The sequence below is a fragment of the Nitrosomonas sp. HPC101 genome, assembly GCF_009833125.1.
Classification (GTDB): Bacteria; Pseudomonadota; Gammaproteobacteria; order Burkholderiales; family Nitrosomonadaceae; genus Nitrosomonas.
Genome location: NZ_QRCC01000012.1, coordinates 1 through 57671 on the forward strand (window position 1 = coordinate 1; position 57671 = coordinate 57671).

Below are 57671 nucleotides of genomic sequence, written 5' to 3' on the forward strand. Positions count from 1 at the left end.
ACAGTTAAAGACAATCAAACAGAACATGTGTCGCGCTTCCCTTTTGCTGTGGGAACAGGAGGTAAATTCAAAATGAATATGTATTTCTGGCCATTGTTGATCATCATCGCAGGCGTTGGATATTTCTTCTTCTCAGCAAAAAAGAAAAAAGAAAAAAATATTTAGAAAAATCGATTGTACAGTAACATCAAAGTAAGCATTTTTTCAATGAGCGATAATCCTGATTTGTGTGTTTTTATTTAATTATCAATGAGGTAGAGATATGATAAAAAATAACTATTTTAAATTCATTACGTTGAAACTAGCTGCTATGGTGAAGATAAGTACAGTGATTCTGGGATTTGGGTTGGTGATCTTGATGTTACATCCAGATACTGTATTTGCACATGCCGAACTGGTTAAAGCTGAGCCTGCGCGTAGAGCTGCACTTACTACTCCGCCTAAGCAGATCAGACTATGGTTCAATGAGGAAATTGAAGCTGATTACGCTTCAATTTCCCTGCTTGATGCAGATAATAAGGTCTTAACGGAAGAAAAACCCATGGCATATCCAGATGATCCAAAATCTGTTTATTTAGATCTGCCGGAATTAGTGGGGGGGCGATATACAGTCAAATTTCGGGTGTTGTCAGTAGATGGACATGTTCTGGATTCGGAATACAAATTTACTGTTAGGGAAAACAAAACTGCTGAATAAAAGTAATGGAAGTTGTTGCGATACTCGTCCGCTGGTCACAGCTTGTTGCTAATCTGATACTGCTTGGCAGTTGTACTTATTTGGCCATAGCAGGTGCAAGAAAGGAATTATTTAGTAATTCCTGGGTTTCCCGTTTGGAAAAACTATTTCCATTGCTGGCCTGTATAGTTTTAGCGGGTCTCGTGGGGATTTTGGCAACGACTACAGGAAAAGCAACGGGTGTTGAATCAAATGTATGGGTGCCTGCTGCATGGATAAAAGTTGTCCAGAATACCAGTATGGGGCATATGTGGGCAGTACGTGCAGTATCAGCTTTGTTTTTGCTGGGCGCGGCTATATTTATTTTCCTGAAACGTGAACGGAGCAGGTGGCATTACGTTATGGTTGCAGGCTTGGCATCTTTACCCTTGATAGCTTCTATCATGGTAAGCCATGCCGGTTCGGATGAAAATTTTTTGTTTTATGCTCCTGTTTACGCCATTCATATTTTGATGGCTGGTGTGTGGTTTGGTGCACTGCCTGCATTTCTATTGATTATTTTTGATCGGCGTCGTTGTGAGGAAAAAGGTGCCCAATTAATTTTGAATGTGGAAAGTCTTAAAAAGTTTTCCTTCATTGCTTTGCCTGTGATGGTTGCAATTGTATTGACGGGCTTGGTTCTGACAGATCGAATGGTTGAGGATCACTACCATACATTGGTTGCAAGCACTTATGGTTGGGCATTGATCATTAAAATTTCTCTATTGGTGATCATTCTATTAATAGCTTTCCAAGCGAGATCACGATGGCTTCCTTCATTCGAACGTGTTTGTGATTCGCTTGATTCCGCTGGTATTGAAAGAGAAAACAAGCAAAAGAATACCTTACTTCCTAAATTAACGCATAAAACTGTTCGGACAGATAATCATGATTATGCTGGAGATGCTCCCGGTGTAGGTGTGCAGAAACTGAGGACATGGGTTCGAATTGAATTCGTACTTGCACTATTACTTGTGTTATTTGCGACAATTCTTTCCAATTCAATGCCCGCTAAGCATGTTGTGGTCGAGAATTGGCCTTATTCATTCCGTTTTACGATAGACGGAACTTTAGGAGCGGGAACATGGGAAGATCCGGGTGTTCAGTTCTTTCTGGTATTGGGGGGGGGGTTATTTACGGCGGCGGTTGGTTTATTCTTGTTGGGGATAAAAGGAGGCAGGCGCTCTAAAAAGTATAATGTAGTGATAATAGCCTTGGTATTAGGTTGCGCAGCTGTCACGCTCCCTCAGTTTGCTGTGGATGCGTACCCTGAAACATACCGGGATGCGTCTGTTCCATTTGATGCAATTTCAATTTCAAACGGAGCAGCTCATTTTTCTGAGCTTTGTTCCAGCTGCCATGGGCCACAGGGAAGGGGCAATGGTATTCTTGCTAAAACTTTGCCGAAGATGCCTGCAGATCTGCTTACTGATTTATATACGACGAAGCATACTGCTGGTGACTTTTTTCACTGGATAAGCTATGGCATTAAAGAAGCAGGCATGCCGGGGTTTTCTGAAAGTCTGGAGGAGGAAGATCGATGGGATACTGTTAACTATATTCAAGCAATGTCAAGTGGTTATCAGCTCAGGTGGTTAGGTCCCACGATTGTTTCACATAAACTTTCAACGATGCCGCCAGATTTCCAGTTTACAACCTATGCTGACGCTATCGGTACACTTAAAGAATATCGACACAATAAAAATGTTTTACTGACATTTTTTAGCTGGCCTGACTCTTTGAAACGATTGGAAGAGTTAAGTAAACGTCATGGAAAATTTAAAAACTTAAATACTGTTATACTCGCTGTTCCTCTGAATAAATACAGTGAGACAGCAATAGCTGACTTTGCCGCAAATAACTCTCTTGAAGTAGTCAGGGATGGATGGCTTGAAATAAAAAACAGTTATATCTTATACAGACGGACCCTTAAGTATCCTGATATTCTAGGAAAAGGTAATATACCTGATCATATGGAGTTTCTTGTTGATCGATTTGGCTACTTACGTGCCCGCTGGATACCTTCGATGGATCAATCAGGCTGGGATAATTTAGCATTACTTACCGATCAACTTCAACAACTTAATCAGGAAAAGGAGATATTGTCACAGCCACATAGTTATGCACACTAATTTTAGCAAGGAAAACCTTAGAAAAAAGAGTTTTGGTGGACCTATTTGAGTAGGTTTAATTAACAAAATTGTAGAGCTTGTAGAGCAATTTTTAATTGTGAGAGGGAGTGGTTATGAAAAATTTTCTAGTTGGTGTTATTTTTTCCGGTTTAATTGTTTTGTTGACCGGTTCGGTGTGGGCACATTCAAATGAAGGTTCCAGCGCTGTAAAAGGGGCGCATGGCGGGCAACTGCTTGCGGCAGGCCCGTATCACTTTGAATTACTGGCAAAGGATGGGGAATTACGCCTGTATATAACGGATCATAATAATAATGAGGTCCTTGCCAAAGGTGGGTCAGCAAAAGCAAATATTTTTGATAAGGACGGAAAAAAAGTTTCAGTACAACTGGTTCCCATTTTTTCAAATTTCATGAAAGGAACAGGTGACTTTAAAATAACCCCGGAAACAGTTGTGTCTGTTTTCGTAGTGGTACAGAACAATAAAACAAATGTCGCCCGGTTTACATCGCTTGTTCAAGGATCATCACCTGCCGATGTTAAAGAAGAAACGCATGAACATCACCACGAAGATGCGGAGAGTAATGAAAGTGCTTCCAATAATGACCATGATGAGCACGAATCTTCTGCGGAACAGGGTGAGAGTGATACTGACGAAGAGGATTAAGAGCGCTGTCCATTCGTAGTAAGCTCTAAAATAACAAAAAGCAGGGTGATTTAAGATACCCTGCTTTTTCTGTTTTTTCTGCCCGAAAACGCTTAATAGCTACTATCTTGTCATATAATCGCTAAACTATTATCAACATTATCGTAACCTGATACGGTTTGCGTGTTACGCTGATTTTACCATTCTTACCTTTTCGCGATGTCAGATAAGCGACCGGTGACTCAAATTGAACTACTGAGGCGCTTCTTAACCTGGAATGGATCTCATCGGACATCTTTTATATTAATCATTATTATTAGCAGTTTAGTTGCTCTGTCCGCTTCATTGATTCCATTGATAGCAGGGCAGCTATTTATTCAAATATTGCCAGGAGGTAACCGGCAATTACTCCAAGTATTTCCGTTGGTATTGGCAGTGCTTTTGATGACAGTCGTCATCGCCAGCTGGTCAGGATATTATGTGATTCATCGCTTGCTTGACAGGTTTATACTGGATATACGTACGGAGATGATCAAGAAGTTACTGATATTACCGCTGGCTCGTTCCAGTTTTTCTGCAGACACAATTTCTTCATATTTCTTCAAATCCATAAAAAATCTGTATTACAGCGCTATCTCGCTTGGAATCTGTTTGTCCAGAGATTTACTGGTTGCGGTCGGGCTGCTTTCAATAATGATCTGGCTCAACCCGGATATAACATTATTCATATTAACTGCATTGGTTGCAGCATTTTTTATCAGGCAAATATTGCACATTAATGCTCATCAGCGAAATATCCTAGATCAGAAGCAGCGTGAAGTTTCCAAAGTAATATCCAAAACATTGCGACATAGCAGAATTATTTTTCTGAATAAAGGCGATGAACAGGAGGTCGGGCATATCCGGAGTATGTTCAAACAATTGCAGCTTGTATCACTGAAGCAAATCCACCAGACGGGATTGCTGGAATTGTTAGCCTCCATTCTTCTGATAGGGACTCTTACAGGCTTTCTTTACTATTTTTTGCAACAACTTACCTTGGATCAATTAGCCGTAGAGGATGCTGTTGCATTTTTTACGGCAGGGCTAATGCTTGTTTACCCGTTGGAACGATTGCTACGTGTCGGTCTGTTGCTGAAGCAATGTAGTGAAGCGTTGTATCTTATTTTCTCATTGCTGGATCAGGATTTTGAAACGACTGCTGAAAACCGCCATGCAGTTCAGATTGGGCGTGCCAAGGGAAAATTGCGATTTGAAGAGGTCAGTTATAAGGATTACCCAAGAAATCTCTGGCTCTCTCGCTTTAACCTTGAAATCCCTTCTGGAAAAAAAATTGCGTTAATAAATCAGAATATTCGCATTAATCAGTTGTTTGCAGATCTTGTTTGTGGTTTCGAGCAACCATCAACCGGCAGAATTTTACTGGATGATCAAAATCTTAATCAGATGAGTCATGCCGAGTTGTGTAGCAATATCGCCTGGATTGCTCCGGATGAAGAGCTTTTAAACGACACGGTCGCGGCGAATATTGCCTATGGTAGTGTGCGCTGTAGTAATGAGATAGAGATTACTACAGCGGCACATGCCAGTCAGGCGATGGAATTTATTTGTAAGCTGCCACATGGCCTGCAAACGAAACTCAAAGAATGTAACTTTGTGCTTTCTGATGACCAGCGCCAGCGTATTCTTATTGCGCGGGTGCTATTGAAGAATCCGAGTATTGTCATTCTGGATGAAAGTAACACCTGTTTCGATACCGATAGTGCTTTCTTGATGCGTGCGCTGCATAGGTTACTCAATAATCACACGGTTCTTATTCTTTCATCGCGTCCGGTCATATTAGATCTTGCTGACCAGCTGTTAGATCCGGATTCTTTGGATGCGTCATCCATGGCCAATTCAACTGCATCATAAAGTAAATATTTTTGATTATAGGTAGTATGCAAATTCTGGAACTTCGTTCAAGATTCCACTGAAGGTGCATTGCGACGTTAAAAACGAGCTCGAATCTCACATTTTGAATGTGCTCCGGCTTTTCATTCTATATCTTCCTTGGTCGAGATCTTGAGCCGGTTCTAAGTATGATTACATTGGTAACATTAGAGGTATTTTGAATGAAATTTCTTTTTGATCTTTTTCCTGTAATCCTGTTTTTTGCAACTTATAAAGTTTACGGTATCTATAGCGCGACAGCGGTTGCCATTATCGCTACTTTTGCTCAAATTGGCTGGGTATGGCTGCGCCATCGTAAGGTTGACAATATGTTATGGGTGAGTCTTGCAATCATCATCGTTTTTGGCGGCGCAACACTGATCTTGCAAGATGAAACTTTTATCAAATGGAAACCTACCGTGCTGTATTGGTTGTTTGCTGTTATTCTCTTGTTAGCGTACAGAGGGTTTGGGAAGAACCTGATCAGAGTCATGATGAAGGATCAGGTCAAATTGCCCGAACCGATATGGATTAGGCTCAATACCAGCTGGTCGGTTTTTTTTGGTGCAATGGGAGCCATTAATCTTTATGTTGCCTACAACTATTCGACGGATACTTGGGTAAATTTCAAACTGTTTGGTTTCATGGGATTGATGTTTGTTTTCATTATCCTGCAAGCGCTCTTGTTGGGAAAATATATGGAAAAAAATGATGATAAGGAAATCTGATTGGTTATCAGATAAATGATTCGGCAAACGGTCGGACGGCCCAAGGTTTCGGTCGTCAGATCAGCTCCTTTTGCCAGCAGGTTGATCCAATGGCAGCTTGTATACGGACGGCATTCTCTGCCATGGCAGGGCACAAGGGATCCTTATGCTATATGGATATCAGAGATTATGTTGCAGCAAACCCAGGTCAGCACAGTTATTCCATATTACGAACGTTTCATGGCCGCTTTTCCAAACGTTGCATCACTTGCCAGTGTATCGGTTGAGGAAGTACTTACATTATGGAGTGGCCTGGGTTATTACTCACGTGGGCGTAATCTGCACCGGGCAGCATGTATGCTCATGGAGCAGTATAACGGTATGTTTCCACGGGACGTTGCTGCACTCCAGCAATTACCGGGAATTGGTCGTTCTACTGCAGCAGCCATTGCTGCTTTTGCATTTGGAGAACGCTGCACGATTCTTGACGGAAATGTTAAGCGTATTCTGGCGCGTTATTTCGGTGTCAACAGATACCCGGGCGAGAAAATAACTGAAGAACGGTTATGGCACCTGGCGGAAGGCTTATTACCCGTTGGAGAAGATCACGAAACCATGACGTCCTATACCCAGGCGCTGATGGATTTGGGGGCGTTGATCTGTGTACGTACTCAACCATGTTGTCAGTATTGCCCGTTACAGGCTGATTGCAATGCTTACCAAAATGATCTGACAGCTATTCTGCCTGTTCCCAGGCCCAGGAAAATACTTCCTGTTAAAGAAATTGTACATTTGATTCTTCTGAATCAAGGACAGGTTCTGCTGAAAAAACGACAAGCTTCCGGTATTTGGGGGGGGTTATGGTGTTTTCCGGAAATTACTGTCGATCAGGATGGCATTGATTACTGTAAAAAGAATCTGTATCTACGCGCAACAAAACTGACTGAGCTTCCTCATTTGAAACATACTTTTACACATTTTAAATTGATCATTCGGCCACAATTGCTGCAATCAGTCATGCATCAACCTGTGTGTGAAGAAAGCAGCAGGAAAGATGATTGTCTTTGGCTGACAATCGAGGAAGCTTTGCAACAGGCAATACCTGCTCCCGTTAAAAAATTGTTGTTAATGACTCAACCTGTACTCCAGTCTTGTATACATGAATGATGTAACTTCCCGACACTGGAAACAACGGCAGCGTACTCGTTTGCGTGAATTGCGCCAGCAGATTCCGACAGCGCAGCGCATGCTCTGGAATGAAGCAATTACCGTTGCACTGACACAAGGATTTCCTGTTCTTGAGAATAAAAAGATTGGTTTTTACTGGCCACACCAAGGTGAATATGATCCGGTACCGGCCATGATATTCTTGAAAACGCGCGGTGCTACTCTTGCCTTGCCAGAGGTGATCGGAAAAGAAGAGCCATTGAGATTCATTGAATGGTGGCCAGGAGTGCCGATGAAAAAAGATATTTACGGAATACCACTTCCTGACAACACCCGGGAAATTATTGTTGACAGTATTATCATTCCATTGCTTGGTTTTGATGAACAGGGTTATCGGCTTGGTTATGGCAGTGGTTATTTCGATCGCACACTTGCAGCGATGAATCCGCGTCCGCTCGTTATTGGTGTGGCATTTGAGATGTTGCGCCTGCCAACGATTTATCCGCAGCAACACGATATTCCAATGGATTATATTGTGACAGAACAACTCATTTTGTTCAGAACGGATACTGGCCTTGTGCCACTGTCAGTGGCCGATTGTGCATCCCGAAACAGTTTTGTCGGGGATTAGCCGACTGATTTTATTTCCAGAGTTGAGTGTATATCTGGAGAAAATAGATTCCGGCACTAGAGCTGTTCACTATCTCCCCAGCGAGGTATCAGAGTATGCGTTACGCCAAGCTGATCAAGTACACGTGCAACGATAAAATCGATGACGTCCTGAATGCTCTCAGGTAGATGATAAAACCCGGGGTTAGCGGGAAGTATCACTGCACCGCTGCGTGCAAGTTTTAGCATATTTTCCAGATGGATGATGGAAAAGGGAGTTTCCCGAGCAACAAGAATAAGTTTGCGTTGCTCTTTTAGCATGACATCTGCTGCACGTTCAATCAATTTTTGTCCCATGCCAGCCGCAACAGCGGATAAAGTACCCATGGTACAGGGGCAGATCACCATAGCATCGGCCGGGTTGGAGCCGGAAGCAACCGGCGCGAACCATTCTTCCCGGCCAAAAACCCTAAGTAAGCCTGGCTCAACATCAAAATAGTCATTCAGAAAAATTTCTGTTTCCTTGGGGCGGGAAGAGAGCGTGAGTGCCATTTCCTGTTGTGCCACGATTTGTGCTGCTTGCGAATAGAGTAAATAGACCTGATGACCTTGCTGCAGAAGTACCTCCAGCAGGCGAATGCCATATGGCATGCCGGATGCGCCAGTCAAGGCAATGGTAATTGTTTTTTTACTCATATTTCTCCGGTAAAACGCTGCAGAACGGCTACCATTATGTTTTTGCCTGAATCGGGTCTGAAATACACAGATTACCGTCTGTAAACTGTTTGGTTTCGCTTTGCCATAACTCATTTTTGCCAGAATATTTCTAATGGAGATGTTATGACTGCGGGGCAGTTTATGGTGAATTTTACTTTATTCAGTATGAGGATCATCGAAATGTTCCGCAGTGTTCCCGTTCATTTCTGATTCGTGGCGGCAAACGAACTCTCGGGTACTGTCGATTCCTCGCAACTGCAAAATGTAATTCCGAACGGCCGCTTCTACCAATACTGCCAGATTACGACCAGCGGCAACCGGAATGGTTACCTTGCGGATACTGACGTTCAGAATAATTTCATTAAAATTGCTCAGTGGCAGTCGTTCGTAAACATTAGTATTGCTGCCAGCCGTTTTTTCAAGCTGTACGATCAGCTTCATATTTTTATGCCGACGAATTGCAGTTTCTCCGAATATGGTACGGATATTCAGCATGCCCAGTCCGCGTACTTCGAGAAAGTCGCGCAGTAGCGGCGGACATTTACCTTCCAGCGTTTCAGGGCCGATGCGGCGTAATTCGACAACATCATCTGCGACCAGACCATGCCCACGACTGATAAGTTCCAGAGCAAGCTCGCTTTTACCGACACCGCTCTCTCCAGTGATCATGACGCCCATCCCGAGTACATCCAGTAGTACACCATGCCGGCTGATGACAGGTGCCAGTACTCGTACAAGATAGGTTTGTAATCCCCAGATAATCTCAAGACTGGCGATTGTTGAACGAATTAATGGGATGGATTGTTCATTTGCAAACTGCCTGATGGAATATGGAATCGGCGCATCATCCGCCACAATTAAACAGGCAAGTTGACTTCTGGCCAGCTGGTTCAGTCTTTTTTGCAGAGAAAAATCGTCAAGCTGTTCAAGATATTTGACGGATGTCTGGTTTAGAACCTGTATCCAGTTGGGATGAACGAAGTTGAGATGGCCTATCAGTTCCTGCGTCGAACTGGTGATCAGGTGATTCTCAAGCTGCCTGTCTGTAGCGGGTGGCGACTCACCCCATTGCAGACATAATTTTTCCTTATTTTTTTCGAACAGTTGTGTGACGCTAACCTGAGACATGTTCAGGTGTCCACTCGGCGATGAGCTGGTGGATTTCTTTGGCATCTTGGGCGTGGAGCAGTTTTTCGCGGAAGTTTTTATTACTGAACATTTGTGCCAGTTCACTCAGTATCATCAAATGCTGATCTGTTGCTTTTTCCGGTACCAGCAGGACGCAGGCAATACTAACAGGCTGGCCGTCCGGGGCATCAAAAGGGATGGCCTCCTTCATTCTGACCAGCACTGCAGCTGCTTCGCGCAGTCCCTTGATCCGACCATGTGGGATGGCGATTCCCTGGCCAAGCCCGGTCGATCCGAGTTTTTCACGTGCGAACAAACTGTCAAAAACCTGACTGCGCGCAATATGCAGTGTATTTTCAAATAACAGACCAACTTGCTCAAATACACGTTTTTTGCTGGTCACATCCAGATCAATAATAATATTGGATTCCGGCAATAATTGAGTAATGAGATTCATGGAGATTGAAACCACTTTAGGAAATTAGGTGATGCTTTTTATTAGAAACAGAACGTTTTTATGTCGCTGGCTGTAATACGCCAGAACCTGCTGTTGTTTTGCAGGCCAGTTTTCTGTCTCGTGGACAACATAGCTATAGTGGGTTGCTGATCAGGACAATCCTGTTTTTAGTAATCCTATCGCCATTGCTGTCGTAACCCTTTACAGATATATGAGGAGATGGCAGACGGACTTATTCGGATTGTTCAAATTCCTGGTCTTTCAGTCCACCCTGATCATTGCGTTGTTTGATATTTTTTTCCTTATGTTTAAGGATCTGGCGAGCCAGTTTGTCCGCCAGGCTATCAATTGAAGCATACATATCGGTGCCATCGGCTTCGACAAAAACCTCTCTGCCCCGCAAATGAACCGTGACCTCGGCTTTTTGTTTGAGTTTTTCCACGGAAAGGGTCACATTAATGGCCATGATGTTGTCAAAGTGGCGTGTGGCTCTCTCAATTTTGGATACAACATAGTCACGCATAGCGGGCGTAATTTCTATGTGATTACCGGTGAGATTCAAATTCATTATTTCTCCTTGTATGAGAGGATTGTGTTCAAGAGTACCATGGAAAGTCCTGAAAGTATCTGTCTGCTATCCTGAAATCGGATCTGGAGCGTGCACTGTCATTTGTAAACTGTGCTTCTTCACCTTTGTTTCATTGCATTGTGATCAGCTGATTTTTTCAGGGAATTTTACGCAAATTAGTCGGAGGAATATGCATGAACTCCCGATATTTTGCAACAGTGCGGCGGGCTACAACAATACCCTGTTGCGCGAGTATTTGCGAAATCTGACTGTCATTCAGCGGTTTTTTACGATCCTCATTTTGGATGAGCTGCCTGATAAGCCCACGAATGGCTATGGCTGAGTGTACCTCACCGGTTTCAGTGGATATATGGCTGCCAAAAAAATATTTGAGTTCAAAGATTCCATGTGGTGTCCACATATATTTCTGGGTTGTGATACGAGAAATAGTTGATTCATGCAATCCAAGAACTTCAGCAATTTCACGCATGACCAAGGGGCGCATAGCCGTTTCACCCTGTTCCAGGAAAGCTTGCTGACACGCAATAATTGCTTGACTGACCCGGAATATGGTAACCATGCGCTGGTCAATATTTCTGATCAGCCAGCGGGCTTCTTTCAGCTGTTCCATCAGAGGCTGGGTTACTTCATTGCGATGGCTTTTCAGGATGCTGGCATATAAATGGTTAACGTGTACACGGGGAACCGAGTCGGGGTTGAGTTGTACTGCCCAGCCTTTATCCGATTTGGTCACAATCACGTCTGGTATGACATAACGTGCTGTCGTCGCGTTGAAGTTATCACCAGGTTTGGGATTGAGTTGAGTAATCAATTGGTAAATTGACTGTAAGCAGGCATCATCGCAACCAAGCACTTTCCTGAGTAACGGAAAATTTTTGGCAGCAACACTTTCCAAATGTTCATTAACCAGTTTGAGTGCCTCCTCTCGCAGCGGTGTTGTATCCGATAATGCCAGGAGCTGTATGGACAGACATTCCCGCAGATTGCGTGCTCCCACACCGGGCGGATCCAGTTGCTGAACATAAGCCAGAGCGGACTCCAGGTCAGCGATACTGATTTCCAGTTCAGCCGGAAGCAATCTGGCAAGCTCTCCCAGATCCTGGGCAAGATAGCCGTCATCATCCAGACTGTCCACCAGCAGTGCGGCGATTTTCTTTTTTCGTTCGCAACGTTGCCTCAAACTGATTTGCATGAGCAGATGTTCTCGCAAGCTGACAGGTTTGCTAACCAGATGGGCATAATCCTGATCATGTTCCTCATCACGCCGTCTGCGCGTGTCGGAAAAATATTCCTGGTCTGTATACAATGCATTATCTGACCAGTCGTTCGGGGTTTCAGTATTTTCTCCAGTATCCGGAAATCCGTCAGTTTCTGCTGTAGCAGTTAAATCTGATGATGCTAATGAAGAATCCTGTCCTTCGGTTTCAAATTCTTCCCGGCTGATCCCTTCATCCAGCTCAAGTAAAGGATTTTCCTGGACGATGCGCGAGATTTCCTGATTGAGTTCAAGCGTGGATAGCTGAAGCAACTGAATTGACTGTTTCAGTTGTGGTGTCAATGTGAGGCCGGTGGAGAGCTTGAGTTGCAGAGTCGGCTTCATGTTTTCAGAGCCTGAAATGCTCACCCAGGTAGACTTCTCGGACACGCCCATCATTGATGATTTCATCAGGCGCCCCACTGGCGAGTACGGTTCCCTCACTGATGATATAGGCGCGATCACAAATTCCCAGAGTTTCCCTGACGTTGTGATCTGTGATGAGTACGCCAATTCCGCGTGATTTGAGGAAACCGATGACTCTTTGAATATCCATGACAGCAATAGGATCTACACCGGCAAAAGGTTCATCAAGCAAGATGAAGCGTGGCTGGGATGCCAATGCTCGTGCAATTTCCACGCGCCTGCGTTCACCGCCCGATAGGCTCATGCCGGAACTTTCACGTAGATGGCCAATATGCAGGTCGTGCAATAACCCGTCCAGATGCTGCTGTATTTCATCTTTCTGAAAGTGCTGTAATTCCAGTACGGCAAGAATATTTTCCTCGACCGAGAGCCGGCGAAAAATTGAAGCTTCCTGGGGAAGGTAACTTAATCCCAGCCGGGCGCGCTGATGAATCGGCAGCTGGCTCAGATTGTGTTTATCCAGAAATATTTCCCCTCCATTCAATGGAATCAATCCAACTACCATGTAAAAACAGGTTGTTTTTCCTGCTCCATTGGGGCCCAGCAAACCAACAACCTCGCCGCTGCGGACAGAAAAAGATACATTCATGACCACTGTGCGTGATTGATATTTTTTTTTCAGATTTTCCGCACGCAATTCACTCATATGCTTCATCCGGATGGGTGATGGTTCGTTTTCTGAAGTTTTATTTTGCTGTTTCTGCATCAGGTTGTTTCGCTTTCGGTTGAATGACAGCACGTACTCTGTGATCGGAATTTTTATCATTTTCAGGCTGGGGCTGGCCAAATACCTGAAAAAAGTCGCTTGCTATGTCATAGGAAATATAATCTCCCTCTACTTCATCAATACCCCGTTTCAGTCGTGCGCTTCCAAATAATTCTATTATGTCGGTTTTGTTGTCATATTCTGCGCGTCTGCTCCACGCCTCGACGTATTCATCAACGCCATCGCGCTTCTGGCGATAACTGACCAGGTTGCCATACGCTGTAGCGTGCCGGTACCCCGTGATATCTTCCTTCATAACGACTTTATCTGCCCGTAGAATCAGTGTTCCCTGGGTCAATATGACATTTCCGGTAAATGTACTGGTACGAAACGCGCCCTTTTGTTTGTAATCCTCAACGGTAGCGCGATCGGCTTCCAGATGGATCGGTTTGTCATGATCTGCGCGCTCAGCCAGGATAGCGGCTGAGAAAAACGTGAGGGACAAACTTAGAAACAGACATTGAAATTGCATAAACCAATAATACAAAAAGTAAAATGGAAAACCGGAGAAATCGAAATCTGTACCGGTGTAACGTTTCTAGCGGGATGAGCGTGGCGTACGTTCATCACGTGCTTTGACTCGAGATTGCATCAGAATTTCACCTGTCTGATTGTTCATAAACAGTCCGACTGCATTGAGAACGCTATTCATTCTTATTACAGTGACTGGTCGATCGGTTTGGGCGATGTCGGTATCCGGAATCAGATGCAGGAAATCAGTCAGCATGGTTACTTTATCCTGATCCAGATCCTCTCCCCGGATAATGGCAACATTTTCGGTCAGAAAAATATCATTCCCGTCCTCAGTCAATTCAGCTCGATCAGAAGTCACCCTGAGCAGTGGTTTGTCCGGTTCTATGCTGGTGAAACGTACATGTTCCAGCCGTGTTATGTCTCCTGTTTGATAGTGAGTCAGTTTGTCGGCCGAGAAAAAACGATTTCGCCCGAATTCATGATTGGCTTGTATTCCGTCAAGATTTTCAATGATGTAGTCTACCTCTTGTTGCAAATCGCTGCTCTGCTGCAGACCCGGACGTTGCAGAGCGTTATCCAGCCAGAGCGTAAGCAGAAGCAGAAGCAAAACAGCCAACCATACAGATGGCCTCAAGAGTAGTGAGCGTTTCATGTTAAAACATTTTACACATGGACCTTATTACGAACATGGCTTGCTTCCCCCGCTTTTTTGATCGGGCGATATTTATTTTCGGCAGGAATGTAGTGGCGCTGCAGAACAGACTTTTTAATTTGCATTTTTTGCTTAAATAAGTATCTTAATGTGATTACGGTCGTATTTCACAATAAATAAAGCTGGGTTGATTATGCAAGCACATGCAATCGATTTCGAAAACTACGAATTATTAGAAGATGAAGTATGTACGCAACGAATCGTCACAGCCAAACAGAAGCTGGGAAAGCGCGCCATTATATTAGCGCATCACTACCAGCGTGCAGATGTTTACCGGCATGCTGATCTGACTGGAGATTCACTGAAACTTTCTTACCTTGCAGCACAGACTGACGCTGATTTTCTGGTGTTTTGCGGGGTGCACTTCATGGCGGAAGTGGCAGATATTCTTTCCAGCCCCGCGCAGACTGTCATTTTGCCTGATCTTTCTGCTGGCTGCTCCATGGCGGATATGGCCAATTTGACTAAGGTGGAGCGGGCCTGGCGCGAGCTGGCGGAGGTGCTCGGCGATCCGGACAAGACGGTGACGCCAGTAACCTATATTAATTCCAGCGCTGATCTGAAGGCTTTTTGCGGACAGCATGACGGGATTGTTTGTACTTCCAGTAACGCTGTCAAGATTTTGCAATGGGCATTTGCCCGGCGTGAGAAAGTGTTGTTTTTTCCTGATCAGCATCTGGGGCGCTGGAGCGGATACAAGATGGGGTTGTCGCCGGATGAAATGCCGGTATGGGATTTTGACGAACCCATGGGCGGGTTGACAGCAGAACAGATTGAAAAAGCCAGGATCCTGTTATGGAAGGGACATTGTTCGGTGCATCAAATGTTTCAGCCACAGCATATTCTCCGTTTCCGCAATCAGTATCCGGATGGACTGGTTATTTCACATCCGGAATGCAGTTTCGAGGTATGCAAAGCATCCGATTTTGTTGGATCAACCGAGTACATTATCAATACCATCCGGGCAGCAAAAGCCGGTACTCGCTGGCTGGTTGGAACGGAATTGAACCTGGTTGGACGCATCGCCGAGGAATTCAAGCCCGAAGGTAAAATTGTCCAGTTCATGTCACCGATGGTATGTATGTGTTCGACCATGGCGCGGATCGATCCACAGCATCTGGCCTGGTCACTTGAAAATCTGGTCGAGGGCCGTGTGGTGAATCAGATTCGTGTTCCGGAACCGCAAGCCAGTTTAGCCAAATTAACGCTTGAAAAGATGCTTGAGGTTTCAAAATAATGTCTACAGCCGGACTATCTGCTTTACCCACCGGCCATGGAACTGATGTTGTTTCCGATAGCAGGGCGGTGTGTGAGTCCGAGCGGACATTAAGTATTGCAACTTATAACATTCACAAAGGACTGTCGTTTTTCAATCAGCGTGTGATATTGCATGAATTACGTGACTATTTACGCAGCCTGAATGTCGATATCGTTTTTTTGCAGGAAGTGGTCGGGGAGCATACGTTGCACGCCAGTCGTTTCCAGGACTGGCCGGGAGATGCCCAGTATGAATTTCTAGCCGACACGGTCTGGTCGGATTTTGCCTATGGAAAAAATGCGGTTTATGACCATGGTCATCATGGTAATGCCATTCTTAGCCGCTTTCCCATATCAAACTGGGAGAATGAAGATATTTCAGCGCACCGGTTTGAAAGTCGCGGATTGTTACATTGCGAGCTGGTTATTCCCGGGTGGAAAGATACCTTGCATTGTATCTGCGTGCATCTTGGATTGTTCAAGCACGGAAGATATCAGCAGCTGGATGCCATAGAAAGGCGTATCCGGCAGCTGGTGTCGCCTGATGCACCACTGGTGATTGCGGGGGATTTCAATGACTGGCGAGGTGTGGCAAATCAACGTCTGGCGAATCGTTTGAATCTGGTTGAAGTTTTTCAGCATGTGCAGGGTAAGGCAGCACGCAGCTTTCCTTCCGTTTTGCCGCTGCTGCGGCTGGACAGAATTTATATCCGTGGTTTTCAGGTGAAAAACGCCCGGATTTTTCATAATCGTCCCTGGTCCCGCATTTCAGATCATGCCGCGCTATTGGCTCAAATCGTACGTAAATGAGTTTGCCCGATTTTGTCGAGGGAAACCGTATAACGCTACTGCATTCTGGCACAGAATATTTTCCGGTACTTGAATTGGCCATTGAATCAGCCAGGCAGGAAATTCATCTTGAAACCTATATCTTCCAATGTGATACAACCGGTATCCGGATTGTTGAAGCGCTTAAGCGGGCAGCACAGCGCGGGGTGGCTGTCCATCTGCTGATTGATGGATTTGGTTCGCTTGGCTTGTCCCGAAAGATAATTCAGGAAATGCTTGCGGCAGGCGTGCGAGTGTTGATATATCGGCCGGAGTTTTTTTCGTTCCGGCTTAAACGTTCCCGCCTGCGTCGTATGCATCGCAAACTGGCGGTTATGGATGCCAGCGTGGCGTTTGTAGGGGGGATCAATATTATTGATGATTGCTACGAACCCGATGCGTTATTTCCACGATTGGACTATGCTGTTCAGATTATTGGTCCGTTACTGGGAAAAATTCACGCTGCGGCAAGACATCTGTGGATGCTGGTTGCGTGGGTTTATTTCAAAAAACGCTGGACAGATCACTCGCCCGTTGCAAGCAGCAATCTGCCAGTGGGTCATCAGCGTGCATCGCTGATTATCCGGGATAACTTGCGTAACCGGCATGGGATTGAACGCAGCTATCTTAAGGCAATATCGGCGGCTCATAAAGAAATCATCATAGCCAGTGCCTATTTTCTACCCGGAAAGAATTTCCGGCAGGCGTTAATCGATGCTGCACAGCGTGGTGTCTCGGTGATCCTTCTGCTGCAGGGGAAGTCTGAATACCGCCTGCAACATTATGCCACGCATGCTCTGTATGGCCATTTGCTGGATGCTGGTATCCGTATCTACGAATACCGACGAGGATATCTGCACGCCAAGGTGGCGGTTATCGACGGTTTTTGGTCTACCGTCGGTTCTTCCAATATTGATCCGTTCAGTTTATTACTTGCACGTGAGGCCAATATCATTATTCTGGATCGGATGTTTGCGACGGAATTGCAAGGAAGTTTGCAACAGGCGCTGCAAGTCTCTTGTCCGGTATTACAGCGTTCCTGGAGAAACCGGCCACGCATTAAACGTTCGCTGAACTGGATATGTTATTACTTTATCCGGATCGTGTGGGGATTGATGGGATACCGTCGGGATTAGGATTTACTGTTGGCTGCCGGGACGCACTTTGTCACGCTTTCCTGGCGCGACATGATCAAAGCACGCTTGTCGTTTTTTTGTGCGGGTTAAGGAGCTTCTGGAAAATATTAGCGAGACGGTTAATTCGAGGCAAAAGTCGACGAAAAAGTGGAGTTTATGCGTAATAAATGAGCATTTTGAGCCGACGATTAACGTAAAAATAGCAATGCAGATAGTTTTGCAGAGGTTCTCTAATGTTTCATCAAAGTCTAATTCGTTACCAAGTGTATAATTTGCCGTTCATAAGTATTGCATCCAGGCATGATCCGTAAATTTCTGCATTATATTTTTTCCTTCAACTCTACAGCCTCTGTTACAACAGCGCCGGCATTTCGGGCCATTACATGCGAGCGCCATGGAATTTCACGCAATAGTATCAGTTCCGGCTCACTGAAAGTTGTTCTGGCCTTACAGCAGGCAGGTTATTCTGCCTATATTGTGGGTGGAGCCGTCCGCGACCTGCTGCTGGGGCTGCAACCCAAGGATTATGATATTGCCACCGATGCCACACCTGAACAGGTGCGCGCAATCTTCCGTCATTCACGCATCATCGGCCGGCGTTTCCGGCTGGTGCACGTCATGAGTAAGGGAGAAACAGTGGAGGTGTCCACCTTTCGTGGCAAGGCGGCGGATGATCTGATTCAGTCTAACCAGGAATATGCTTATATTGATGCAACCGGGCGGTTGCTGCATGATAATTTTTTTGGCAGCCAGGAAGAGGATGTAAGGCGCCGTGATTTTACTATCAACGCCTTGTTCTACGATCCTGCCACAGAAGAGATCATCGATTATCTGAATGGTTTTGAAGATATTATGGCAAGGCGGCTGAGCATTATCGGGGAACCCGGGCAGCGTTATCGGGAAGATCCGGTACGGATGTTGCGAGCGGTACGCCTTGCTGCCAAACTGGGTATTCAGATCGATGACAGAACAGCTGCGCCCATTGGTGATCTTGCGCCATTGTTACTGAATGTTCCGGCGGCACGCCTGTTTGACGAGATGCTTAAATTGCTGTTTTCTGGCCATGCGCTGACAGCATGATTGATTTGCGCGCGCGTGGACTGCATCACGGATTATTGCCGATGCTTGATGTGATTCTGGAACAGCCTCTGGGTGAACGGTTTATTTCTCTAGCGCTGAGAAATACCGATGAGCGGGTGCAGCAGGGTAAACCGGTTTCAGCCGGATTTTTATTTGCTGCATTGTTATGGCATGAAGTGCTGACGGTATGGAATACACATCTGAACGCAGGTGAAAAAAATATTCCTGCATTACATCGGGCGATGAGCGGTGTTCTGGCGGCTCAGCGCCGCCAATTGGCCATTCCGCGCAGACATGACGGTATTATTTATGATATATGGTCCATGCAGCCAAGATTTCTGGCGCGCGCAGGTCGTAAACCATTTCGCCTGCTGGAGCATCCGCATTTTCCTGCCGCCTATGATTTTATGCTGCTGCGGTGTAAAAGCGGAGAAATCGACGAAGAGCTGGGACAGTGGTGGCAAACGTTCAAGAATACGGATAATACTGTCCGGGAAACAATGTTGCTGCAGGAAACTCCAACAAAACGTCGCAGGAGACGTCGCCGTAGCGGCAAATCAGAAAGCGCAAAAGCGGCATCTCTTGATCATTCGGAAATTTCATGACGCTCGATTTTTATTCTGCATCGATCAGCCGGGTTTTTATTGCCTTGGGTAGCAACTTGGAAAATCCTTTGTATCAGGTCAGGCGTGGAATATTGTTGTTGGCCGGGCTGGAACATTCGCATCTGATAAAGCGCTCTTCACTTTATCGCACTGCTCCGGTTGGCAATACCAATCAACCTGATTTCATCAATGCTGTGGTGCAGATGGAAACAAGTCTGACACCGCACCACCTGCTGGATGCGCTGTTGGAAATCGAGCATGCCTGCGGTCGTGTGCGTACTTTCCCCAATGCGCCGCGTATCCTTGATCTGGATATTCTGTTATTCGAAAATCTGCAACACAGTGATGCTGAACTGGTGCTACCGCATCCACGCATGCATGAACGGACTTTTGTATTGCAACCTTTGCTGGAAATTGTAGCGGATTGTGTGATTCCGGGGCGGGGTTCAGCGGCGGCATGTCTGGCTGCGTGCGTAGAGCAGCCCCTAGTGGAGTGTATTGCATCGTCATGAATCTTGAGCGTTGCCGTTATATTGTCATTGAAGGGCCTATCGGCGCGGGTAAGACCAGTCTCGCCCGCAATATGGCAACCCGGTTGAACTGTTCACTCATGCTGGAACAACCAGAGGCCAATCCGTTTCTGGAGAAATTCTACGAAGACACGCCTCGGTATGCTTTGCCAACCCAACTGTTTTTTTTGTTACAGCGCAGGCAACAGCTGCAATCAGTGCAGCAGAAAAATGGTTTTTCACAATCCATTGTGGGTGATTTCCTGTTTGAGAAAGACCAGCTGTTTGCAGATGTGGCGTTGAGTGAGCTTGAGCACGGGCTATACCAGCAGATTCGTGAACAGATGTTTCTTGACGCTCCCGTGCCTGATCTGGTGATTTATCTGCAGGTCTCGCCTGAAATTCTCATCAAGCGTATCAGACAACGTGGCAATGCACTGGAACAGTACATATCGGAAGATTATCTGCGACGGTTGGCAGAGCGATATATGCAATTTTTTCATGCGTACGATCGGGCACCGGTCATGATAGTGAACAGCGAGCATATCGATCTGGCAAACAGCATTGCTGATCTTGACCTGTTGCTGGCACGTATTGACCAGATGCGCAGTGCGCGTGAATATTTTAATGTCGGGGTCAATTAACTAATGGATCAGCCGGTTACAAAACGGATCACCGTTTCGACGTTACAGAGTGCTTATCAGAAAGGAGAAAAAATAGCAGCCCTGACCTGTTATGACGCGACATTTGCTTTGATACTGGAGAATGCGGGAATTCATGTTTTACTGGTGGGGGATTCGCTTGGAAACGTGATACAAGGCCAATCCAGCACCTTGCCGGTTACGCTGAATGAAATGATCTATCACGTCCGATGTGTAGGGCGCGGTACTCGCAGTGTATTTATCCTGGCAGATATGCCATTTGGCACGTTCCAGGTGTCTCCGCAGGAAACATTCAGGAATGCGGCCCGGTTAATGTCTGCTGGTGCGCAGATGGTCAAAATCGAAGGGGGAAGGCATATGGCTGAAACTATAGAATTTTTGACTTGTCGTGGCATTCCGGTCTGTGCTCATATCGGATTGACTCCTCAATCTGTTCATCAGTTTGGGGGGTATAAGATCCAGGGAAAAACGACAAATGCTGCCAGGCAATTGCGGGAGGATGCATTATTGTTGCAGGAGGCGGGGGCGGCCATGCTGGTAATGGAGTTAATTCCGGCCGCGTTGGGTGAGGAAATTACCCGGTCACTTGCTATTCCCACGATTGGTATTGGCGCGGGTGCAGTGTGTTCAGGACAGGTTCTGGTGCTGCACGATATGCTGGGCATCAGTTCTGGCACCCTGCCTCGTTTTGTCAGAAATTTCATGATGGGTACGGACAGCATTCAGTCAGCAGTCAGGAATTATGTGGAAGCAGTCAAGACCGGAGAGTTCCCTGCGCACGAGCATATGTTCTGACAGACGCGATACGAGTTATTTACGTGGAAATCATTACTGATATTGCACCATTGCGTGCGCGGCTGCAATGCGAAACTTCAATAGCTCTGGTGCCAACCATGGGTAATCTGCATACCGGGCATTTGTCTCTGGTACAGATTGCGCGGCAGCGTGCTGGTTGTACTGTCGTCAGTATCTTTGTCAATCGTTTGCAATTTGCTCCGCATGAAGACTATGACTGTTATCCGCGTACCCAGGAGAACGATTGCCGTTTGCTGGAAGAAAGTGGTGTGGATATTGTATTCATTCCGAGTGAAAAAATACTTTATCCTGTCCCGCAGGAATTTCAGTTGTTGCTTCCGCCTGTGGCAGATACGCTGGAAGGTGCTTGTCGTCCCGGATTTTTCCGTGGCGTGACAACGGTTGTGTTGAAGCTGTTCAATATCGTACAGCCTCATGTTGCGGTGTTCGGTGAAAAGGACTACCAGCAATTGCAGATTGTCCGCAGAATGGTTACCCAGCTGAATTTGTCTGTGGACATTGTTGCAGGTCAAACTATACGGGCAGAAGATGGTCTTGCACTCAGCTCACGCAATAACTATCTGGATGTCATCCAGCGGCAGAAAGCAGGTGAACTGGTTCGTAGCCTGAGGAAAATTGGGGAAAGTATTGTTTCGGGTAACCGAAATTTCCCGCAGTTGGAATGGTCTGCCATTGAGCAGTTGAATATGCATGGCTGGAAAGTTGACTATGTCGCAGTGCGTCAACAATGCACACTGCTGCCGGCAACAGTGTGCGATTCCGGTTTGGTCATATTAGGTGCGGCATGGCTGGACAAAGTCCGGCTGATCGACAATCTCCTGCTTGCCCCGTCATAACCAAATAACAATAGGCCGGCCGTCACAGCCATACCATCCTGCCCATCTCCAGAGGGTGAGTCAGCAGCGGATGGTGAGGGTAGACACGCAGATAGTACTGTTGCCTGCCGCACAGTTCGGGTATGTGGCTCAATTCGAACTGATGTTCGTTTGATTCGAGGGTACCGGTACATTCCAGCCGGAAATGCTGAAACTGATCAAGCTTGGTTTGATTGTATTGCCGCGAGAGCAGTAATTCCACAACAACATCTTCTGGTCGCAGACCGTTTAACTTTACGGCGAGTTTAAAATGCAGGACATCACCAAATGCAAGTTGCTTGCCGGGCGTATCTAACCTTCGTATGCTTACGCCGTCCCATGCTGCACTGATTCGTTTTTTCCAGGCGGAAATCTCTTGAGCGACGGCAAAATTATCCTGGCTGTAGCCTGCACCCTGCTGGCTGGCGAGTGTGTAAAATTTTTGGATATATTCTCCAACCATACGCCTGGTTCCATACTGTGGCAGCAGGGAGGACATTGAGTGTTTGGCCATGTTCACCCATTTGGTCGAGTAACCGAACTTGCCGTGATCGTAGTAGAGTGGAATAACTTGGTCCTGCAGAATTTCATAGAAAGCCCGGCCTTCTTCTGCGTCGCGTAATGAAGCTTCCATATTTTCAGAAACGGGTTTGATGCCCCACCCATTTTTGCCATCATAGCCTTCACCCCACCAGCCATCCAGGATGCTCAGATTAAGTGTACCGTTGATTCCTGCTTTCATTCCCGATGTACCGCTGGCTTCCAGTGGGTAGATTGGATTGTTGAGCCAGACATCAACTCCTGATACTAGGCGTCGGGCAAGGCGCAAATCATATCCCTCGATGAGCAGGATGTGTCCCCTGAATTCCGGCATATCTGCGATCTGATAGATACGCCGGATCAGCTCTTGCCCGGGTAGATCAGCCGGATGGGCTTTACCGGCAAAAATGAGTAATACTGGACGTTCGGGGTCGAGCAGCAGTTTACGTAGCCAGTTAAGATCCCGGAACAGCAGCGTGGCGCGTTTATAGGTGGCGAAACGGCGTGCAAAGCCGAGTGTCAGTATGTTCGGGTTGACCGGATCGGTAAATCTGAGCAGGCGATCGAGATGGGCTTCAGAGCCATGGTTGCGTAAATTTTGCTCGGTCAGGCGTGCACGGATACCGTAAAACATTTGCGATTTCAGGCTTTGCCGTACACTCCAGAATATATGATCCGGAATATCATGAATGCCTGACCAGAATTCGGGGTCGTGTTGTTTGTTGGGCCATTGCGAACCCAGACGACGATCAAACAGATCTGCCCATTCCTGTGCCAGGAATGTCGGCACATGAACGCCATTGGTAACATAGTTGATTGGGTTTTCTTCCGGCTCGATCTGTGGCCACAAATCCCGGCAGATATTGGCGGAGACATCTCTGTGGATTCTGCTGACACCGTTATGCATGCGCGACATACGGATGGCCAGCGCAGTCATATTGAAATCATAGTTGTTCGAAGTGTGACCAAGTGCCATGAATTCTTCCCGGGAAATTTTCAGTTCGTGCCAAATATCCTGAAAATAATGATGCATCATGTCTTCCGGGAAATGATCATGGCCCGCCGGAACAGCTGTATGGGTGGTGAAGATCGTATTGACTGCTACTGCTTCTGCTGCGCTGGCAAAATCCAATCCTTGTCGTACCAGCTCAAGCGCACGTGCCAGCATCATGAAGGCGGCGTGACCTTCGTTACTGTGCCAGATTGTGGGTTTGATATTCATCTCTCTGAGTGCATACACTCCCCCCACACCGAGAATGATTTCCTGCTCAATGCGCATGGTTTTGTTTCCGCCATAAAGCTGATGTGTGATCAGGCGATCATATTCGGAATTATCCGGAAGATCCGTGTCGAGCAGATACAAACTGACATGCCCAATTTGAGCTTGCCATACTTTGACCGTAATAATCCGTCCGGGGAATTGCACGGATATCCGAACTTCAGAGCCATCGTCATGCAATACCGGTTTTACGGGCAGATCCTCGAAATCCGAATCGCAGTAAACAGGTTGCTGATTACCTTGGCCATCAATCGTCTGGAAGAAGTAGCCCTGCCGATAAAGCAGCCCAACTGCCACAAAGGGGAGGCACAGATCGCTTGCTGCTTTGCAGTGATCTCCCGCCAGGATACCGAGGCCACCGGAATAAACCGGCAGACTTTCATGAAAACCGAACTCGAAACAGAAATATGCGACCTGGTCGCGGACACTGAGTCCCTTGACGGTCTGGTGGCGGGAAGGCTCTGAATGATAGGAGTCATAAGCAGATAGAACGCTATTGTAGTGACTGAGGAAAGACAGATCTTTTTCTGCCTGGAGTAGCAATGATTCATCTACTCGCCTGAGAAATGCCTTGGGGCTATGCCCTACAATTTCCCATAGTTGTAGATCCAGCCGTGAAAACAGAGCACGTGTAGCCCGGTCCCAGCTATACCACAAATTGTTCGCCAGCTCTTCCAGGCGAGCCAGGCGTTCGGGTATTTTCGGATTGACTGTCAGTGTAAATTCAGTGCGTTGAGTCATTCTTTTAGCTCTTCTTGTAATTGATGGAAACAGAGGTGTTCAGATGTTGAACAGATGTTGGCGATAGTATTTGAGTTCCTCTATCGAGTCGTAAATATCAGCCAGTGCTTCATGTTTACCTTGTTTGTTAAACCCCTGGACAATTTCGGGTTTCCAGCGTTTGGCTAATTCCTTGAGTGTGCTGACATCCAGATTGCGATAATGGAAATAGGCTTCCAGTTGTGGCATGCATCTGGCCAGAAAGCGCCGATCCTGGCAAATGGAGTTTCCACACATAGGGGAGATGCTGGTCGGGATATAGGGTTCCAGAAATGTCAACATGCGTGACTCTGCTTCAGCCTCACTCAGTGTGGAAGCCTTCACCTTATCGATCAGGCCGGATTTACTATGCGTGGACTGGTTCCATTTATCCATCCCGTCCAGGACACTGTCCGGTTGTGAAACGACCAGTACCGGTGCTTCTGCCAGTGTGTTGAGCTGCGCATCTGTGACAACCAGCGCGATTTCGATAATGCAGTCAGTATTCGGATTCAGACCGGTCATTTCCATGTCGATCCAGATAAGGTTGTTATTGTCTTGTGCCATAATTCTGAATGTTTGTTGCGTGAATTTTCAAGATAAGATTGTGTCACATCCAAGTATACTCGTCGTAACCGGTCTGTTTTCCCTGTTTCCCAGGGAGGGTGCATGAGGCGTAAAATCCCGGCATGCCCTGTTCAGATATTTAATTTTCAGGTGGTTTCATGCATATTTTCACAATTGTTTTTATTTTTGCACTGATATTGACTACGTTGGCGCAGTTTTGGCTGGCAGCCCGGCACATACGTCATATAACGGTAAATCGCAACCAGGTTCCGGATGCATTCGCTTCACAGATCGATTTATCTGCTCACCAGAAAGCAGCTGATTATACCTGCGCAAAAGTACGTCTGAGCTATCCGGGTATTCTGCTTAACGTGGGATTGTTGCTGGTGTTGACACTGGGTGGTGGACTGGAATGGCTGTCGGACTTCTGGTCTTCCTGGTTCAACGATCCGCTGTGGCATGGAATGGTGCTCATTTTTAGTGTATTGGCCTTACTGAGTATTGTTGAGGTTCCTTTTAGTTATTACCGTATATTCGTCATTGAACAGCAATACGGATTCAACAAGATGACACCAGCCATGTTTTTTGCTGATCTCGTCAAGCAGTATGCGCTGGGTGCACTGCTAGGTGCACCATTGTTGCTGGTTGTCCTGTGGTTAATGGAAAAAACAGGGGATAACTGGTGGTTATATACCTGGTTGATCTGGATAGGCTTTAATCTGTTTCTACTGGCAGTTTATCCTAACTGGATTGCGCCGCTGTTCAACAAGTTTTTACCGCTGGAAAACGATGCACTCAAGGCCCGTATTGAGAATCTGCTGCAGAAATGCGGTTTTGAATCCAGTGGATTGTTCGTTATGGATGGTTCCCGTCGCAGCAGTCATGGCAATGCCTACTTTACCGGGTTTGGTAAAACCAAACGGATTGTATTCTTTGATACGCTGCTGAGTCGTCTGGAAGCTGCAGAAATCGAAGCGGTACTGGCACATGAACTGGGCCATTTTAAGCGGCGTCATGTGCTGAAGCGGATTGTGCTGTCATTTGCAATCAGTCTGCTGTTTCTATGGGTATTGGGTTATCTGATGCAGCAGCCATGGTTTTATTCCGGATTGGGTGTCCAGGTAGCGGAGGTGCCATCAACGGCTATGGCGCTGTTGCTGTTTTTTTTGGTGATGCCGGTGTTTACCTTTTTGTTGCAACCGCTATCCAGTATCTATTCGCGTAAACATGAATTCGAAGCAGATGAATATGCAGCTCAACAAGCATCAGCAGCAGATATGATTGAGGCACTGGTCAAGATGTATCAGGACAACGCTGCGACGCTGACACCTGATCCACTGCATTCTGCTTTTTATGATTCGCACCCGCCAGCGGCGATCCGGGTTGCGCATCTCAAGAAAATAATTACAGCGGGAGTGGCAGCATGACCAATGTCTGTAATCTGACCGACCGGAAATGCAAGCCGTGTGAGGGAGGCGTGCCGCCACTCAAGCAAGAAGAAGCTGAAAATCTGTTGAAGCAGCTGGAGCAGGACTGGCAACTGGTGAATAATAAAATCAGCCGAGTTTTTTCTTTCAAAAATTATTACCAGACGATGGCTTTTGTAAATGCTGTCGCCTGGATATCACACCGGGAGGATCATCATCCCGATATGTTGGTTGGTTACAACCAGTGTCGCGTGGAATATACGACGCACGCCATCGGCGGATTATCGGAGAATGACTTTATCTGCGCGGCGAAAGTCGACATGCTGCTTATATCTTGAGAGCTGGAGACGCTGGCAAGAATAAAACCGGTTCGCCAGTGTCCGGCAGGGTTATTGCAGCCTATGGCCGCCGTTTTGAGGTTGAAACTACACATGCCACTATTTATTCCTGCGTGGTGCGCGGGAAGAAAAAGGGAGTGGTGTGTGGTGATCGAGTTGAAATTCTTGTGACAGCAGATGGCCAGGGTATTATCGAAACAGTTCTACCTCGTTCAAACCTCTTTTATCGGAGCGAGTCCTTTCGTGAAAAACGGATCGCAGCCAATGTTACGCAGCTGGTCTTTGTGCTGGCGGTTGTTCCGGCCTGTAATTTTGAATTGCTCGATCGTTGTCTCGTTATTGCTGAAAACCAGGGGATCAACCCACTCATTTTGCTGAACAAGATCGATTTGGTTGATCAGGATGCGCACCGACAGGTCATTATGCAGAGCCTGATGTTCTACCGGGAGCTGGGGTATTCCGTGCTGGAGATCAGTGCTGAAACCGACGTTCAGCCACTTGTTCCGTTATTGAGCGGGCAGATCAGTCTATTGGCGGGACAATCCGGCGTGGGTAAGTCTACGCTGCTTAACGCGCTCATTCCGTTGGCGCGACAGGCAACTGCAGAAATTTCCGATGCGCTGGATAGCGGGCGACACACGACCACTCACGTTCGTCTTTTTCATTTCGATGCGGATAGCAGCATCATTGATTCTCCCGGTTTTCAGGAATTTGGCTTACAACAGCTGGATGAGGAATCCCTGGCATGGGGGTTTATCGAATTCCGTCCTTTTTTGCGGCAGTGCAAGTTCCGCAATTGCCGGCATGTTTCAGAACCGGGCTGCAAATTGCTGCAAGCAGCTCAGGAAGGCGTTCTGAATTCACGCCGGTTAGCTTGTTACCATAAGTTGATAAAGAGCATAAGAACCTGTTCAAGATTTCATTGAAGGGCGCAGTTGGAATCGAGCTTGGAATGCCTGATTTCGAATATATTCTGCTTCTTCATTTGATTTTGCTCTACGCTGCCCTTCTTAATCGGGATCTTGAACAGATTCTGCAAATCTAGAACATGTGCGCAATCTGGCGCTGTAAGTTTTCCGTGGCCATCATCAGTATTTGTAGCAAAATCAGGGCAAATAATGGCGAAAGATCAAAATTGGCGACAGGAGGAATAAACCGGCGCAGCGGTTCCAGTACGGGCCCGGTAAAGATTTCCAGCACAGGTGCCAGCGGGCTGTGTGGATTGATCCAGGACAACAGGGCTTGCACAATGATCGCAATGAACAGAATGTTAAGCGTCATGCTGGCGAGCTTAACCAGCGCCAGCAGGGCAAATGCGAACATGCTGATACTTGTACCGGAACCTGCCAGCAGACTGATACCGATCAGAATGATGAATTGAGCTAACCAGGCCAGTACAAAAGTGGATAAATCAAGCCCTCGCCAGCTGGGGATTATTCGGCGCGCGGGCTTCACAATAAAATCTGTAATGGTTACCAAAAATCTTGCAACCGGATGATAGTACGGAATACGTGACCACTGCACGTAAAACCGCAGCAATAAAGCCAGAGAAAACAGACCAAGGACGGTGTCCAGCAAAAATATTATTATTTGATTGGGCATGGTTTATTCCGTTGAAAGTTATGAACACTTCTAAAAATGAATTCTTCAGGTAAATCACAGTGTGCGATCATGTGGGACATGATCAGAGGTTCTTTAGTGTGATTTATCCGGTGCTGCGTTTCGTGCATAACTGGATTGTGAGTACCTGTTCAAGAGTATTCTTGCAATTGTTTGGTATCGTAGTCTGTAAGTCCAATTAAGTACGGCTGAACTGTTCACCCATTTGTCGGGAACGATCGTGGGCGATATGCATGGCGCGGATAAATGCCCCCTTGATATCGGACTGTTCCATGCTCAGTAACGCCTGTTCGGTCACTCCGCCCTTCGAGGTTACACGTGTTCTCAGTGTCGCGAGTGTGTCATCACTTTGTATAGCAAGACATGCCGCACCCAGAAATGTCTGCATTGCAAGCTGTTTTGAGGTATCAGTTGTCAGACCCAATTCTGTTCCAGCTTGCTGCATCGCCTCCAGAAAATAGAAGACATATGCCGGGCCACATCCTGACAAAGCAGTGACGGCGTCCAGCTGTTCTTCTTTAGCTACCCAGACTACAGATCCGGTTCCTTCCAGAATTTTGGTGGCCTGTTCTTTCTGGCGGGCGTTAACACGAGGTAGTGCGTATAAGCCGGTTATGCCCTTTCCGATCAAGGCAGGTGTATTCGGCATGGCGCGAATGATCAGCTCATGTTGATTCAGCCACTGGCTCAGATCGTCTGCGCGAACCCCTGCCGCAATTGAAATGACAAGCTTGCCCTGGAAAAAGTGTGCTGCTGTACTTACTGCGGCGTGTAATTGTTGCGGTTTTACTGCCAGAATAACGATCTCGCTGTTTTGAATGCCATCGGCGACTGATGCGGTGACTATAATGCCGTATTCCCTGGCAAGTTGCTGTTGTTGCTGCGTATCAATTTCTACAACGTTGATCTGTGAAGGGGGATGTCCATGGCGGATCAGGCCACCAATCATGGTGCTAGCCATATTGCCCCCACCGATAAAGGTAATATTCATGAATAATCCTGATTTATGTGGATATATATGGTAGTGATAAGATCAGCTTGGCTCCGGAGAATAGTGAATTTACAGAAACATTTACTTCTTGAACAGATTGATAATCACACTCAGAATGATACTGACGATCAGCATGGAGGTGATGGGTATGAATACTTTGCTGTGTCGGGTTTCAATATGGATATCTCCTGGCAGTTTTCCAAACCAGCTGAATAATCCAGGAGCCAGGTGTAATACTGCCCCGATAACGAGCAAGATGATGCCAGCCAACATAAGCCAGCGTACAATCGGTTCCATATCGAACTCAGTCTTCCATGCCGGTAAAAATGGTTACACATGCATAAGCTGCAGCAGCATCAGTTCATAACTGATCAGACAGGCGTAACCCGATAAAAACAGATAGAGCAGGTGCCGGCACCGGAATCCTGCGTAAAGCCGCATTTCATGATGTATGGTCAATATGATTGCTGCCAAAGCAGTCAGTGCCAGTTTGGCGCAAACAAATTTCTGCATACTTTCCTCGATCAGCGCTGCCATGAAATAATTAAGCTCTGTTCCGCCGTCAGACAATATATTGATTGTTAAAAAAGCATCTGCTGCGCTGAGCAGTACGATGCCAAGTACACAGGCGACAAGATGCCATCCGTATTGATCGACATAAGCTGCACCATGGTCGGAACGTCGCTGCGCAATCCGTCTGCCTTGCCTGAGTCCCAGCTGATAAGGACAAGAAAATGAAATTTCGGCTCGCCTTTCCCACAATCGCTGATCTATTACCAATTGATTTGCCATTGTTATCTTTCCTTATTCGTATGCTGTAGCCTGATTGATTTGCGTGAATTTACCCGATACCTTACCTCATTTATGAGGGAATAAAGTGTAAAGATGCCAATCCGGCTGCGCAATATTACTGATATTCGCTACTTGAAATCTGCCAGTGCGTAATAAACGGGTTGCGTCATTTGTATTTCATCCGGCAACAGCGGTGTTGCTGAAAACACGTGTGGCGAAAACCTGCCGGATTAAGATATACTACTCGGCCCTGAAAGGATTGAGTCGGCAGTGTTTCTATGTTTGTCTGTGTGAGGAATCTGTCGGCTGCTCTTCGTATTTATAGTCAATAAAAAATAGGCATTTTATAAAATGAAACGTACCTATCAACCATCTGTTATCAGCAGAAAACGTACTCATGGATTTCGTGCTCGCATGAAGACGCGCGGCGGCAGAGCCGTTATTCGTGCGCGCCGGGCAAAGGGGCGAGTCAAGCTCAGCGTGTAAGGTAATGTTTTTTGATAACAGAGCATATCTATTCATTACCCAAACAGTGCAGGTTGCGAAAAGCGGATGAGTTTCGCGCTGTACTGAGAAACCGAACTGTGTTCGAAAGCCTTTCTCTGCGATTGCATATAAAAAAGACAAAGCCGGTCAGCAATGGCTGTGCACGTATCGGTTTGATCGTAGCCAAGAAGATCGAACGAAAGGCGGTCAGAAGAAATCGTATCAAACGATTGATCAGAGAGGCGTTTCGCAAGCATCGGCAAGCGGTTCAGGGTATGGATTGTGTTATGCAGCTACGGCGATCCGTGGAACCATCAGATTCTGCACATATCTATCAGGAAGCCATCATGCTTTTACAGAAAGCAGCCAGGCAATTATGAAGCAGCTGATCATCGGCCTTATTAAACTTTACCAATACAGCATTGGTCTCCTGATTCCACCTTCCTGCAGGTTTTACCCAACCTGTTCAAATTATATGCAGGAAGCATTGATAAAGCATGGCCTGATAAAAGGACTGTGGCTGGGCACAAGCCGAATATTGCGCTGCCACCCCTGGAATCAGGGTGGTCATGATCCTGTTCCGTAAATGGCTGATATGCCCATAACAGCCGTCTTTGCCTATCATATTCTTAAAGCGTTTTACTAAAACTTTTTCGCATCCCCGAGCTTCAGAAAAATGGACAACAAAAAAATCGTACTGCTTATCATTTTTTCGACATCACTGCTGTTTTTATGGGATGCATGGATAAAAGAACAGGAAAAATTCAACACCCCTCCCTCTGTTGCGGCTCAGGTGGATTCCGTAACCGGGGATGCACAATCTGGAAATAGCGATGGTCTTCCTGCTCCGGGGAGTGAACTCAGATCATCACAAACAGGATCGGACCTGGATGGGATTCCTTCAAGTGGAAATGTAACTGATTCAGTCACCCCACGTTTACTACCTTCGACTGAACAGATACGCGTTGTTACCGACACAGTCATTGCAGAAATTGATACCACTGGAGGTGATTTGCGGAAGCTTGAACTGCTTCAGCAACCTTCCTCTGAAGATGAAAACGTACCTTACGCTCTGTTGCATAATGAAGCCTCACGTACCTATGTTGCGCAGTCCGGTCTGGTGGGTGAAGGTTTACCCAACCATAAAACGATTTACCAGGCAGAATCGGATGTACGCAATTTCGAATTGGCTGCTGGTGAGGATAAGGTTGTCGTTCGCCTGCTGGCACCCAAAGTTCAGGGTGTTCAAGTTATAAAGACCTATACCTTTCACCGTGACAGCTATGTGATCGATGTGGGTTTCGAGGTAAAAAACGAAACGGATGCCACCATCCGTCCGTTCGCTTATTTCCAGATGTTGCGTGACAATGTTCCGCCACCAACACATACCATGATGATTCGCAGCTTTCTGGGCGCTGCTGTTTATACTGACGAAGAAAAATATCAAAAAATTCCATTTGAGGATCTGGATAAAGGCACGGCAGATTACCCGGCCAATGCAAATAATGGCTGGATCGCCATGTTGGAACATTACTTCCTGACCGCGTGGTTGCCACAGCCAGAAACCCCCCGGGAATTTTTTGCCAAACGGCAAAGCGAAAATCTTTATACAGCCGGTGTGATTGTGCCTGCCGGCGTCATTGCGCCTGGTGAGTCTGTCTCAACGACCATGCCGCTTTATGCTGGTCCGGAGGAGCAGGATACCCTTGCCGAACTGGCACCCGGCCTGGAATTAACTGTTGATTATGGCTGGCTGACCGTGATTGCCAAGCCGCTGTTTCGTCTACTTTCTTTTTATCATTCATGGACGGATAACTGGGGAATGGCAATTATTCTTCTGACCATAACCGTCAAACTGTTGTTCTTCCCGCTGTCTGCAGCCGGTTACCGATCCATGGCCAGATTGCGCCTGGTAACGCCAAAATTGAAGCGTATTCAGGATCAATACAAAGGTGATCGGCAACGCATGCACCAGGCGATGATGGAGTTTTATAAAGCGGAAAAAATTAATCCGATGGGAGGCTGTTTTCCCATACTGGTACAAATTCCGGTTTTTATCGCACTCTACTGGACGATACTTGCAGCAGTAGAATTGCGTTACGCGCCTTTTATACTTTGGATCGATGATTTATCTTCTCCAGATCCTAAATATTTGTTGCCGGTTCTGATGGGTATTTCCATGTTCATACAGACCAAACTGAACCCGACTCCGACGGATCCAATGCAGGCAAAAATAATGCAGATCATGCCTGTTGCTTTCAGTGCTATTTTCTTCTTCTTCCCGGCCGGTCTGGTTTTGTATTCACTGGTTAACAATATTTTGTCGATTGCACAGCAATGGAAGATTACAAAAATGTACGGGACTGCTCCCGCCAAGGACACTCCTGAAAAGGGTACTTCTGAATCTCCCGTCAGTGATCAGGTAAGCGATTCAGAGCAACATACCGAAACTGAAACAACTGATACCGACAGTTCGGCTGATAATCCCACGCCTCCCAAAACACCTAGAAAACCTGTTTCTCATTCAAGGAAGATGTACAGAAGGACGAGAAAGAAATAAGTGTATTTATAATTTTTTCTTTTGATCAGGCGTTCCTGTCGCCCCGGTGAAGAATGATGACACCATTGCAGCGATTGCTACGCCACCCGGTCGTGGCGGCATTGGGATAATCCGGATCTCGGGAAAAAATCTGAAACCGCTTGCCCGGGAAATCCTGGGTAAGCTTCCCGATCCGCGTCATGCAGGCTTATTCAGCTTTCTTGATCAGAACGGTCAGATCGTCGATCAGGGAATCGCGCTTTACTTTCCCTCTCCCCACTCCTATACCGGTGAAGAAGTGCTGGAACTGCAGGGGCATGGCGGCCCTGCCGTCATGAATCTTCTGCTGGATCGCTGCCTTCAGCTGGGTGCTCGCCTGGCGGAACCCGGTGAGTTTACGCTACGCGCTTTTCTCAACGATAAACTCGATCTTGCACAAGCTGAAGGCGTCGCGGATCTGATCGCAGCCAGTACCGCCAATGCTGCACGCTGTGCAGTACGCTCATTGCATGGAGAATTCTCAGCAACGATTCACCAGCTTGTCGATGCTCTGATCGATCTGCGTGTGCTGGTCGAAGCAACGCTTGATTTTCCGGAAGAAGAAATCGACTTTCTCCAGTCAGCGCATGCTGCAGAACAACTGACGACGATTCAAGCCAAGCTGGAACAGGTACTGGTCGCATCCCGTCAGGGCAATCTGCTGCAGGAAGGTATCAAGGTTGTACTGGTGGGGCAGCCCAATGTAGGCAAATCCAGCCTGCTCAACCGTCTTGCCGGTGACGAGATTGCCATTGTCACTGATATCCCTGGTACGACAAGGGATACTGTCCGGCAATCAATCGAAATCGAAGGAATTCCGCTGCACCTGATTGATACCGCAGGGTTGAGAGAAACCAGCGACATTGTTGAGCAGCACGGAATTGCCCGTACCTACGCCGCAATCGAACAGGCTGATCTGGTATTGCTGCTGGTGGACAGCCGCCACGGTGTAACAGAGGAAGATCGCTCCGTACTGGCGCGCCTGCCGGAACGGCTGCCAGTACTGACCGTCCACAACAAGATCGATCTGTCAGCACAGCCTCCCCGCATAGAAGAGAACACATCCGGAACCACCATTTATCTTTCAGCCAAAAACGGTGAAGGCATGGAATTGTTACGGACTGCACTGCTCAAAACTGTCGGCTGGCAAGCCAACATTGCCGGAGAAGGCGCCTATATGGCTCGCCAGCGCCACCTGCAGGCATTACTACAAACAAAAGAACTGCTGGAAAGAGCAGCTGCCTGGCTGCATCATGCAGATCAGCTGGAAATACTGGCCGAAGAATTACGCCTCGCACAACAGGCCCTATCCTCCATCACCGGCGAATTTACCAGTGATGATCTGCTGGGCGAGATTTTTTCCAGTTTTTGTATCGGAAAATAACAAGCCTTCCTGGCTTATCGAAATACCCCGAATCCGGATCAGCCGGATAAAAAGCAGGAAAATCACGGGTATAAAGAAAAATATGAAATCAGACCTTTGTGATAAGGTTAATGATCATTACTGTTCTATTCCAACTGCATAAATCCATCATTCTTTGGGTATGAAACCTATCGAACAGCAATTTTTCAATAATCTGGAAAAGAAACTCTGGACCGCTGCCGACAAGCTTCGCTCCGCCCTCGACGCTGCTGTTTACAAGCATATCGTGCTGGGGCTGATTTTCCTCAAGTATGTTTCCGATGCCTTCGAGGAACGGCAAAAAGAGCTACGTGAACAGTTCACCCATCCAGGCCATGACTACACCATGGATCCGGACGAGTACGGCGGTGCGGGTACGCAGGAGTACGAAGACAACATCGCCGCTGAGCTGGAAGTGCGCGACTACTACACCGAGAAGAACGTGTTCTGGGTGCCCGTGGAAGCCCGTTGGCAGACGCTGCGCGATTGCGCGCAACTGCCGCCCAAGGCAGCGCTGCCGTGGAACAAGCCCGGCAAGGACGAGCCGGAGGAAATGCGCTCGGTCGGCTGGCTGATCGACAACGCCATGGAAGCCGTCGAGCGTGAGAATGCCCGCCTGAAGAACGTGCTCAACAAGGACTTCGCCCGCGTGCAGCTCGACTCCAGCAAGCTGGCCGGGCTGATCAGCCACTTCTCGGATACCGACTTCGCTGCCCGTGAATACAAAGGCCAGCCGCTGGATCTGAAATCCAAGGACATCCTTGGCCACGTCTACGAATACTTCCTGGGCCAGTTCGCCCTGGCCGAAGGCAAGAAGGGCGGCCAGTACTACACGCCCAAGAGCATCGTCACCCTGATCGTGGAAATGCTTCAGCCGTTCAAGGGGCGCGTGTATGACCCGGCCATGGGCTCCGGTGGGTTTTTCGTGCAGAGCGAGGAGTTCATCGAACAGCACGGCGGCAAGGCCGCCAATGGCAAGAGTGGACAGATCAGCGTCTACGGGCAGGAAAGCAACCCCACCACCTGGCGCCTGGCCGCGATGAACATGGCCATCCGTGGCATCGACTTCAACTTTGGCACAGGCCCGGCCGACACCCTACTCAACGATCTGCACCCGGACCTGCGCGCCGATTTCGTCATGGCCAACCCGCCCTTCAACATGAAGGAATGGTGGAACGAAAAGCTAGCCAACGACCCGCGCTGGATCGCCGGCACGCCGCCGCAAGGCAACGCCAACTTCGCCTGGTTGCAGCACATGCTCTGGCACCTGGCGCCCACCGGCAGCATGGCGCTGCTGCTGGCCAACGGTTCCATGAGTTCCAACACCAACAACGAGGGCGAAATCCGCAAGCGGCTGGTCGAGGACGACTACGTGGAATGCATGGTCGCGCTGCCCGGCCAGTTGTTCACCAACACCCAGATTCCTGCCTGCATCTGGTTCCTGACCCGCGACAAGCAGAATGGCTTCGCACTGGACAAGAAGAAGCGCGACCGGCGCGGCGAATTCCTGTTCATCGACGCCCGCCAGATGGGCTACATGAAAGACCGCGTACTGCGCGACTTCACGCCGGATGACATCCAGAAAATCGCCGACACCTTCCATGCCTGGCAGCAGGGCAAAGGGTACGAGGATGTCCCCGGCTTCTGCAAATCCGCCTCACTGGAGGAAGTGCGCAAGCACGAGCATGTGCTGACGCCGGGGCGCTATGTGGGTGCGGCAGAGCAGGAAGATGATGGCGAACCCTTTGCTGACAAGATGCAGCGGCTCACGACGCAATTGGCGGAGCAGTTTGCAGAGAGCGCGAAGTTAGAAGCGGAGATCAAGGCGAATCTGAAGGGGCTTGGGTATGGCATTTGACATCTCCTCTTTTGGGATTGCTGAAAGCAGCCTTCCAAGCGGCTGGAAAATTGATCACATTAGCTCATTGGCAGATATAAACCCGGAACAAGTTGGAAGGACGTATCCACACAGTACGATTGCCTACCTTGACATTGGAAACGTCGCATCGGGATCAATAGGACCGCCCGAGACGATGCCCATTCACAATGCACCAAGCCGTGCAAAACGTCTTGTTCGTTCAGCGGACATAATAATATCTACCGTGCGACCTGGTAATCGTGCATATGCGTTAATGCGTGAAATCCCAGACAACCTTGTGGTTTCGACGGGGTTTGCAGTCCTGAGAGCGAAAAATTCGGTTAATCCGAGGTTTTTATACCATCTAGTTACAAGCAAACCACTTATTGAATATTGGGCTTCGATAGCTGATGAGAAATCGGCATATCCATCGATAAATCCAAGTGATATAGCCGAGTGTTTTGTCCCAATTCCATCGCTTCTTGAGCAAAATGCTATAGCCCATATCCTTGGGACCTTAGACGAAAAAATCGACCTCAACCGCCGCATCAACCAAACCCTCGAAGCCATGGCGCAAGCCATCTTCAAATCTTGGTTTGTCGATTTCGACCCGGTAAAAGCCAAAATCACCGCCATCGAACAAGGCCAAGACCCGCTACGCGCCGCCATGCGCGCCATCAGCGGCAAAACCGACGCCGAACTCGACCAGATGCCCCGTGAACACCACGACCAACTCGCCGCCACCGCCGCGCTGTTTCCCGATGCAATGGAAGAGTCGGAGTTGGGGGAGATTCCGAAGGGGTGGGGCTTTCGTCAAATAGCTCAATTTGGTGAGGTAGTGTGTGGCAAGACACCCGCCAAAAGCAATCCAGATTACTTCGGTCCAGGCACGCCATTTATAAAGATTCCGGACATGCACAATAATGTGTATGTCACTCAGCCATCTGAGCAACTCACTGTACAGGGAGTTGCATCGCAACCTAAGAAAACGATCCCGCCAGGTTCAATTTGCGTTAGCTGTATAGCGACGGTTGGTAAGGTAGTCTTGGTTCACGAACCATCTCAGACGAACCAACAAATTAACAGCATCATTCCGAAGCGACCCGAATACAGCTTTTATCTATATTTCCAGATGCTAGAAAAGCAGCAAGAGTTTGTTGATTTGGCAAGCGGAGGGAGTGCGACTTTGAATATGAATACTTCTACTTTCTCAAAAATAGAAACTCTATTGCCTGGCGATGGAATTATAAAAAAATTCAGCGAGAGCGTCGCGTCCGTTTTTTCTGAAATTCTTGCTAATCAAAAACAGGCTGATAATTTGGCGGCGCTTCGCGATGCCCTCCTCCCCAAGCTCCTCTCCGGCGAGTTGTCTATTCCAGATGCTGCAGTTGAAGGTGATAAGTAATGGCTTCTAATCAACTAAGCTCTACACCTGAAGCAGTGAGCCCAACCCGAAAATCAGTCCTTGATTTGAATTTCGACGAAGTGAGAAATTTCTTCCTAAAGGCCGAGAGCTACTGCAACTTAGACTTTCCGCCCTACATTCGTTTTGACGAATTGATTAATAAAGTTGTCGAAATTCTAAATAAAAATAGCTTGTCTGGATACTCTTCCAAGCCACGTGATCATGATGGCCTGAATTATACAATTCTTAATAATAAGGATGGTCGGTATGCGTGGCGCCCTTTTCAGCTTATTCACCCAGCTTTGTATGTTTCTCTGGTGCACCAATTAACAACGGAGCCAGCTTGGCAATTATTGCGTAATCGTTTTTCAGAATTCTCATCAAATCCAAATATAACCTGCTTAAGCTTGCCTGTTGTTTCTCTGTCAACTGAGAAAGACAAGGCCGAGCAGATATCCCATTGGTGGCAAGAAGTAGAGCAACGCTCAATTGAGATGTCTCTTGAGTACGAGTACTTGCTCGAAACCGATATAACGGATTGCTATGGGGCAATCTATACTCACTCTATCGCTTGGGCAATTCACGGCAAAACGGAAGCAAAAGCAAAGCGCACAGACAAGTCTCTGTTAGGCAACCAGATTGACTCTCATATTCAGGACATGCGTCACGGCCAAACCAATGGCATTCCGCAAGGATCTGTCCTGATGGACTTCATTGCAGAAATAGTATTGGGATTTGCAGATCTTGAGTTGGCAAAAAAAATCAATTCGGCAGAAATTGTTGACTACCGAATTCTACGCTACAGAGATGATTATCGGATTTTTGTCAACAACCCACAGGATGGTGAGCAGATTCTCAAGTTTTTGACCGAGATCACTATCGACTTGGGCTTAAAACTCAATCCTGGAAAGACAAAGGCAAGCAGTGATGTTGTTCGATCTTCCATAAAAAATGACAAGATGGCATGGATTGCTCGAAAGCATACGGAAAAAAGCATTCAAAAGCATTTGTTCATCATTCATGATCATGCAAGCCAATATCAAAATTCTGGAAGCTTGGCGGTCGCATTAAATGACTACTTTAAGCGTATCTCACGCTTAAGAAATATTGATCAAGTAATGCCATTAATTGCGATAGTCACCGATATCGCTTTTCGTAACCCTCGAACTTATGCTATCTGCGCTGCGATTCTCAGTAAGTTGATAAACTTCTTGGTGGAGGATAGTGCAAAACAAGCTATCTCAGAAAAAATCAGAAAAAAATTCGATTGCATCCCGAATACGGGATATATGCAGATATGGATTCAGCGGGCTACTCACTTGGTGTCAGATCAAATTCAGTTTGATGAACCTATTTGCAAACTCGTCCTGGGAGAAGATATCCAAATTTGGAATTGTGATTGGATTTCAAATAATAGCCTTAAGAAGGCGATTCTTAACACAAAAATAATTGATAAAGCCAAGCTTGCTGATATGGATCCAGTCATGTCGATTTCAGAGATTGAGCTATTTTCTTCACAGAATTATTGAGTGAGCTAGTCTATGAGTGTGAATGAACAACAGCTCGAAGATGCTGCTATCGGCTGGTTCCGGGAATTGGGCTGGCATTACGCGAGTGGCTTGGACATCGCACCAGATGGAGAAAGCCCAGCTCGTACCGACTACCGCCAAGTGGTGTTGCGCGAACGCCTGCTGGTGGCGCTGGCCCGCATCAACCCGCACATTCCCGCCACCGCGCTGGAGCAGGCGGTGCATGAGTTGCTGACGGTGAGCGAGCCGCTGCTGATCGCCCGTAATCGCCGTGTGCATCGGCTGTTGCTGCCCGGCATTCCGGTCGAATTTTCCCCTCATGGTGAAAAGCGCGATGAAAAGCGCAACGATCTGGTCAATCTGATCGACTTTGCCGAGCCACGCAACAATGACTTCCTGCTGGTCAGCCAGTTCACCGTGGGCGGCACCAAGCAGCCGCGTCGCCCGGATCTGGTGGCCTTCGTCAACGGCTTGCCGCTGGCGGTGATCGAGTTGAAGAACCCGGCCAACGAGCAGACCGACATCTGGGATGCCTTCAATCAGATTCAGACTTACAAAGAGGAAATCAGCGAGCTGTTCAACAGCAACGTGGCGGTGGTGGTCAGCGACGGCTTCACGGCGCGGTTGGGTTCGCTGACGGCGAATCAGGAGCGCATGCAGCCCTGGCGGGCGATTGCCAATGAGGACGACCGCCCGCTGCTGGAGTTCGAGCTGGAAACGCTGGTGCGCGGTTTCTTCAAGCCTGCGCTGTTTCTCGACTATGTGCGCCACTTCGTGCTGTTCGAGCAGGATGCCGACCGGATTATCAAGAAGATCGCGGGCTATCACCAGTTCCATGCGGTGCGCGAGGCGGTGAAAGCCACGGTGATCGCCGCCAGCAATCCGCACAAGGGTTTGCTGGAAGTGCAGGAGCCGCGCGCCACCTATGGCAAGGAGGTGCAGCCCGGCAGCCGCAAGGCCGGCGTGGTGTGGCATACGCAAGGCTCGGGCAAGAGCATCACCATGGCCTGCTACGCGGGCAAGCTGTTGCAGCAGCCGGAGATGAAGAACCCCACGTTGGTGGTGGTGACCGACCGCAACGATCTGGATGGGCAGCTGTACGGCACCTTCTGCGCGGCCGAAGACCTGCTCCGGCAGACGGCGGTTCAGGCGGGCAGCCGCGAGGAACTGCGCGAGATGCTGGCCTCGCGCGAGGCGGGCGGCATCATCTTCACCACGGTGCAGAAATTCGCCCTGCTGGACGACGAAGAACAGCACCCGCTGCTGTCGGATCGCAGCAATATCGTGGTGATTTCCGACGAGGCGCACCGCAGCCAGTACGGCATGAAAGGGCGGCTGGACACCAAGACCGGCAAGTACGTGTTCGGCTACGCCAAGCACATGCGTGACGCGCTGGCCAACGCCACCTTCATCGGCTTCACCGGCACGCCCATCGCCCTGGAAGACAAGGACACGCGGGCAGTGTTCGGCGATTACGTCAGCATCTACGACATCCAGGATGCGGTGGACGATGGCGCCACGGTGCCGATCTACTACGAAAGCCGCTTGGCCAAGCTGGATGTGAACCAGGCCGAGATCGACGCACTGAACGCCCAGGTGGATGAGGTCATCGAGGACGAGGAAGACTTCACCGCCCGCGAGAAGACTAAGAGCGATTGGGCCGCACTGACCAAGCTGGTGGGCGCGCAGCCGCGTCTGGAACAGGTGGCTGCCGACCTGGTACAGCATTTCGAGACACGCACCGCCACGCTGGAAGGCAAGGCGATGATCGTTTGCATGAGCCGCGACATCTGCGCCGAGCTGTATAACGCCATCGTTGCCTTGCGTCCGAATTGGCACGACGCTGACCCGGAAAAAGGTGCAATCAAGGTAGTGATGACCGGCTCGGCAGCGGACAAGCCCTTGCTGCAGCTGCACCTGTACAGCCAGCAGGTGAAGAAACGCCTGGAAAAGCGCTTCAAGGACCCCGCAGACCCGTTGAAGCTGGTGATCGTGCGCGACATGTGGCTGACTGGCTTCGACGCGCCCTGCTGCCACACCATGTACGTGGACAAGCCCATGAAGGGCCACAACCTGATGCAGGCCATTGCCCGCGTCAACCGAGTGTTTCGCAACAAGCCCGGTGGATTGGTGGTGGATTACATCGGCATCGCCAACGAGCTGAAAGCGGCACTCAAGACCTACACCGAGTCCAAGGGCAAGGGCGACCCGGCGCACAACGCAGCCGAGGCCCTGGCGGTGCTGCTGGAGAAGCTGGACATCGTGCGCGGGCTAATGCACGGCTTCGACTACAGCGGGTTTGAGACCCATGCAATGAAACTGCTGGTCCCGGTAGCCAACCATATCCTGGGCTTGAAGGACGGCAAGCAGCGCTTTCTCGATGCCATGCTGGCCGTGAGCAAGGCGTTTTCCCTGTGCAGCACGCTGGACGAAGCTGCCGCGCTGCGCACCGAAATTGCCTTCTTCGCCGCTGTCAAGGCTGCCATCGTCAAGTTCACCACGGTGGATCGCAAGCGTTCCGACGCGGACAAGAACAGTGCGCTCAAGCAGATCCTGGACAACGCTATCGTGGCGGACGGGGTAGCGGACATCTTCGCCCTGGCGGGCCTGGACAAGCCCAACATCGGCCTGCTGTCGGAAGAATTTCTGGAAGACGTGCGACAGATGAAGAGCCGCAACCTGGCGGTGGAACTGCTGGAAAAGCTGTTGCGCGACGAGATCAAGGCGCGGGCGCGTAACAACGTAGTGCAGGAGAAGAAGTACGGCGACCGCCTGCTGGAAACCTTGCGCAAGTACCACAACCGAGCGGTGGAAACGGCGCAGGTCATCGAGGATTTGATCCAGATGGCCAAGGACTTCCAGGCGGCGCTGGCACGTGAAGCCGCGCTGGGGCTGAATCCGGACGAGATCGCCTTCTACGATGCGCTGGCCAACAACGAAAGCGCCGTGCGGGAGTTGGGCGACGACACCTTGAAAAAGATCGCCGTCGAGATCACCGAGAAACTGCGCAACAGCACCACCGTGGATTGGCAGGTACGCGAGAGCGTGCGCGCCAAACTGCGGATTCTGGTGCGGCGCACGCTGAAGAAATGGAAATATCCGCCCGACAAACAGCCGGATGCAGTGGAACTGGTGCTGAAGCAGGCGGAATTATTGTCGAACATGTGGTCGGGGTGAGATGATCCGGATTTCCAAGGGCATCCACACAGACATGAATCCTGGTAGTCAGTTTGCCATGCGAGCGACCGATCGCTGGATTACCACTGTTTTTTGGTGCGTCGGCAATTTGCGTTAATCCGTATTGTTTCGATGTTAAAGAACCGGCTGTTTTTGCAGAACGCGATATCTCCAGGCAGGCAGTTCAAAATACAGGCGGGTAACAGATTCCTGCTGAACGGATAACGATTCATCCGGGTGTATCAGACTCTGCCAGTTGCTGGTTTTCGTTTCCCGTGGCGATTCTGTGAATTCCAGCCGACATCGGCCTGGTTGCGGGGCGTAGTTGACGATAACAAGCAGTGCATCGTCCTTTTCTTGCTGCCGCCACTGCCAGGCAATACAGTTTTCCCAGCTGTTGTCAGCTTCCCGGATGGGCAGGCAGGGCAGCAGCGTCCAATCCCCGTTGCGGAGCAATGGTTTACGCAGAATCTGCAGTAATTGCTGATAAAAAATGTTCAGTTCAGGATCAATTGATTCTTCCAGAGCCCGGCACAAATGGATCGAGGTGTGTATGCGCTTGCCTGTCAGCTGTCCGGCCTGGAAAAAACGCAAACCGGGCGAGAGATAGGTGGTGATGGCGGCTGCTTGATGTATCGCTGCGGGAAAGGCCGTGGCGGCACGCTGTTCATCGTGGTTTTCCAGAAACCGGGCCAGTTTGCGCTGATAATCCAGATCGGCTGTCAAATGAGCATGCACGGGATGGGCTGTTTGCGCCAGCAGACGATCATACAAGCGTTTGTCATAAGCGTAGTCAAATCCATCCTGCTGCAAGGCCCATCCCAGATCCCAGTACACTTCCGCCAGAAAGAGAAAATCCGGAAACTGTGCGCGAATTGTTTGGATCGCTGAGGGCCAGAAAGGCGACGCGGAGCGCTGCCAGGTACGTTCAAAAATTTTCGGTAATAACAGCATGGCCACGTCGCAGCGTACACCGTCACACAGTTGTGCAATGTTCAGCAGTTCTGCCTGCATGGCCTGGTGCACCGCCGGGTTGCTGTAATCGAGCTGCAGCGTATCCGGCCAGCCGGCAAAATAGGGATCACGGCCATAGGCAAAAATCTGTGGTGCTGAATCTGCAGCATCAGATCCGAGTGCAATGTAGTTTTGCGGTTCGCGTGCCAGATCTTCCCGTGTCCCGTGAATATAAAACTCCGGATGGGTCTGCGCCCAGGCGTGATCCAGTGCGGTGTGATTGGGAACGAAATCGAGCATCAGGCGCAGCCCGCGTGCATTGAGTTTGCTGCGTAACTGCTGTAGTGCCGCGTTCCCGCCCAGTTTTTCTGCAACCTGATAACGGGTGACGGCAAAAGGGGAGCCGCAAATATCTGTTTCGGTCAGATCTGGCAGACAGGCTTTGAAATCATCCTGCCAGGCAGGTTGTGTGCGGGAGACCTGACGCCCCGCTTGTCCGGTCTCCCAGACACCGAGCAGCCAGAGCCAGTCAAACCCCAGTTCAGCCAGCCGGTCCCATTCGCTGTCCGGCCAGTCGTTCAGTGGCAGCGGTGACGCCGCGTTGTGCGAGAGCTTATGCTGTCGAACGCGAGCATTGAGCTGATAAAGGAGTGGATAAGCAGGGGTGGACATTTATTTTTATCCAGTAGTAATTATTCCATTTCTAAATCAAGACTGACTTTGTCGGCTTGCCTTGCCGTATTATTTATACTGTCTGTGGTTCACCTTCGTGTCATTTTTGATTTGGAAATGGAATCAGGCAGATGGATTGCAGTTTTATGAACCGCAGTTTCCTGCCAGCACGGCTGCGATTTCCTGCATACCTGCCTCTGCCAGATCTTCCTGTTCCAGGGATCCAAAAATCATGAGCAGTGTTACCAATGTTCCCGTCCAGCCGGTCTGGTGGCTGGCACCGAGCCCGGAACCATCTTCGCCATGAAAGTATTCATAAAACAGCAGATGGTCGCGCCAGTGCGGGTCTGACTGGAATTTCTCCGCACCGCCAAACACCGGCCGTCTGCCGTATTCATCCGGCAGAAAGATGCGCAGCAGCCGTCCGGCGATCATTCTGGCAACCTGAAACAGGTTATGCTGCACACCCGAGCGGGCCGGACATTCAATCAGAAAATTCTCTCCGTAATAGGTATACAGCGTCAGCAGCGCGCGAATAATCAGGATATTCATCGGCATCCAGATCGGACCGCGCCAGTTGGAATTGCCGCCAAACATCTCCGAATCTGATTCTCCTGGCTGATATGCAACGGTAAACGTCTGTCCTTCCCAGTGGAACTGATATGGGTGTTCCTGATGATATTTGGAAAGAGAGCGAATACCATAGGGGCTGAGAAATTCTTCTTCATCCAGCAGCCGGGTCAGTACCCGGCGCAGTTTGTCTTCATCCATGATGGCCAGTAGCCGACGCCCGGCGATGCCACGCTTGTTCGGGCAGAAGATATGTGCCGTCAAATGACTGCGCCGGTCGACCAGCGCATCAAACTGCTTGGCGAACTGTGGCAGCTGATCCAGCACAGTTTTCTCGATCACGGTTACTGCGCATAAAGGCAGCAATCCAAGCAGTGAACGCGCTTTCATCCGGGTGGAACTCCCGTCGGGGAAACGCAGGACATCGTAAAAAAAGCCGTCCTCTTCATCCCACATATCGCGGTGCTCATTGCTGATATCCTGCATGGCAGCAGCAGTTGCCATGAAGCGGTTCAAATAGGACAGCACCCGCTGTTCATAATCGGCTTCATGCAGACTCAGTTCCAGCGCAATCTGCAGCATATTCTGCGAAAACAGGGTCAGCCAGGCGGTCGCATCGGATTGTTCCAGGTGTCCGCCGGTAGGCAGTGCCGCACTGCGGTCGAATACGCCGATGTTATCCAGCCCCAGAAAACCGCCTTCATAAACATTTTTGTCCGGCTCCCGGTGCGTTTCCCACCAGTTGAAATTATTCTCCAGGCTGGCAAATGCGGTCTTCAGAAATGCCAGATCATGGCGCTTGTGGTAATCCTGACAGATCCGGTAGACCATATAAACAGCCCAGGCATGAACAGGTGGATTTACGTCACTGAAATTCCATTCATAAGCCGGAATCTGTCCACTTGGATGTTGGTAACGATGATCCAGGAACAGGCTGAGTTGCTGTTTGGCAAAGGTCGGATCAATCATGGCCAGCGGCAACGAGTGGAATGCCGAGTCCCACACAGCAAACCATGGATATTCCCATTTATCCGGCATAGAAAGAATATCGTGGCACTGCATGTGGTTCCACTCCCTGTTGCGCGTACTTTTTGGATCGTGTTCATCCAGCCAGTGTTTTACGTCATATTCATAATACTGTTTTGTCCACACCATGCCTGCCAGTGCCTGCCGCAAAATGCGCTGCTGCTCTTTGCCCAGTTTTTTTTCTGTCAGTGCAAGATAGAACTGATCTGCCTCTTTTTTTCGCTGGTCGACTTGCTTGTCAAAATCGGCAAAAATCTTGTCTGAGGCAACCGCGTGTTCCCGGCACAGACGCAAGCGGATGACCCGGGTTTCACCGGGCAGTATGTTCAGCGTGTAATCAGTCGCCGCCTTGGTGCCGTGGCCTGCCGGGTTAACACTTTCCGTATCTCCCAGGACGACACAATTATTGATGCCGTCCTTGGTATAGCGGCTGGCGTTATTGCCGTGAAACAGTCGCCAGGCATTGGTCTCGTTCTCACAAAACAGCAACGCAGACGCTTCGGCACAGTGCAGCTGATAATCCCCCAGTTCAGGATGACTGGCGTGGATTGTCCGGCAATTGCGTTCATCTGCTGCCTGCCGTAACTGCGGCTTGACTGATCCGGGCATCCACGACCAGGTATTGCGGAACCATAGGGTTGGCAACACCCGTAAGGCTGCAGCTTCCGGTCCGCGATTGATGACTTTGATCCGGATCAGAATATCTTCCGGATCTGCTTTGGCATATTCCACAAAAATATCGAAATAGCGATTTTCATCAAAAACACCGGTATCCAGCAGCTCATATTCGGCTTCCTGCCGGGAGCGTTGCTCGTTGGTGGTAACCAGCGTTGCGTAAGGATAAGCAGCCTGCGGATATTTGTAGAGGTATTGCAGATAGCTGTGGGTGGGCGTGGCATCCAGATAAAAATAATATTCCTTGACGTCCTCGCCGTGATTGCCTTGCGGGTTGGTGACGCCAAACAGACGCTCTTTCAATACCGGGTCGCATCCGTTCCACAGTGCCAGTGCAAAACAAAGTTGCTGCCGGTCATCACTGAACCCGGCCAGGCCATCTTCTCCCCAGCGATAGGCGCGGGCGCCGGACTGTGAGTGCGGAAAATGATTCCAGGCGTCACCATTATCACTGTAGTCCTCTCGCACCGTTCCCCACTGTCGTTCGCTCAGATAAGGGCCCCACTTTTTCCAGGGCAGCTTGCTGCTATCACATTGGTGAATGCGCTCAAATTCTTTTTTCATGGCTTTATTTTGGTTATCGATGACAATATCGGCATGCAATCCCAAGATTGATTGAAGTAAGTGGTGGTGGAGCAGGCTGTAAAAAATGGAGTCCAGTATTTTATAAAATATCACAAATGGAGGATGCAATTGGGTGTGTAGCGTGCATCAGGTACCATCTGATAGATTGTTTGGGTTTAAGATGGATTGCATGTTATCCAGTCAACAGCCGGGATTCCGGTTTACTTTGAAAGAGGAAAATATAATGAAGCGAGAAACACTTGCCATTCATGGTGGTTTTGCCGGTGATCCACAGACGCATTCGGTTGCGGTGCCTATTTACCAGACTACCAGCTACTATTTTGACGATACCCAGCATGGGGCAGATCTGTTTGATCTCAAGGTGCAGGGAAATATTTACACGCGCATCATGAATCCGACTACCGCTGTGCTGGAAGAAAGAGTGGCGCTGCTGGAAGGCGGTGTGGGAGCGCTGGCACTGGCTTCCGGCATGGCGGCCATTACAGCCTGTGTGCAGACCCTGGCCAAGGCGGGTGACAATATTATTTCCACCAGCCAGGTGTATGGCGGGACCTACAATTTCTTTTGTCATACATTGCCAAATCAGGGCATTGAAGTGCGTATGGTGGATGGGCGTAATCCGGATGCGTTTGCGGATGCGATTGATGACAATACCCGGATGGTTTTTTGTGAATCGATCGGCAACCCGGCCGGTAATGTGGTGGATATTGCGGCATTGGCTGAAGCAGCGCATGCAGCGGGCGTTCCGCTGGTCGTGGATAACACCGTGGCTTCCCCAGCATTGTGTCGCCCTTTTGAGCATGGTGCCGATATTATTGTGCATGCGCTGACCAAATATATGGGCGGTCACGGTACCAGCATTGGTGGAATCATTGTGGATTCCGGCAAATTTCCCTGGAAAGACAGCCCGCGCTTTCCGCAATTCAACAAACCTGATCCCAGTTATCACGGTGTAGTGTATGTGGATGCGTTTGGCCCGGCTGCGTTTATCGGCCGTGCGCGTGTGGTGCCGCTGCGTAACATGGGCGCGGCGATTTCACCCTTTAACTCCTTCCTGATTCTGCAGGGCATTGAAACGCTGCCGTTGAGAATGGAACGCCATTGTTTCAATGCGCTGGCGATTGCACGCTATCTGCAGGCGCACCCCAGTGTAAGTTGGGTCAACTTTGCCGGTCTTGAAGACAGTCGTGATTACGTACTGGCGCAAAAATACATGGATGGCGGCATTCCATCGTCAATTCTGAGCTTCGGTATCAAGGGAGGGCGTGAGGCTTGCGCCCGCTTTATGGACAGATTGATGCTGATTAAACGGCTGGTCAACATTGGAGATGCCAAAACACTGGCTTGCCACCCGGCGACCACGACTCACCGTCAGCTCAACGATGAAGAGCTGGCCAGGGCGGGTGTCAGTGCTGATCTGGTGCGTTTGTGTGTCGGCATTGAACATATCGATGACCTGATCGCTGATATTGAACAGGCTTTTCAGGGCGTGTGAGAATCCGTTTTGGGCGGATTTACCGAGGTTTCGTCAGACATGTCTTGATCGGATAACGGTGTTTTGGCTGGCTTCGCGCGCGGTACTCCCCGGCTTTTCAGTAAAACGTACAACGCAAACAAAAAGGCGATACTCCAGCCGGATGCAGCTACTATCAGCAATATTTCCCGGTGATCACTGAAATCTGCTGCCATGCGTGTCATGGCAGCGATCGACATGCATCCTGTCATGGTAACGATTTGTGGTATGCGTGAAGGGTATTGCCTGATGTGCAGGAGCGTCACACGCACGATAACGTTCGTTGCCAGTGTGCCCAGTGCACCTACGGTAATGGCGTGCACTGCAGTGTTGAAATGGCTGCCACCATCCAGTTTTGCCAGCCCCAGTAATATCAGGCCCAGTGCCAGCCAGCCATAGCCCAGCCCGAGGCAGAGCAGATCCGGGCGTGCCAGGCAGTGCCATAATTGCCAGCGGAACAGGCGGATGCCTGCCAGTGTTCCGCAAAGAATCAGCAACATGCCGGAAAGCGGGGCGGCTACAGGCGCCAGCAGATAGGCGGCTGCAATGGTAATGATTAAACCTGCTTCGATATCGGGCTGTACTCTGGCGGTCAATTCCATGCCCTGGCGATAGAATTCCCCGGCAGCGGCAGGGGCCAACATTCTTCCCCCGATGAACAGCATCAGCAACGCAAACAGCTGCACACTTTCATCGATCAGGTAACGATACAGCAGAAAATTATCCAGCTGAGCAGCCAGAATGATCGCGACAGTGCTGGCGCAGATCAGCCCGATCAACGGGACGAGCGAGCGGTTGCGCCATTTTTTTGCAGCCCACAGGCGGGGGAGCAGTTGCCGGGCAAGCAGCAGGGCAAACAGTGCATTGAATAGCAGCGCAGACCAGGCAAAGGGTGCAATCAGGCCTGCTATTCTTGCCAGCAACCAGAAACCCAGATACCACGCCAGCCGTCGGGCAGGCATGGGCCCCAGCAGATAACCTGCAATCAGCGCCGGGGCAAAACCGAACAGCATTTCAAAAGCGTGTCCGGTAGGTACGGACAGTACGGCAGGGCCAAAACCGTACCTGGCCAGCAAGGTCAGCGGGATGATGAGTATCGCGTAGATACATGCTGCCGTGAAAAACCACTGATGAGCGTATGCCTTGGTTGTTCCCGGGAAGATGCGTGCAAACAGATTACCTGGCTGGATCGTATTCATTCCATTACAAATCAGCTTTTGGAGGAATGAATGGAGGTATGGAAGGAATACATGGTTGTTGTGCGTTGATAGTGATTGCTGCGTTTCAATCGCTATGCGTCTGCGCCTGAGTGATCCGGCTGCCGGGGGGAACGCTGCGCGTCAACCAGACATTGCCACCAATAGTAGAACCTTTTCCGATAGTAATACGCCCCAGAATGGTTGCTCCCGCATAAATGACAACATCATCTTCAACAATGGGATGGCGGTCGATCCCTTTCACCAGTGAACCGTGTTCATCCACCTGAAAGCTTTTGGCGCCCAGGGTTACTGCCTGGTACAAGCGTACGTTGTTGCCGATAACCGTGGTTTCACCGATAACGACGCCGGTACCATGATCGATAAAGAAGCTTTCGCCGATCTGTGCGCCCGGATGGATTTCGATGCCGGTCTGCGAATGGGCAATTTCAGAAATCATGCGTGCAATCAGCGGTGTTCCCGAACGGTATAGCTCGTGTGCCATCCGGTACCAGGTAATGGCGGCAACGCCGGGGTAACACACCAGCACTTCATCAATTCCCGGTGCAGCCGGGTCACCTTCATAGGCAGCCAGCACATCGCCATCGAGCAGACGACGAATGGCAGGCAGTCGTTTGGCAAATGTCCGGGTGATCTCGACAGCTTGCGCGTAATTTTTCTGATCGAGTTCCTCGGTGCCTGCATTGAAATGCAGCTCGTGCTGAATCTGAACCAGCAGGGCGCGTAATGTCGAATTCAGGATATGGCCAACGTAATGATCAACACCTTCCACTGCAAGATCGGACGGGCCCAGCCGGTTAGGAAATAATGCAGTACGCAGACCTTCGATAATCCCGGCCAGCACCTTGCGGGAAGGCAATCGGGGCGGCCGGAGATGTCCTTGCCGGTTGATAAGCGCGGTAGTGCGCACATTGCGCAGTTCGGCCACCACATCGTTGATTTGCAAATGTGTGCTTTTCAACAGCAAGTCACCTGCACCGTTGATATCTGTCACAATACCTCCCTGTTTTTTATTATGATTAAAGGGTGCCCTGAATGAACGGGTATCCGGAGTAAACCTGCCGGTAGTGTTCGGAGTCGGCCGGATTAATGGCAGCAAATCCGGGAAAACAGGGGGTCTATTGTACCCGCCCGCATTACTTTTTCTACTACGAGATTTCCAGCTTCTTCATGGCTCATGTTCTAATGAAGTTGCATGTTCTGATGAGCTTGTCATCAATTATGTCGGGAGGAAGATAACTGATGGATCAATATCTGTTGTACGGCGATATTGGCGGGACCAAAACCCTGTTGCGATCTGCTGTAATAAAGAATGAGAAAGCCCAGCTTCATTTTGAACATCGTTATGACAGCCGTGAGTACGGTGATTTTGACAGCATCCTAGAGGATTTTCTACAACGCTCCGGCTGTCAGCCAGTTGCGGTTTGTTTGGCAGTGGCTGGACCGATTGTAGATCAGCAGGTGCATCTGACAAACCTGCCCTGGATGATCAGTGCACCTGCCCTTGCAGAAAAGTTTCAGATCCCTGCTGTGAAAATTGTCAATGATTTCGAGGGGACGGCGGCTTCTATCGAAATTCTGCCGCAGGATGATCTGGTGGTGCTGCAGGCTGGCAAGCCTTCTGCTTCCGCGATGCGTGTTGTGTTGGGAGCAGGTACCGGGATGGGTGTTGCCTGGCTGATCAAGCGCGGGCAATACTATGAGCCACTTGCTACCGAGGCGGGTCATGTTGATTTTGCGCCGACCAGTGCCATTCAGATTGAATTACTCAAATATCTGATGACGAAATACCAGCGGGTTTCAATCGAACGACTGCTTTCCGGTCAGGGATTGACCCATATTTTTAATTTTTTGCAGGCCGATGCGGAAGCGGGTTCTCATCTGAAAAGTATCGCGCTGGATGGAGATGATGGTGCAACGGTTACTCGCCTGGCTTTTGAGCACCAATACCCGCTTGCTCTGCAGGCGCTGGAGCTATTTTCGGGGATTTATGGCGCTTACGCAGGTGATCTGGCGCTAGCCGGGTTATGCCGGGGGGGCGTCTACATTGCGGGAGGGATTGCACCACGCATTATCCAGATTCTGCAACAATCCGGTTTTATTGAGGCATTTTGCAACAAAGGGCGGTACAGTGGGCTGGTGTGCAAGATTCCGGTATATGTGGTGATGAATCCGAAGGCTGGTCTGCTGGGGGCTGGATTACTTGCGCAGCGCATGCTGCACCCACCCGCGCTATCTCTTACGGAATAACGGGAAGCTGACTGAATGAACGGTTATGAAACCCTGATTGCGACGCTGGCCTTGACCATGGGGAGTGCCTGGGCGAGTGGGATCAATCTGTATGCCGCGTTGCTGGTGCTGGGTCTGGGAGGTGTCACCGGCAATATTACTTTGCCAAATGAGCTGTCAGTACTGGAAAATCCGTTTGTGATCGGGGCAGCAGGCGTCATGTATCTCGTTCAGTTTCTCGCTGACAAGATACCGGGTGTGGACAGTATCTCGGATGCTTTACAGACCTTCGTGCGTATTCCGGCCGGAGCCATGCTGGCAGCAGGCGCAGTGGGAGATGTTTCTCCCGCGCTGGAAATTGCCGCGGGTATTCTCGGCGGCGGTACGGCGGCAACCAGTCACGCCGCCAAAACCGGAACACACCTGATGATCAACACCTCACCTGAACCGGTAACCAACTGGACGGCTTCGATCAGCGAGGATTTGATGGTGATTGGCGGATTATGGACAGCGCTGCACTACCCGATCCTGTTTATTGCACTGTTCATTGTATTCATCGGCCTGATGATCTGGCTGTTGCCAAAGCTGTGGGGGCTGATCAGAGGATTGCTGACGAGAATGGCACGATTCCTGAGAATCACATCTTCACCTGTATCAGCCGAAGATAATGCCCAGGAGGATAAAAAACCTTTTTAGGTTTTGGGGGATGTGCGGTCAGCATAAACTGGGTATTGAACATACAAGTCATGTCGTCACGACATGACTTGCTGACGACAGTTACGAGTCTGGCAGACTGGGAGTAATTCCATTCTTGTCGGAGCAGATCCATTGCGGTGCAAATTTACAGCGCAAATCTTCTAGCTTGGAATCATCCTTACCAATTACAGCTAGCGGTGCATAGTGGTGTTCGATGCCAAAGGGTGGCACGCCCTGGACATCTGATTCAGGCCATTCGATTTCACCGGTAGCAACCCGGGCAGGAATCAGCCAGTAATCACCAGTTCGGTAGCGATGAGAAGGAGGATTGTCACCACCAACCGGCATAAACTGAATCTCGATGCCATTCTCCAGCCCGATCCAGCCAGTATTATCTGAACTTTCAGTCACCAAGATTGGACCAGATTCCCAGCGCCTGACCCAGAGAGGAGATTCTTCATCAATCCCCTGTGGTAAAACTGGATTCGTCTTCAGTGTCAGCATATTACCTTCAATCTGGGCGATCTCGACTAATACCCCTGGCTCTCCTCTCAATTCCAGCGCTTTACCAGTTAATTCCACCCATCCGGGGGCTGTAAATCCGCGCGAACTATCCACAGTTAATTCCTTGCCATTCTTTGTGCATCCAGTGACGATCGCGCCATTGTCTCTGGACCATTTGAAAGTTGCCTGATCACCGTCATTCGTCTCTGTTGCGCTCGCTGTACCACTATGATGAATTTCAATCCGGTACAGCTGATTTTCCTGGCCCCGGTATCTCGCGTCAGGGGCAGTCAGGCAAGGCTCGGTTGAATTTTCTGAAGGCTTGACACGTGCCCTTAATAATCCGCGATTTTTGGACTGCCAAAGCTCGATCCAATTCTTCCAATTATCAGCCAATGCATCTTGATCCAAACTTTCAGGATTTAGCGCTAAATCACCAATATTTGACCTAATCTGCGTTTTAATCTGCCAAATCACTTTGGTACGGGTCGCGGTATCTGGTCCGCCAAGGGCTTTTTCGCGGATTTCGTCGTCCTCCAGTGCGGTGATATGCCGTTCCCAAACATCCAGATAGACCAGGTAAGGTGTATCAGGAAGTTTGGTATCCTTTTCAAAACTCTCCTGTTCTGTGTATTTGGTATCTATTTCGTTTTCGCAGAGAATGCCATCAACATAATAGCGACCTTCACCAATGCTTAAATCCTTCTCATCTTCCGTCAGAGAAATCTTGAAACCATCCGAACCTTCTGGCCCGGCATACGATCCGATCAGATCTGCTGCCAGGGTACGCAGGTAATGCAACAGGATCGCTGTTTGTTCATTCGTATCCGCATCCAGCTGCACGCGGCCCTGTTGTTGCAGCACGCGACTGAAATGTTTTTTGGCATTGAAAGTATCCCTTGAAAAATCGCCTTTCATCGTTATGCTCCTGATTCTGGATTTAACTGGCAAAAATAATGCCGACATCGGCTCCGGCCGGGACATACTCATCCAGGCGAGTGCGGAGATTGGCTTCACGCTGCGGGTGAAACAGATCGTGGAACACGCCCATTTCCGATTCATCCTCCGCGCCGCGCTTGATTTCCTGCGCGCAATTCAAAGCCAGCTGACAATAAGCCGGCATACCGTAATGCATACTGCTGAACTGAGGTTTTACACGCAGCCGTTCACAGACCTTGGCGGCTTCAATCTCATCGGCTTTGATTTCACCGCCTGCTTTCTTCTGCTTCCGCAGATTCTGTTCAACTGCGCCCTCAACCAGATCGGGTTGGCACTGAAAGCGGGAGGGCGTGCGTGAACCCGGTGTGATGTAGCTGAACCGCAGACAGCCGTATTGCCGCCGTGCGACGATTACACGTCCTGCAAAGATACTGTTTTCCCCCAATTCAATGGCATGCGCCTGTACCTGACCCAGAATGGTACTGCGCGCAATGATTAGGACCGCATGTCCCATAGAGCAGCCTGGGCCACCAATGGCTTCCCGATCAGTGCGGGTGGCATCGATCACACTGTCGTTGATACATAACCGAATCGGATCAGACTGGCTATTCCTTTCGTCCGCTACGCAGTGCGTCTGTTGCCCTTCTTCCGGATGATCCGGCTGTGTCTCTGGCGGTTCATCCGGGATCGACCAAACCGGATCGAGCTGAATTGGACCCACGATACTGTGCTCGATCACGACACAAACCTGTGGGCTGAAAACTTCAAGGGAAGGCTCCGTGATGCACTGTGGCTGGCAATCACTGTCCAGACTCCACCCCGGCACCAGTGTGGAGTGGCGAATTGTCACCTGTTTCAGATCTCCATCGAGCTGAACACCCCGGCCGGTAACCATCACGCCGTCCAGCGTAAAACGCTCCCCTTTGCTGCCGGTTACGGTCAGCGCATCCGATTGGCTCGTCCGCCAGTCCAGCAGCCGAATCACCGGGCGCTTTCCGCTGGCCGCACGCAGCTGCAGACTTTGACGACCCTCGGCAAATTCGATATGAATAGGCTCGACATACACCCGGCTGTCATCGATCTCTATCACCGCATGAGCGGGTTTCGTTTCTTTCCATTGCTTAAGTGCTTCATTGATCGTTGTATATGCATCCTCCTGCCTGACACGAAATACTTCATGATCAGCAGGCAGGGACAACTGGCGAGCATATTCACCGCCGCCGATATCTGCGCTGAATCCATAGTGATAACTGACCCACACCCCGTATTTCGGCACACTTTTCGGTGGAAACGCGATGCGCCCCAGTACCGGATCCACCGCGATCGTACCGCGACGCGGAAGGTATCGCCAGCCACTCAGATCCGCCGGAACGATTTTGTCCGGTGAAACAATGACTCTGCCGTTTTTAACCCCTGTCCAGATATAAAAACTACCCTGCTCCCTGTACAGATGATCCCTGTCCTTCACCAGCGCGTTGCGACGGATGGAGACCGGCAGATTGAATTCATCGGCAATATGAGTCGGATCCGTTTCAGGTTCCGGTTTCACAAACAACGGCGCATCATTGCCCAATACACTGAATGTGAAGCAATGCGGACTTTCCGCTTCCACGCAGAAAGCCGGTGTCTGGGTAACAGAGTAAGCCTTGAGCCGCCAGACAAATACCCTGATACTCGGAATATTATGACGGCCTGCCGTCAACCCGGAATTGATGCGCCGCACATCCACAGTATGAGCAATCTGATCAAAAGGACTGTCCAGCTGCTCCAACTGATCATTGTTGCGTAAATCGACCGTACGCCCGCGTTCCAGGTGCAAGTGATTGAGCGCCTGGTTCCAGCCGAGCAATTTGTAATATTCCACTGCACGGGCCGGCCATCCCGCGATATCGTTCACCAGTTGTTCCAGTAATGCCAATGAGCCCTTGCGCCGACGGTAGTGAATCGTATTCGCCACTTCACGCCGGGGTATCAAGATCTTGTTCCTGAGCTGATCTTGCCGGGTCGCTCCGGTCGAAGGTTCGCCGGCTTCGTGTACCGGCTCATAGCCGATCAACTCGCCTAGATAGGGAACCACCCAGTCCTCGCAGGTTTCAATAAACCAGTTTTGATAAAGCTGATAAATATCATCTTCAACCAGATTGACCTGCTCGGAAATGATTTGCAGCAATGCTCTCAGCGGCTCGCCCTGCTCTGCGTCCCGCATCCGGTAAATGACCGGAAGCAATTCATAGAGACGGTCTATTCTTGCATCGTTCATGGCTTCCTCATTTAATCTGGTTCAATATTAATGTTGCTGGAACATCGGGACTTAAAAACGCCAATTGCGCAGGGCGTATTGCGCCGTTTTCAAAACCGGCCAGATTGACTTGCAAGCGCTGCCTTACCCCAACCGTTTTGCCAAAACTGCCATAGTTTTTGCAATTTTCATATTTGTCACATTCCGCATCTGCCGTTTTATCCTCACAGTAGGTTTCCATATCTTCAGCGCTCCATCTTGTGGACAGGCAATCGACAGCTTCCGATATTTCATTGGGCGTTAACAATCTCCGGTTGCCATCTTCTTCGGAAATTTTTTCTGGAATGCCGCCGAATGCATCGACATCCACATAGGCGACACCGCGAACCGACTGCATGGCGCTAAGGATTTCACTCAAAAATACATCCTGACCCAGTTCACGTCGCTCGAAACTGAACTGATCGAGCAATGCACTACGAACTTCGGTAACAACGGATTCCCATTGATAATCGGGTAAGATCGCAATACCTGCCTCGATCACGATCATTAATAACTCGCGCACGGCCAGTTGTATTTTCTGGAAGGGATCGCCAAAATCGTACAATGCCCGAAGCAGGTTTCTGAGCAAATCGGAATTCGCGTCTATGGGAACATCGTCGACGCCGGCGATGGTGACGTGGATTAACGGTAACCTACCGTCGTTCAGTTCAATCGCATAGGCTTTGCCGACGCCCGCAAAGACACGGGAGAAATCCTCGCAATCCTGAGTCGACACCAAGCGATCCAGTGCTTTAACGGCCAACGGCACATGTCGGCGCGCCTGATCGCGGGTTTCCCTGTCGGCACCGCCCGATGCGCGCAAGGGATTGATCACTTCCTTGACGCCCAACGGTTTGGTCAGTAACAGCGAAATCTGCTCCGCCCTGA

Annotated in this window: 50 protein-coding genes and 1 pseudogene (1 of these 51 running past the window's edge); 30 read left to right on the top strand and 21 right to left on the bottom strand. The window is 49.2% G+C overall.

The annotated features are described in order from the left end of the window. Window positions 1-262: 262 nt before the first annotated feature. From ABO04_RS09230 to ABO04_RS09260, 7 genes are all read left to right on the top strand, one after another. Complete coding sequence (locus tag ABO04_RS09230) at window positions 263-697, top strand: copper resistance CopC family protein (RefSeq protein ID WP_160810388.1); 435 nt, start codon at window positions 263-265, stop codon at window positions 695-697. A gap of 5 nt (window positions 698-702) precedes the next feature. Further along, the gene (locus ABO04_RS09235) at window positions 703-2847 is read left to right on the top strand and encodes a CopD family protein (protein ID WP_160810389.1); all 2145 of its coding nucleotides are present in this window, start codon (window positions 703-705) and stop codon (window positions 2845-2847) included. 113 nt (window positions 2848-2960) lie between these two features. Then, on the top strand, window positions 2961-3512 hold the full coding sequence (locus tag ABO04_RS09240; protein WP_160810390.1) for a hypothetical protein: 552 nt from the start codon (window positions 2961-2963) through the stop codon (window positions 3510-3512). Between the two features lie 198 nt (window positions 3513-3710). After that, window positions 3711-5405 carry an ATP-binding cassette domain-containing protein gene (locus ABO04_RS09245; RefSeq protein WP_160810391.1) on the top strand — a complete coding sequence of 565 codons (1695 nt, stop codon included), beginning with the start codon at window positions 3711-3713 and terminating at the stop codon, window positions 5403-5405. A 200-nt stretch (window positions 5406-5605) separates the two neighbouring features. Further along, window positions 5606-6151: a septation protein A gene (locus ABO04_RS09250; protein ID WP_160810392.1), complete on the top strand. Its 546-nt coding sequence runs from the start codon at window positions 5606-5608 to the stop codon at window positions 6149-6151. 15 nt (window positions 6152-6166) lie between these two features. Next, a complete protein-coding gene (mutY, locus tag ABO04_RS09255; RefSeq protein WP_160810393.1) occupies window positions 6167-7297 on the top strand; it encodes an A/G-specific adenine glycosylase in 1131 nt (376 codons plus the stop codon). Next, complete coding sequence (locus ABO04_RS09260) at window positions 7290-7928, top strand: 5-formyltetrahydrofolate cyclo-ligase (RefSeq protein WP_160810394.1); 639 nt, start codon at window positions 7290-7292, stop codon at window positions 7926-7928. The genes mutY and ABO04_RS09260 overlap by 8 nt, the downstream gene beginning before the upstream one ends. Before the next feature lie 56 nt (window positions 7929-7984). Here the strand turns inward: ABO04_RS09260 and ABO04_RS09265 are convergent, their stop codons facing one another. The 8 genes from ABO04_RS09265 to lptC all read right to left on the bottom strand — a co-directional run bounded on the left by ABO04_RS09265 (window position 7985) and on the right by lptC (window position 14370). After that, the gene (locus ABO04_RS09265; RefSeq protein ID WP_160810395.1) at window positions 7985-8602 is read right to left on the bottom strand and encodes a flavin prenyltransferase UbiX; all 618 of its coding nucleotides are present in this window, start codon (window positions 8600-8602) and stop codon (window positions 7985-7987) included. A 177-nt stretch (window positions 8603-8779) separates the two neighbouring features. Beyond that, window positions 8780-9751: an HPr(Ser) kinase/phosphatase gene (hprK, locus tag ABO04_RS09270; protein WP_160810396.1), complete on the bottom strand. Its 972-nt coding sequence runs from the start codon at window positions 9749-9751 to the stop codon at window positions 8780-8782. Further along, on the bottom strand, window positions 9738-10208 hold the full coding sequence (locus ABO04_RS09275; protein WP_160810397.1) for a PTS sugar transporter subunit IIA: 471 nt from the start codon (window positions 10206-10208) through the stop codon (window positions 9738-9740). Before ABO04_RS09275 ends, hprK begins: the two co-directional genes overlap by 14 nt. 232 nt (window positions 10209-10440) lie before the next feature. After that, the gene (gene raiA, locus ABO04_RS09280) at window positions 10441-10776 is read right to left on the bottom strand and encodes a ribosome-associated translation inhibitor RaiA (RefSeq protein WP_160810398.1); all 336 of its coding nucleotides are present in this window, start codon (window positions 10774-10776) and stop codon (window positions 10441-10443) included. 157 nt (window positions 10777-10933) lie between these two features. After that, window positions 10934-12397 (bottom strand): RNA polymerase factor sigma-54, encoded by a 1464-nt coding sequence (locus ABO04_RS09285; protein ID WP_160810399.1) that lies wholly within the window; start codon window positions 12395-12397, stop codon window positions 10934-10936. A gap of 4 nt (window positions 12398-12401) precedes the next feature. Continuing rightward, window positions 12402-13124, bottom strand: coding sequence for an LPS export ABC transporter ATP-binding protein (gene lptB, locus ABO04_RS09290; RefSeq protein ID WP_160810400.1), 723 nt, complete (start codon window positions 13122-13124; stop codon window positions 12402-12404). A 40-nt stretch (window positions 13125-13164) separates the two neighbouring features. Beyond that, a complete protein-coding gene (gene lptA / locus ABO04_RS09295) occupies window positions 13165-13716 on the bottom strand; it encodes a lipopolysaccharide transport periplasmic protein LptA (protein WP_160810401.1) in 552 nt (183 codons plus the stop codon). A 66-nt stretch (window positions 13717-13782) separates the two neighbouring features. After that, a complete protein-coding gene (gene lptC / locus ABO04_RS09300; protein WP_160810402.1) occupies window positions 13783-14370 on the bottom strand; it encodes an LPS export ABC transporter periplasmic protein LptC in 588 nt (195 codons plus the stop codon). A gap of 193 nt (window positions 14371-14563) precedes the next feature. Here lptC and nadA point away from each other — a divergent pair, with 193 nt between their 5' ends. The 8 genes and pseudogenes from nadA to panC all read left to right on the top strand — a co-directional run bounded on the left by nadA (window position 14564) and on the right by panC (window position 22159). Further along, window positions 14564-15667 carry a quinolinate synthase NadA gene (nadA, locus tag ABO04_RS09305; protein WP_160810403.1) on the top strand — a complete coding sequence of 368 codons (1104 nt, stop codon included), beginning with the start codon at window positions 14564-14566 and terminating at the stop codon, window positions 15665-15667. Between the two features lie 68 nt (window positions 15668-15735). Continuing rightward, window positions 15736-16497, top strand: coding sequence for an endonuclease/exonuclease/phosphatase family protein (locus ABO04_RS09310; protein ID WP_160810489.1), 762 nt, complete (start codon window positions 15736-15738; stop codon window positions 16495-16497). Beyond that, complete coding sequence (clsB, locus tag ABO04_RS09315) at window positions 16494-17651, top strand: cardiolipin synthase ClsB (RefSeq protein ID WP_160810404.1); 1158 nt, start codon at window positions 16494-16496, stop codon at window positions 17649-17651. The genes ABO04_RS09310 and clsB overlap by 4 nt, the downstream gene beginning before the upstream one ends. A 300-nt stretch (window positions 17652-17951) precedes the next feature. Then, window positions 17952-19336 (top strand): annotated as a pseudogene (gene pcnB / locus ABO04_RS09320) (polynucleotide adenylyltransferase PcnB). Then, window positions 19333-19848, top strand: coding sequence for a 2-amino-4-hydroxy-6-hydroxymethyldihydropteridine diphosphokinase (gene folK / locus ABO04_RS09325; RefSeq protein ID WP_160810405.1), 516 nt, complete (start codon window positions 19333-19335; stop codon window positions 19846-19848). The pseudogene pcnB and the gene folK overlap by 4 nt, the downstream one beginning before the upstream one ends. Then, window positions 19845-20489 (top strand): deoxynucleoside kinase, encoded by a 645-nt coding sequence (locus tag ABO04_RS09330; RefSeq protein WP_160810406.1) that lies wholly within the window; start codon window positions 19845-19847, stop codon window positions 20487-20489. Before folK ends, ABO04_RS09330 begins: the two co-directional genes overlap by 4 nt. Before the next feature lie 3 nt (window positions 20490-20492). Then, window positions 20493-21302 (top strand): 3-methyl-2-oxobutanoate hydroxymethyltransferase, encoded by an 810-nt coding sequence (gene panB, locus ABO04_RS09335; RefSeq protein ID WP_160810407.1) that lies wholly within the window; start codon window positions 20493-20495, stop codon window positions 21300-21302. 23 nt (window positions 21303-21325) lie between these two features. Next, complete coding sequence (gene panC / locus ABO04_RS09340; RefSeq protein WP_160810408.1) at window positions 21326-22159, top strand: pantoate--beta-alanine ligase; 834 nt, start codon at window positions 21326-21328, stop codon at window positions 22157-22159. A gap of 22 nt (window positions 22160-22181) precedes the next feature. On the opposite strand, the gene glgP is transcribed toward panC, so the two are convergent. Beyond that, the gene (gene glgP / locus ABO04_RS09345; RefSeq protein ID WP_160810409.1) at window positions 22182-24737 is read right to left on the bottom strand and encodes an alpha-glucan family phosphorylase; all 2556 of its coding nucleotides are present in this window, start codon (window positions 24735-24737) and stop codon (window positions 22182-22184) included. A gap of 39 nt (window positions 24738-24776) precedes the next feature. Beyond that, window positions 24777-25322 (bottom strand): oligoribonuclease, encoded by a 546-nt coding sequence (gene orn, locus ABO04_RS09350; RefSeq protein WP_160810410.1) that lies wholly within the window; start codon window positions 25320-25322, stop codon window positions 24777-24779. 158 nt (window positions 25323-25480) lie between these two features. Between orn and ABO04_RS09355 the strand changes: the two genes are divergently transcribed. From ABO04_RS09355 to rsgA, 3 genes are read left to right on the top strand one after another with little or no spacing between them, the layout of a single operon-like run. After that, window positions 25481-26749 carry a M48 family metallopeptidase gene (locus tag ABO04_RS09355; RefSeq protein ID WP_160810411.1) on the top strand — a complete coding sequence of 423 codons (1269 nt, stop codon included), beginning with the start codon at window positions 25481-25483 and terminating at the stop codon, window positions 26747-26749. Beyond that, window positions 26746-27087, top strand: a complete 342-nt coding sequence (locus tag ABO04_RS09360) for a 4a-hydroxytetrahydrobiopterin dehydratase (protein WP_160810412.1) — start codon at window positions 26746-26748, stop codon at window positions 27085-27087. Before ABO04_RS09355 ends, ABO04_RS09360 begins: the two co-directional genes overlap by 4 nt. Beyond that, on the top strand, window positions 27084-28013 hold the full coding sequence (rsgA, locus tag ABO04_RS09365) for a ribosome small subunit-dependent GTPase A (RefSeq protein WP_160810413.1): 930 nt from the start codon (window positions 27084-27086) through the stop codon (window positions 28011-28013). The genes ABO04_RS09360 and rsgA overlap by 4 nt, the downstream gene beginning before the upstream one ends. Before the next feature lie 115 nt (window positions 28014-28128). Here the strand turns inward: rsgA and ABO04_RS09370 are convergent, their stop codons facing one another. The 4 genes from ABO04_RS09370 to ABO04_RS09385 all read right to left on the bottom strand — a co-directional run bounded on the left by ABO04_RS09370 (window position 28129) and on the right by ABO04_RS09385 (window position 30490). After that, complete coding sequence (locus ABO04_RS09370) at window positions 28129-28689, bottom strand: YggT family protein (protein WP_160810414.1); 561 nt, start codon at window positions 28687-28689, stop codon at window positions 28129-28131. A gap of 196 nt (window positions 28690-28885) precedes the next feature. Next, on the bottom strand, window positions 28886-29698 hold the full coding sequence (gene proC / locus ABO04_RS09375) for a pyrroline-5-carboxylate reductase (RefSeq protein WP_160810415.1): 813 nt from the start codon (window positions 29696-29698) through the stop codon (window positions 28886-28888). Between the two features lie 81 nt (window positions 29699-29779). Next, window positions 29780-29995 carry a DUF2905 domain-containing protein gene (locus ABO04_RS09380; RefSeq protein WP_164504329.1) on the bottom strand — a complete coding sequence of 72 codons (216 nt, stop codon included), beginning with the start codon at window positions 29993-29995 and terminating at the stop codon, window positions 29780-29782. A 33-nt stretch (window positions 29996-30028) separates the two neighbouring features. Then, window positions 30029-30490, bottom strand: coding sequence for a DUF5658 family protein (locus ABO04_RS09385; RefSeq protein ID WP_160810416.1), 462 nt, complete (start codon window positions 30488-30490; stop codon window positions 30029-30031). 351 nt (window positions 30491-30841) lie between these two features. Here ABO04_RS09385 and rpmH point away from each other — a divergent pair, with 351 nt between their 5' ends. The 9 genes from rpmH to ABO04_RS09430 all read left to right on the top strand — a co-directional run bounded on the left by rpmH (window position 30842) and on the right by ABO04_RS09430 (window position 42925). Further along, window positions 30842-30976, top strand: coding sequence for a 50S ribosomal protein L34 (gene rpmH, locus ABO04_RS09390; RefSeq protein WP_160810417.1), 135 nt, complete (start codon window positions 30842-30844; stop codon window positions 30974-30976). Window positions 30977-30987: 11 nt separating this feature from the next. After that, complete coding sequence (gene rnpA, locus ABO04_RS09395) at window positions 30988-31356, top strand: ribonuclease P protein component (RefSeq protein ID WP_160810418.1); 369 nt, start codon at window positions 30988-30990, stop codon at window positions 31354-31356. Then, window positions 31353-31562 carry a membrane protein insertion efficiency factor YidD gene (yidD, locus tag ABO04_RS09400; protein ID WP_160810419.1) on the top strand — a complete coding sequence of 70 codons (210 nt, stop codon included), beginning with the start codon at window positions 31353-31355 and terminating at the stop codon, window positions 31560-31562. Before rnpA ends, yidD begins: the two co-directional genes overlap by 4 nt. A 90-nt stretch (window positions 31563-31652) precedes the next feature. After that, entirely contained in the window at window positions 31653-33536 is a 1884-nt protein-coding gene (yidC, locus tag ABO04_RS09405) for a membrane protein insertase YidC (protein WP_160810420.1), read from the top strand. Between the two features lie 46 nt (window positions 33537-33582). After that, the gene (gene mnmE / locus ABO04_RS09410; protein WP_160810421.1) at window positions 33583-34938 is read left to right on the top strand and encodes a tRNA uridine-5-carboxymethylaminomethyl(34) synthesis GTPase MnmE; all 1356 of its coding nucleotides are present in this window, start codon (window positions 33583-33585) and stop codon (window positions 34936-34938) included. A gap of 160 nt (window positions 34939-35098) precedes the next feature. Continuing rightward, on the top strand, window positions 35099-36814 hold the full coding sequence (locus tag ABO04_RS09415; protein WP_160810422.1) for a class I SAM-dependent DNA methyltransferase: 1716 nt from the start codon (window positions 35099-35101) through the stop codon (window positions 36812-36814). Next, complete coding sequence (locus tag ABO04_RS09420; protein WP_160810423.1) at window positions 36804-38219, top strand: restriction endonuclease subunit S; 1416 nt, start codon at window positions 36804-36806, stop codon at window positions 38217-38219. The genes ABO04_RS09415 and ABO04_RS09420 overlap by 11 nt, the downstream gene beginning before the upstream one ends. Then, the gene (locus tag ABO04_RS09425; RefSeq protein ID WP_164504330.1) at window positions 38219-39748 is read left to right on the top strand and encodes an RNA-directed DNA polymerase; all 1530 of its coding nucleotides are present in this window, start codon (window positions 38219-38221) and stop codon (window positions 39746-39748) included. Before ABO04_RS09420 ends, ABO04_RS09425 begins: the two co-directional genes overlap by 1 nt. Before the next feature lie 12 nt (window positions 39749-39760). Next, window positions 39761-42925 (top strand): type I restriction endonuclease subunit R, encoded by a 3165-nt coding sequence (locus ABO04_RS09430; protein WP_160810424.1) that lies wholly within the window; start codon window positions 39761-39763, stop codon window positions 42923-42925. Between the two features lie 135 nt (window positions 42926-43060). Here the strand turns inward: ABO04_RS09430 and ABO04_RS09435 are convergent, their stop codons facing one another. Both ABO04_RS09435 and ABO04_RS09440 read right to left on the bottom strand, forming a co-directional pair. Next, window positions 43061-44551 carry an alpha-amylase family glycosyl hydrolase gene (locus ABO04_RS09435; RefSeq protein ID WP_160810425.1) on the bottom strand — a complete coding sequence of 497 codons (1491 nt, stop codon included), beginning with the start codon at window positions 44549-44551 and terminating at the stop codon, window positions 43061-43063. Between the two features lie 144 nt (window positions 44552-44695). Beyond that, complete coding sequence (locus ABO04_RS09440; protein WP_160810426.1) at window positions 44696-47386, bottom strand: glucosidase; 2691 nt, start codon at window positions 47384-47386, stop codon at window positions 44696-44698. A 244-nt stretch (window positions 47387-47630) separates the two neighbouring features. On the opposite strand from ABO04_RS09440, the gene ABO04_RS09445 reads away from it, so the two are divergent. After that, window positions 47631-48902, top strand: coding sequence for an O-acetylhomoserine aminocarboxypropyltransferase/cysteine synthase family protein (locus ABO04_RS09445; protein WP_160810427.1), 1272 nt, complete (start codon window positions 47631-47633; stop codon window positions 48900-48902). On the opposite strand, the gene ABO04_RS09450 is transcribed toward ABO04_RS09445, so the two are convergent. Together ABO04_RS09450 and epsC are read right to left on the bottom strand one after the other, a co-directional pair. Then, window positions 48890-50119, bottom strand: coding sequence for an NnrS family protein (locus tag ABO04_RS09450; RefSeq protein WP_160810428.1), 1230 nt, complete (start codon window positions 50117-50119; stop codon window positions 48890-48892). The two genes, ABO04_RS09445 and ABO04_RS09450, sit on opposite strands and share 13 nt — an antisense overlap. An 85-nt stretch (window positions 50120-50204) precedes the next feature. Beyond that, the gene (gene epsC, locus ABO04_RS09455; protein WP_160810429.1) at window positions 50205-51131 is read right to left on the bottom strand and encodes a serine O-acetyltransferase EpsC; all 927 of its coding nucleotides are present in this window, start codon (window positions 51129-51131) and stop codon (window positions 50205-50207) included. 248 nt (window positions 51132-51379) lie between these two features. On the opposite strand from epsC, the gene glk reads away from it, so the two are divergent. Continuing rightward, the gene (gene glk, locus ABO04_RS09460; protein WP_160810430.1) at window positions 51380-52387 is read left to right on the top strand and encodes a glucokinase; all 1008 of its coding nucleotides are present in this window, start codon (window positions 51380-51382) and stop codon (window positions 52385-52387) included. A gap of 15 nt (window positions 52388-52402) precedes the next feature. After that, on the top strand, window positions 52403-53062 hold the full coding sequence (locus ABO04_RS09465) for a DUF4126 domain-containing protein (protein ID WP_160810431.1): 660 nt from the start codon (window positions 52403-52405) through the stop codon (window positions 53060-53062). A gap of 81 nt (window positions 53063-53143) precedes the next feature. Here ABO04_RS09465 and ABO04_RS09470 read toward each other — a convergent pair whose 3' ends face one another. The 3 genes in view from ABO04_RS09470 to ABO04_RS09480 are tightly spaced (at most 22 nt apart) and all read right to left on the bottom strand, a layout consistent with a single transcriptional unit that may run on beyond the window. After that, window positions 53144-54484 (bottom strand): DUF6519 domain-containing protein, encoded by a 1341-nt coding sequence (locus ABO04_RS09470; RefSeq protein ID WP_160810432.1) that lies wholly within the window; start codon window positions 54482-54484, stop codon window positions 53144-53146. Window positions 54485-54506: 22 nt separating this feature from the next. Continuing rightward, window positions 54507-56765, bottom strand: a complete 2259-nt coding sequence (locus tag ABO04_RS09475; RefSeq protein ID WP_160810433.1) for a hypothetical protein — start codon at window positions 56763-56765, stop codon at window positions 54507-54509. Window positions 56766-56772: 7 nt separating this feature from the next. Beyond that, window positions 56773-57671, bottom strand: the end of a protein-coding gene (locus ABO04_RS09480; protein ID WP_160810434.1) for a putative baseplate assembly protein. It continues 2239 nt past the right edge of the window; 899 of the gene's 3138 nt are visible here — the last part of the coding sequence; the start codon falls outside the window, past its right edge; its stop codon occupies window positions 56773-56775.

Excerpts from the sequence above, each read along its gene's own strand:
- ABO04_RS09465 (WP_160810431.1), top strand. The coding sequence starts at position 52,403 with ATGAACGGTTATGAAACCCTGATTGCGACGCTGGCCTTGACCATGGGG.
- ABO04_RS09245 (WP_160810391.1), top strand. The coding sequence starts at position 3,711 with ATGTCAGATAAGCGACCGGTGACTCAAATTGAACTACTGAGGCGCTTC.
- ABO04_RS09470 (WP_160810432.1), bottom strand. The coding sequence starts at position 54,484 with ATGAAAGGCGATTTTTCAAGGGATACTTTCAATGCCAAAAAACATTTC.
- ABO04_RS09380 (WP_164504329.1), bottom strand. The coding sequence starts at position 29,995 with ATGGAACCGATTGTACGCTGGCTTATGTTGGCTGGCATCATCTTGCTC.
- ABO04_RS09475 (WP_160810433.1), bottom strand. The coding sequence starts at position 56,765 with ATGAACGATGCAAGAATAGACCGTCTCTATGAATTGCTTCCGGTCATT.
- hprK (WP_160810396.1), bottom strand. The coding sequence starts at position 9,751 with ATGTCTCAGGTTAGCGTCACACAACTGTTCGAAAAAAATAAGGAAAAA.
- yidC (WP_160810420.1), top strand. The coding sequence starts at position 31,653 with ATGGACAACAAAAAAATCGTACTGCTTATCATTTTTTCGACATCACTG.
- ABO04_RS09440 (WP_160810426.1), bottom strand. The coding sequence starts at position 47,386 with ATGAAAAAAGAATTTGAGCGCATTCACCAATGTGATAGCAGCAAGCTG.
- ABO04_RS09420 (WP_160810423.1), top strand. The coding sequence starts at position 36,804 with ATGGCATTTGACATCTCCTCTTTTGGGATTGCTGAAAGCAGCCTTCCA.
- ABO04_RS09425 (WP_164504330.1), top strand. The coding sequence starts at position 38,219 with ATGGCTTCTAATCAACTAAGCTCTACACCTGAAGCAGTGAGCCCAACC.
- rpmH (WP_160810417.1), top strand. The coding sequence starts at position 30,842 with ATGAAACGTACCTATCAACCATCTGTTATCAGCAGAAAACGTACTCAT.
- ABO04_RS09445 (WP_160810427.1), top strand. The coding sequence starts at position 47,631 with ATGAAGCGAGAAACACTTGCCATTCATGGTGGTTTTGCCGGTGATCCA.
- ABO04_RS09265 (WP_160810395.1), bottom strand. The coding sequence starts at position 8,602 with ATGAGTAAAAAAACAATTACCATTGCCTTGACTGGCGCATCCGGCATG.
- yidD (WP_160810419.1), top strand. The coding sequence starts at position 31,353 with ATGAAGCAGCTGATCATCGGCCTTATTAAACTTTACCAATACAGCATT.
- glgP (WP_160810409.1), bottom strand. The coding sequence starts at position 24,737 with ATGACTCAACGCACTGAATTTACACTGACAGTCAATCCGAAAATACCC.
- ABO04_RS09385 (WP_160810416.1), bottom strand. The coding sequence starts at position 30,490 with ATGGCAAATCAATTGGTAATAGATCAGCGATTGTGGGAAAGGCGAGCC.
- glk (WP_160810430.1), top strand. The coding sequence starts at position 51,380 with ATGGATCAATATCTGTTGTACGGCGATATTGGCGGGACCAAAACCCTG.
- lptC (WP_160810402.1), bottom strand. The coding sequence starts at position 14,370 with ATGAAACGCTCACTACTCTTGAGGCCATCTGTATGGTTGGCTGTTTTG.
- ABO04_RS09355 (WP_160810411.1), top strand. The coding sequence starts at position 25,481 with ATGCATATTTTCACAATTGTTTTTATTTTTGCACTGATATTGACTACG.
- ABO04_RS09450 (WP_160810428.1), bottom strand. The coding sequence starts at position 50,119 with ATGAATACGATCCAGCCAGGTAATCTGTTTGCACGCATCTTCCCGGGA.
- lptA (WP_160810401.1), bottom strand. The coding sequence starts at position 13,716 with ATGCAATTTCAATGTCTGTTTCTAAGTTTGTCCCTCACGTTTTTCTCA.
- mutY (WP_160810393.1), top strand. The coding sequence starts at position 6,167 with ATGATTCGGCAAACGGTCGGACGGCCCAAGGTTTCGGTCGTCAGATCA.
- panB (WP_160810407.1), top strand. The coding sequence starts at position 20,493 with ATGGATCAGCCGGTTACAAAACGGATCACCGTTTCGACGTTACAGAGT.
- ABO04_RS09275 (WP_160810397.1), bottom strand. The coding sequence starts at position 10,208 with ATGAATCTCATTACTCAATTATTGCCGGAATCCAATATTATTATTGAT.
- ABO04_RS09415 (WP_160810422.1), top strand. The coding sequence starts at position 35,099 with ATGAAACCTATCGAACAGCAATTTTTCAATAATCTGGAAAAGAAACTC.
- ABO04_RS09260 (WP_160810394.1), top strand. The coding sequence starts at position 7,290 with ATGAATGATGTAACTTCCCGACACTGGAAACAACGGCAGCGTACTCGT.
- ABO04_RS09235 (WP_160810389.1), top strand. The coding sequence starts at position 703 with ATGGAAGTTGTTGCGATACTCGTCCGCTGGTCACAGCTTGTTGCTAAT.
- orn (WP_160810410.1), bottom strand. The coding sequence starts at position 25,322 with ATGGCACAAGACAATAACAACCTTATCTGGATCGACATGGAAATGACC.
- proC (WP_160810415.1), bottom strand. The coding sequence starts at position 29,698 with ATGAATATTACCTTTATCGGTGGGGGCAATATGGCTAGCACCATGATT.
- folK (WP_160810405.1), top strand. The coding sequence starts at position 19,333 with ATGACGCTCGATTTTTATTCTGCATCGATCAGCCGGGTTTTTATTGCC.
- raiA (WP_160810398.1), bottom strand. The coding sequence starts at position 10,776 with ATGAATTTGAATCTCACCGGTAATCACATAGAAATTACGCCCGCTATG.
- clsB (WP_160810404.1), top strand. The coding sequence starts at position 16,494 with ATGAGTTTGCCCGATTTTGTCGAGGGAAACCGTATAACGCTACTGCAT.
- nadA (WP_160810403.1), top strand. The coding sequence starts at position 14,564 with ATGCAAGCACATGCAATCGATTTCGAAAACTACGAATTATTAGAAGAT.
- ABO04_RS09370 (WP_160810414.1), bottom strand. The coding sequence starts at position 28,689 with ATGCCCAATCAAATAATAATATTTTTGCTGGACACCGTCCTTGGTCTG.
- ABO04_RS09430 (WP_160810424.1), top strand. The coding sequence starts at position 39,761 with ATGAGTGTGAATGAACAACAGCTCGAAGATGCTGCTATCGGCTGGTTC.
- ABO04_RS09230 (WP_160810388.1), top strand. The coding sequence starts at position 263 with ATGATAAAAAATAACTATTTTAAATTCATTACGTTGAAACTAGCTGCT.
- ABO04_RS09240 (WP_160810390.1), top strand. The coding sequence starts at position 2,961 with ATGAAAAATTTTCTAGTTGGTGTTATTTTTTCCGGTTTAATTGTTTTG.
- ABO04_RS09435 (WP_160810425.1), bottom strand. The coding sequence starts at position 44,551 with ATGTCCACCCCTGCTTATCCACTCCTTTATCAGCTCAATGCTCGCGTT.
- ABO04_RS09285 (WP_160810399.1), bottom strand. The coding sequence starts at position 12,397 with ATGAAGCCGACTCTGCAACTCAAGCTCTCCACCGGCCTCACATTGACA.
- lptB (WP_160810400.1), bottom strand. The coding sequence starts at position 13,124 with ATGAGTGAATTGCGTGCGGAAAATCTGAAAAAAAAATATCAATCACGC.
- ABO04_RS09250 (WP_160810392.1), top strand. The coding sequence starts at position 5,606 with ATGAAATTTCTTTTTGATCTTTTTCCTGTAATCCTGTTTTTTGCAACT.
- ABO04_RS09330 (WP_160810406.1), top strand. The coding sequence starts at position 19,845 with ATGAATCTTGAGCGTTGCCGTTATATTGTCATTGAAGGGCCTATCGGC.
- ABO04_RS09360 (WP_160810412.1), top strand. The coding sequence starts at position 26,746 with ATGACCAATGTCTGTAATCTGACCGACCGGAAATGCAAGCCGTGTGAG.